At 73.6% G+C, this 57,671-nt stretch carries 41 protein-coding genes and 1 other RNA gene (1 of these 42 cut by a window edge); 11 read left to right on the forward strand and 31 right to left on the reverse strand.

The genetic code is table 11. From position 1 onward, the window contains the following. Window positions 1-146: 146 nt before the first annotated feature. From ACFYZY_RS07695 to ACFYZY_RS07740, 10 genes are all read right to left on the reverse strand, one after another. Complete coding sequence (locus ACFYZY_RS07695; protein WP_388690472.1) at window positions 147-2,465, reverse strand: xanthine dehydrogenase family protein molybdopterin-binding subunit; 2,319 nt, start codon at window positions 2,463-2,465, stop codon at window positions 147-149. Further along, complete coding sequence (locus ACFYZY_RS07700; protein WP_388690475.1) at window positions 2,462-4,225, reverse strand: 2Fe-2S iron-sulfur cluster-binding protein; 1,764 nt, start codon at window positions 4,223-4,225, stop codon at window positions 2,462-2,464. Before ACFYZY_RS07700 ends, ACFYZY_RS07695 begins: the two co-directional genes overlap by 4 nt. Continuing rightward, complete coding sequence (locus ACFYZY_RS07705; RefSeq protein WP_388690478.1) at window positions 4,222-5,097, reverse strand: FAD binding domain-containing protein; 876 nt, start codon at window positions 5,095-5,097, stop codon at window positions 4,222-4,224. The genes ACFYZY_RS07700 and ACFYZY_RS07705 overlap by 4 nt, the downstream gene beginning before the upstream one ends. A 292-nt stretch (window positions 5,098-5,389) precedes the next feature. After that, entirely contained in the window at window positions 5,390-7,033 is a 1,644-nt protein-coding gene (locus ACFYZY_RS07710; RefSeq protein ID WP_388690481.1) for a beta-N-acetylhexosaminidase, read from the reverse strand. A 4-nt stretch (window positions 7,034-7,037) separates the two neighbouring features. Beyond that, window positions 7,038-7,886 carry a carbohydrate ABC transporter permease gene (locus ACFYZY_RS07715; RefSeq protein ID WP_388690484.1) on the reverse strand — a complete coding sequence of 283 codons (849 nt, stop codon included), beginning with the start codon at window positions 7,884-7,886 and terminating at the stop codon, window positions 7,038-7,040. Beyond that, on the reverse strand, window positions 7,883-8,854 hold the full coding sequence (locus ACFYZY_RS07720; protein WP_388690487.1) for a carbohydrate ABC transporter permease: 972 nt from the start codon (window positions 8,852-8,854) through the stop codon (window positions 7,883-7,885). The genes ACFYZY_RS07715 and ACFYZY_RS07720 overlap by 4 nt, the downstream gene beginning before the upstream one ends. 5 nt (window positions 8,855-8,859) lie before the next feature. Next, entirely contained in the window at window positions 8,860-10,122 is a 1,263-nt protein-coding gene (locus ACFYZY_RS07725; RefSeq protein WP_388690639.1) for an extracellular solute-binding protein, read from the reverse strand. A 328-nt stretch (window positions 10,123-10,450) separates the two neighbouring features. Then, window positions 10,451-10,744: a DUF3039 domain-containing protein gene (locus ACFYZY_RS07730; RefSeq protein ID WP_388690490.1), complete on the reverse strand. Its 294-nt coding sequence runs from the start codon at window positions 10,742-10,744 to the stop codon at window positions 10,451-10,453. Window positions 10,745-10,797: 53 nt separating this feature from the next. Further along, window positions 10,798-11,985 (reverse strand): acyltransferase family protein, encoded by a 1,188-nt coding sequence (locus ACFYZY_RS07735; RefSeq protein WP_388690493.1) that lies wholly within the window; start codon window positions 11,983-11,985, stop codon window positions 10,798-10,800. Window positions 11,986-12,164: 179 nt separating this feature from the next. Next, a complete protein-coding gene (locus ACFYZY_RS07740; protein ID WP_388690496.1) occupies window positions 12,165-12,725 on the reverse strand; it encodes a YqgE/AlgH family protein in 561 nt (186 codons plus the stop codon). Between the two features lie 279 nt (window positions 12,726-13,004). Here ACFYZY_RS07740 and murA point away from each other — a divergent pair, with 279 nt between their 5' ends. Then, on the forward strand, window positions 13,005-14,351 hold the full coding sequence (murA, locus tag ACFYZY_RS07745) for a UDP-N-acetylglucosamine 1-carboxyvinyltransferase (RefSeq protein WP_388690499.1): 1,347 nt from the start codon (window positions 13,005-13,007) through the stop codon (window positions 14,349-14,351). A 302-nt stretch (window positions 14,352-14,653) separates the two neighbouring features. On the opposite strand, the gene ACFYZY_RS07750 is transcribed toward murA, so the two are convergent. From ACFYZY_RS07750 to ACFYZY_RS07770, 5 genes are all read right to left on the reverse strand, one after another. After that, entirely contained in the window at window positions 14,654-14,935 is a 282-nt protein-coding gene (locus ACFYZY_RS07750; RefSeq protein ID WP_015033921.1) for an HU family DNA-binding protein, read from the reverse strand. 313 nt (window positions 14,936-15,248) lie between these two features. Beyond that, window positions 15,249-16,679, reverse strand: coding sequence for an NAD-dependent malic enzyme (locus tag ACFYZY_RS07755; RefSeq protein WP_388690502.1), 1,431 nt, complete (start codon window positions 16,677-16,679; stop codon window positions 15,249-15,251). Window positions 16,680-17,138: 459 nt separating this feature from the next. Further along, window positions 17,139-19,487: a HelD family protein gene (locus ACFYZY_RS07760; protein WP_388690505.1), complete on the reverse strand. Its 2,349-nt coding sequence runs from the start codon at window positions 19,485-19,487 to the stop codon at window positions 17,139-17,141. A 62-nt stretch (window positions 19,488-19,549) separates the two neighbouring features. Continuing rightward, window positions 19,550-20,092 carry a GNAT family N-acetyltransferase gene (locus ACFYZY_RS07765; protein WP_388690508.1) on the reverse strand — a complete coding sequence of 181 codons (543 nt, stop codon included), beginning with the start codon at window positions 20,090-20,092 and terminating at the stop codon, window positions 19,550-19,552. A 71-nt stretch (window positions 20,093-20,163) separates the two neighbouring features. Further along, window positions 20,164-20,538 carry a hypothetical protein gene (locus tag ACFYZY_RS07770; protein WP_388690511.1) on the reverse strand — a complete coding sequence of 125 codons (375 nt, stop codon included), beginning with the start codon at window positions 20,536-20,538 and terminating at the stop codon, window positions 20,164-20,166. Window positions 20,539-20,727: 189 nt separating this feature from the next. Here ACFYZY_RS07770 and sigJ point away from each other — a divergent pair, with 189 nt between their 5' ends. Then, window positions 20,728-21,663, forward strand: coding sequence for an RNA polymerase sigma factor SigJ (sigJ, locus tag ACFYZY_RS07775; RefSeq protein WP_388690513.1), 936 nt, complete (start codon window positions 20,728-20,730; stop codon window positions 21,661-21,663). Window positions 21,664-21,791: 128 nt separating this feature from the next. Here sigJ and ACFYZY_RS07780 read toward each other — a convergent pair whose 3' ends face one another. The 3 genes from ACFYZY_RS07780 to ACFYZY_RS07790 all read right to left on the reverse strand — a co-directional run bounded on the left by ACFYZY_RS07780 (window position 21,792) and on the right by ACFYZY_RS07790 (window position 25,588). Then, complete coding sequence (locus ACFYZY_RS07780; protein ID WP_388690516.1) at window positions 21,792-22,940, reverse strand: uroporphyrinogen-III synthase; 1,149 nt, start codon at window positions 22,938-22,940, stop codon at window positions 21,792-21,794. Between the two features lie 129 nt (window positions 22,941-23,069). Further along, the gene (locus tag ACFYZY_RS07785; protein ID WP_388690642.1) at window positions 23,070-24,425 is read right to left on the reverse strand and encodes a nitrate/nitrite transporter; all 1,356 of its coding nucleotides are present in this window, start codon (window positions 24,423-24,425) and stop codon (window positions 23,070-23,072) included. 197 nt (window positions 24,426-24,622) lie between these two features. Next, entirely contained in the window at window positions 24,623-25,588 is a 966-nt protein-coding gene (locus ACFYZY_RS07790; RefSeq protein ID WP_388690519.1) for a LysR family transcriptional regulator, read from the reverse strand. Window positions 25,589-25,670: 82 nt separating this feature from the next. Between ACFYZY_RS07790 and ACFYZY_RS07795 the strand changes: the two genes are divergently transcribed. Continuing rightward, window positions 25,671-26,999 (forward strand): MFS transporter, encoded by a 1,329-nt coding sequence (locus ACFYZY_RS07795; RefSeq protein WP_388690522.1) that lies wholly within the window; start codon window positions 25,671-25,673, stop codon window positions 26,997-26,999. 84 nt (window positions 27,000-27,083) lie between these two features. On the opposite strand, the gene ssrA is transcribed toward ACFYZY_RS07795, so the two are convergent. From ssrA to ftsE, 5 genes are all read right to left on the reverse strand, one after another. Then, window positions 27,084-27,477: a transfer-messenger RNA gene (gene ssrA, locus ACFYZY_RS07800) on the reverse strand. Window positions 27,478-27,593: 116 nt separating this feature from the next. Then, window positions 27,594-28,133 carry an SsrA-binding protein SmpB gene (gene smpB / locus ACFYZY_RS07805; RefSeq protein ID WP_388690524.1) on the reverse strand — a complete coding sequence of 180 codons (540 nt, stop codon included), beginning with the start codon at window positions 28,131-28,133 and terminating at the stop codon, window positions 27,594-27,596. Between the two features lie 18 nt (window positions 28,134-28,151). Beyond that, a complete protein-coding gene (locus ACFYZY_RS07810) occupies window positions 28,152-29,339 on the reverse strand; it encodes a S41 family peptidase (RefSeq protein ID WP_388690527.1) in 1,188 nt (395 codons plus the stop codon). A gap of 78 nt (window positions 29,340-29,417) precedes the next feature. Next, the gene (gene ftsX / locus ACFYZY_RS07815; RefSeq protein WP_388690529.1) at window positions 29,418-30,335 is read right to left on the reverse strand and encodes a permease-like cell division protein FtsX; all 918 of its coding nucleotides are present in this window, start codon (window positions 30,333-30,335) and stop codon (window positions 29,418-29,420) included. Between the two features lie 32 nt (window positions 30,336-30,367). Beyond that, complete coding sequence (gene ftsE, locus ACFYZY_RS07820; protein ID WP_053648390.1) at window positions 30,368-31,057, reverse strand: cell division ATP-binding protein FtsE; 690 nt, start codon at window positions 31,055-31,057, stop codon at window positions 30,368-30,370. Between the two features lie 233 nt (window positions 31,058-31,290). Here ftsE and ACFYZY_RS07825 point away from each other — a divergent pair, with 233 nt between their 5' ends. Continuing rightward, window positions 31,291-31,473, forward strand: a complete 183-nt coding sequence (locus ACFYZY_RS07825; RefSeq protein WP_388690532.1) for a hypothetical protein — start codon at window positions 31,291-31,293, stop codon at window positions 31,471-31,473. An 87-nt stretch (window positions 31,474-31,560) separates the two neighbouring features. Here ACFYZY_RS07825 and ACFYZY_RS07830 read toward each other — a convergent pair whose 3' ends face one another. The 4 genes from ACFYZY_RS07830 to ACFYZY_RS07845 form a co-directional block, all read right to left on the reverse strand. Continuing rightward, window positions 31,561-32,313, reverse strand: coding sequence for an LPXTG cell wall anchor domain-containing protein (locus ACFYZY_RS07830; protein WP_388690535.1), 753 nt, complete (start codon window positions 32,311-32,313; stop codon window positions 31,561-31,563). A gap of 377 nt (window positions 32,314-32,690) precedes the next feature. Further along, window positions 32,691-33,794 carry a peptide chain release factor 2 gene (prfB, locus tag ACFYZY_RS07835; protein ID WP_388690537.1) on the reverse strand — a complete coding sequence of 368 codons (1,104 nt, stop codon included), beginning with the start codon at window positions 33,792-33,794 and terminating at the stop codon, window positions 32,691-32,693. Window positions 33,795-34,057: 263 nt separating this feature from the next. Continuing rightward, window positions 34,058-35,290 (reverse strand): serine/threonine-protein kinase, encoded by a 1,233-nt coding sequence (locus ACFYZY_RS07840; protein WP_388690540.1) that lies wholly within the window; start codon window positions 35,288-35,290, stop codon window positions 34,058-34,060. 107 nt (window positions 35,291-35,397) lie between these two features. Beyond that, window positions 35,398-37,167 (reverse strand): serine/threonine-protein kinase, encoded by a 1,770-nt coding sequence (locus ACFYZY_RS07845; RefSeq protein WP_388690543.1) that lies wholly within the window; start codon window positions 37,165-37,167, stop codon window positions 35,398-35,400. A gap of 613 nt (window positions 37,168-37,780) precedes the next feature. Between ACFYZY_RS07845 and ACFYZY_RS07850 the strand changes: the two genes are divergently transcribed. The 5 genes from ACFYZY_RS07850 to ACFYZY_RS07870 all read left to right on the forward strand — a co-directional run bounded on the left by ACFYZY_RS07850 (window position 37,781) and on the right by ACFYZY_RS07870 (window position 46,687). Beyond that, window positions 37,781-41,323 (forward strand): FHA domain-containing protein, encoded by a 3,543-nt coding sequence (locus tag ACFYZY_RS07850; protein ID WP_388690546.1) that lies wholly within the window; start codon window positions 37,781-37,783, stop codon window positions 41,321-41,323. 123 nt (window positions 41,324-41,446) lie between these two features. Then, window positions 41,447-42,802 carry an ABC transporter substrate-binding protein gene (locus ACFYZY_RS07855; protein WP_388690549.1) on the forward strand — a complete coding sequence of 452 codons (1,356 nt, stop codon included), beginning with the start codon at window positions 41,447-41,449 and terminating at the stop codon, window positions 42,800-42,802. 7 nt (window positions 42,803-42,809) lie between these two features. Continuing rightward, on the forward strand, window positions 42,810-44,144 hold the full coding sequence (locus ACFYZY_RS07860; protein ID WP_388690552.1) for a carbohydrate ABC transporter permease: 1,335 nt from the start codon (window positions 42,810-42,812) through the stop codon (window positions 44,142-44,144). Continuing rightward, the gene (locus ACFYZY_RS07865) at window positions 44,141-45,016 is read left to right on the forward strand and encodes a carbohydrate ABC transporter permease (protein ID WP_388690555.1); all 876 of its coding nucleotides are present in this window, start codon (window positions 44,141-44,143) and stop codon (window positions 45,014-45,016) included. The genes ACFYZY_RS07860 and ACFYZY_RS07865 overlap by 4 nt, the downstream gene beginning before the upstream one ends. Window positions 45,017-45,280: 264 nt before the next feature. Beyond that, complete coding sequence (locus tag ACFYZY_RS07870; RefSeq protein ID WP_388690558.1) at window positions 45,281-46,687, forward strand: glycosyltransferase 87 family protein; 1,407 nt, start codon at window positions 45,281-45,283, stop codon at window positions 46,685-46,687. A 78-nt stretch (window positions 46,688-46,765) separates the two neighbouring features. Here ACFYZY_RS07870 and ACFYZY_RS07875 read toward each other — a convergent pair whose 3' ends face one another. After that, on the reverse strand, window positions 46,766-51,727 hold the full coding sequence (locus ACFYZY_RS07875; protein ID WP_388690561.1) for an NAD-glutamate dehydrogenase: 4,962 nt from the start codon (window positions 51,725-51,727) through the stop codon (window positions 46,766-46,768). Between the two features lie 416 nt (window positions 51,728-52,143). Here ACFYZY_RS07875 and ACFYZY_RS07880 point away from each other — a divergent pair, with 416 nt between their 5' ends. After that, window positions 52,144-52,698, forward strand: coding sequence for a DJ-1/PfpI family protein (locus tag ACFYZY_RS07880; protein WP_388690564.1), 555 nt, complete (start codon window positions 52,144-52,146; stop codon window positions 52,696-52,698). Window positions 52,699-52,726: 28 nt separating this feature from the next. Here ACFYZY_RS07880 and ACFYZY_RS07885 read toward each other — a convergent pair whose 3' ends face one another. Both ACFYZY_RS07885 and ACFYZY_RS07890 read right to left on the reverse strand, forming a co-directional pair. Continuing rightward, entirely contained in the window at window positions 52,727-53,386 is a 660-nt protein-coding gene (locus ACFYZY_RS07885; RefSeq protein WP_388690566.1) for an HAD family hydrolase, read from the reverse strand. A gap of 57 nt (window positions 53,387-53,443) precedes the next feature. Continuing rightward, complete coding sequence (locus tag ACFYZY_RS07890) at window positions 53,444-53,950, reverse strand: DUF6912 family protein (RefSeq protein ID WP_388690569.1); 507 nt, start codon at window positions 53,948-53,950, stop codon at window positions 53,444-53,446. A 387-nt stretch (window positions 53,951-54,337) separates the two neighbouring features. Here ACFYZY_RS07890 and ACFYZY_RS07895 point away from each other — a divergent pair, with 387 nt between their 5' ends. After that, window positions 54,338-54,850: an Rv3235 family protein gene (locus tag ACFYZY_RS07895; RefSeq protein ID WP_388690643.1), complete on the forward strand. Its 513-nt coding sequence runs from the start codon at window positions 54,338-54,340 to the stop codon at window positions 54,848-54,850. A gap of 127 nt (window positions 54,851-54,977) precedes the next feature. Here the strand turns inward: ACFYZY_RS07895 and secA are convergent, their stop codons facing one another. Further along, on the reverse strand, window positions 54,978-57,671 hold the 3' portion of the coding sequence (gene secA / locus ACFYZY_RS07900; RefSeq protein ID WP_388690572.1) for a preprotein translocase subunit SecA. 117 nt of this gene lie beyond the right edge of the window; only the last 2,694 of its 2,811 coding nucleotides appear in the window; the start codon falls outside the window, past its right edge — the gene reads right to left on this strand; it ends in the stop codon at window positions 54,978-54,980.

Here is a 57,671-nt window from a genome sequence, read left to right on the forward strand (position 1 = left end):
GGCCCGTCCCCGGCGTGCTGGGGGGGCCTGGTGTATATGTGGCCCCGTTCACAATGTTGTTGGGGCGGGGCCCCCCCCCCCGCCCCCCCCCGCCCCCGCCCCCGCCCCGGCCCCCCCGGGGCGGGGCCCGTCGCCGTGTCCGGTCCCTACGGGGTGGCCGCCACCGCCGCCTGCGGGCGGATCGGGAGGCGGTTGACCGGGCGGCCGGTCGCCGCGCGGACCGCCGAGGCCACCGCAGCGGGCGAGGTGACGACAGGGACCGCGCTCGCGGCCTTGGCGCCGAAGGGGGCCACCACGTCCCGCTCCTCGACCAGCTTCACGATGCGGATGTCCGGGGCGTCCAGGGAGGTCGGGAGCGCGTAGCCGGTGAAGTCGGGGTGCCGGACCAGGCCGCGGGCGGTGCGCAGGTTCTCCGTGAGGGCCGCGCCGACGCCCTGGGTGACGCCCGCCTCGATCCGGGTGGCGAGCTGCGCCGGGTTGAGGACGCGGCCGACGTCCTGGGCGACGGCCATCTCCACGACCCGTACGGAGCCGAGCTCCACGTCCACGTCCACGACCGCCCGGATCGCGCAGAAGGCGAGGCCCACGAAGGCGTCGCCCTGGCCCTCGTCGTCCAGGGGCTCGGTGGGGTGGGGGCGGCACTGGGCGGTGGCCCACAGCTCCTTGCCGTCGAGCGCCTCGGTGACCGTCGTGGACAGCACGCCGTCGTACGAGGTGATCTTGCCGTCGGCGATCTGGAGCAGCTCCGTCGACATGCCGAACTTGTGGGCGAGGGGCTGGAGGAGCTGCGTGCGGACCATCTTCGCGGCCCGTTCGACGGCCCCGCCCGACACCCAGGTGTGCCGGCCGTGGGCGGCCGGTCCGGCGGGCGGCTGGTCGGTGTCGACGGGGGCGACGTGGACCTCCTCGACGCCCAGGGTGTCCTGCACGATCTGCCGGGCGAGCGTCGAGAAGCCCGAACCGGTGTCCACGGCCGAGCAGATGACCGTGGCCACGCCGTCCATGACCCGCACGGTCGCCGTGGAGACCTCGTCGGTGCCCTCCGCGCCGAGCATGTGGACCATGCCGAGCGCGTAGCCCACGCCCCGCCGCACCGCGCCGGGCTCGCCCGCGCCCTCGGGGCCGCCGGGCAGCAGCCACTCGCCCTCCGGGATGTCCTTGGGCAGCGGGGGGAGCGGGAAGTCCCGTACGGCGGTGAGCAGTTCGGCCACCGGGGCCGGGCAGGTCACCGTCTGGCCGGTGGGCAGGAGGTCACCGGTCGCCATGACGTTCCGCAGGCGCAGCTCGGCCGGGTCCACGCCCAGCTTGGCGGCCAGCTTGTCCATCTGCGCCTCGTACGCCGCGCACACCTGCAGGGCGCCCTCGCCCCGCACGTGGCCGGAGGGCGGGTTGTTCGTGCGGACCGCCCAGCCCTCCACGAAGGCGTGCGGGACGACGTACGGGCCGCAGGCGAAGGCGACGGCCGCCGCGAGCGACTCGGACGAGGAGTCGGCGTACGCGCCCGCGTCGAGCAGGATCTGCGCCTCCACCTTCACCAGGCGCCCCTCCGCGTCCGCGTGGTGCCGGTAGCGCAGCAGGGTGGGGTGGCGGTGGGCGTGGCCGAGGAACGACTCCTCGCGCGTGGCGGTGAGCTTGACGGGGCAGCCGGTGCGCAGCGCGAGCAGGCCCAGCGGGATCTGGAAGCCCGGGTCCTCGCGGTCGCCGGTGGCGCCCGGGACCCCGGTGACGACCAGCTTGACCTGCTCGGGCGTCAGGCCGAAGCAGGCGGCGGCCAGGTCGCGGTCGGTGTGCGGGTCGGTGGAGGCCGTGTACAGCTCCACGCCCCCGTCCGGGCGGGGCACGGCGAGGCCGGCCTCGGCGCCGATCGGCGCAGGGTCCTGCCGCCCGATCCGGTACAGGCCCTCGACGACGACCTCGCCGGTGGCCTCCGGGTCGCCGAAGCGGAGCGGGATGTGCCGGATCAGGTTCCCGTCGGGGTGCAGGGGTTCGGCCTCGAACGCCTTCTCCGGGTCGGTGACCGGTTCGAGGACCTCGTACTCGACGCCGATCGCGGCGGCGGCGAGCCGGGCCGTGTCGGGGTGGTCGGCGGCGACGGCCGCGACGGCCTCGCCGTGGTGCCGGACCAGGTCGGAGGCGAAGACGGGCCGGTCGGCGACCCGGCGCCCGTAGGTGGCCGCGCCGGGCACGTCGGCGGCCGTCACCACGGCCCGCACGCCCGGCATGGCGGTCGCGGCGGTGGTGTCGACCGAGACGATCCGGGCGTGCGGGTGCGGGGAGCGCAGGATCGCCGCCCAGAGCAGGCCCTCGGCCCACAGGTCGGCGGCGTACGGGAAGGTGCCCTCGGTCTTCGCCCGGGACTCGGCCTGCGGGAGCGAGGTGCCGAGGCCGTGGGCGGTCGGCTCCGGTCCGAGGGGTCCGGGTCCGTCCGGGACCGTGGGAGCGGCGGTGATCGCGTCGCTGCTCACGCCATGCCTCCGTCGTGCGGGTGGGGGATCTGGTGCGGGACACGGGCGCCGTCGGCGCCCTCGGATGCGTGGGCCGCGGCACTCGCCTCGCGCTCGGCGACGACGTCCCGGACGGCCTGGAGCACGCCCCGGTAGCCGGAACAGCGGCAGAGGTTGCCGGCGAGCGCCTGGCGGGTCTCCAGCTCGGTGGGGGCGTGGTTGCCCTCCAGGAGGTCGTGCACGGTCATGCACATGCCGGGGATGCAGAAGCCGCACTGGACGGTGCCGCACGTGGCCATGGCCCGCTGCACGTCGGAGGGCTCCCCGTCGACCGCGAGGCCCTCGACCGTCCGGACCTCGCTCCCGGCGGCGGTCGCGCCGGGCACCAGGCAGGAGGCGACGAGGCGGCCGTCGACCTGCACGTTGCACGCGCCGCACTCGCCCTGCGAGCAGCCGTCCTTGGCCCCGGCGAGCCCCAGCCGCTCGCGCAGGACGTAGAGCAGCGACTCCCCGATCCAGGAGCCGGTGACGGGCCGCTCCACCCCGTTGACCCGCAGGGAGTACGAGGTGTGGGGGTGTTCGTCGCCGTCGGTGGACGCCCCGGTCCCCGGTGCGGCGGGGAGCACGGCGGAGGCGGTCGCGCCGGGCACGTCCGCGTCCGGGACGTCCGTGTCGAGGACGGTCTCCGCGCGGGGTGCGGCGTCCGCGCCGGGGACGGTCTCCGTACGGGGTGCGGCGTCCGCGCCGGGAACGGCCCCCGCCGGGGGAACGCCGTCCGCGCCGGTCCCGGGAGCGGGCTCCGCGCCGGGGCCGGGGCCCTGGTCGGGGGCGGTCTCCGCGCGGAGACCGGCATCGGTTCCCGGGGCGTCCTCGCCGTGCTCCGGGTCCGGGCCGTACGCCTCCGCCGGGTCCGCCTCCCCGTCGGCGGCCTCCGGGCTCCCGTCCGCCTCCGTGTCCGTGTCCGTGTCCATGGACACAGGCACGGGCGCGGGGATGTCCGCGGGCACGGCCTCCGGGGCGCCGGGCACCGGCTCACCCGGGAGGGCCCAGGGCGCGGGCGCGCCGCCCGGCAGGGTCGCCGGGGCGCCGTCGTACGAAGGGGGCGCGGCGGGCGGCACCGGAGCGGCGAACCCGCCCCGCTCCTCCGCCTCCTCGACGGGGAACTCCCACTGTCCCGTGGCGCCCGGCCCCGGTGCGGGCTCCGTCGTTCCCGCCGTCCCCGCCTCCTCGGCGAAGCGCCACTCGGCCGTCGCGTGCGGGTCTCCGTCGCCGTACCCGGCCCGGTCGGGGCGCCCGCCCTGCTCGAAGTACTCGAAGCCCCCGCTCGGCCCGAAGTCCTGGCCCCGGTCCTGATCCTGGTCCCGGTCCTCGCTCCGGTCCTGTCCGAAGGACCGCGACGGCTCGAAGAAGTCCGGCTGCCCGAAGGGCCCCGGCGACTCGAAGGACCGGGGCTCCTCGAATCCCTGGAGTTCCCCGAACCCCCGGGGCTCCTGCTCCTGCCCGAAGTACCCGTCCCGCGACGGGTCCCGGTCCGCCTCCGCCGACGGGTGCGCCGTCCAGCCGCCCGTGGCCGCCGGATCGGTCGCCGGGGCGGGGGTGAGCGGCTGGAGGGGGGTGATCATCGGCGGCACGTAACCGTGACCGGGCGCCTCCAGGGGCACGCCGTCCAGCATGAAGTCGGGCGGCAGCTGCACGAAGGCGGTCGCGTCGCCGTCGTACCCCTCGCTCTGCGGGATCGGCTCCCAGCCGCCCTGGTTGCCGTGCTGTTCGTCGTTGCTCACGCGAGTGCCCTCCCCAGTGCCCGTCGGGCGAGTGCGGCGACGGTGCGCCGCAGGTGCAGTACGGCGGGGGGCAGTTGCCCGCCCCCCTGCGGGTCCGGGACGCAGGCGGCGGCGACGTACTCGCCGAACGCCGTCAGCGCCTCCGGCGCGAGCCCCCGGTCGTTGTCCCAGTCCACGAGGGAGGCGATCCAGCGCTCGGCCTCCAGCGGGCGCAGCGGCATCGGCGCGACGGCGCCGACGGCGCAGCGCACCCCGCGCCGGGCCGGGTCGAGGACGACCGCGACGGAGGCGGTGGCGCGGGCCGGGCCGGTGCGGCCGGTGGCCTTGAGGAAGACCTGGGGGGCGTGGAGCAGCGGCACCCGGACGAAGCCCACGAGTTCGCCGGGGGCGAGCAGGTCGCGCCCGGCGAGCAGGTGGGAGACGGGGATCTCGCGGCTGCCCTGCGGCCCGAGGACGACGAGGTCGGCCTCCAGGGCGGCGAGGACGGGCAGCGAGTCGCCGGTGGGCGCGGCGGTGACGACGTTGCCGCCGAGGGTGCCCGCGTTGCGGATCTGGGGCGGCCCGGCGGCGCGGGCGGCGGCGGCGAGGGCCGGGATGAGGGCGGCGAAGTCGGGACGGCCCATCCGGGCGTGGGTGAGGCCCGCGCCGAGGAGGGCGTGGCCGTCCTGGTACTGCCAGCCCCTGATCTCGTTGACGCGGCCCAGGCCGACGAGTCCCGCGGGCCGGAGACGGCCCTGGTTGACGGCGGCCATCAGGTCGGTGCCGCCCGCGACCGGAATGGCGTCCGGCCTGGCCGTGAGGGCCGCCACGGCCTCGTCGAGCGAGGCGGGCAGCGTCACGGACTGCGCCGTCTGTGGTGCGTGCGTGGTCAACCCGCTGCCCCTTCCCGGTGTCCCGGCGGACCCCGACTGTCGCCCGGCCGTCGCGCCTGCGTGTGGGCGTACCGTACGTGCTCACAGGCCGGACGTGGCAACTCTGGCACATCTTCGGAGCCGTCCGGCGCGAGGGTCCGCGAAGGACTGTTTCGTCCGGAACATCCCTTTGAGGGCGGTGACTTCCGTTTCGTCGCCCCCGGATGCCGGGGACCGTCCCGCCCCGGTGGCAGGGACGGCCCCTCCCCGGCGGCGGGAGCGCCGCTCCCGGGTGACGGGGCCGCCGGGACCCTCACACGTTCGGGGGCATCCCCTCCAGGGGCCGGCCGAGGACTCCGGGCCGGCGCTGCCGGGGCAGCGGCCCGGCGGGCGGCCGGTAGTCGACGCCGAGGGCGTCCAGGCGCCGGTAGTGGGTCTCCATGCGGCGTTCGAAACCGGTGTAGTCGCGGGCCTCCGGGGCGGGGAGCGCGGACCAGGCGACCTCGGCGAAGGCGGCGAGGCGGGGGAAGACCTGGTAGTCGACGCGGGAACGGTTCTCCATGACCTCGGTCCAGACGTTGGCCTGGGTTCCCAGGACGTGGGCGGCGGCCTCCTCGGAGAGCTCCGGCGGAACGGGCTCGAAGCGGTAGACGTCCTCCAGGGTGCGGACGTACCCGATGGGCACCGGCTCGTCCTCGCCGGGCGCCTGCCGGTGGTCCAGGTAGACGTGCTGCTCGGGGCACATGACGACGTCGTGGCCGGCCTCGGCGGCGGCGATCCCGCCCCCGTAGCCGCGCCAGGAGGAGACGGCCGCGCCCTCGGCGAGCCCGCCCTCCAGGATCTCGTCCCAGCCGATCAGGCGGCGTCCGCGGGCGGCGAGCCAGCGGTCGAAGTGGCGGATGAACCAGGACTGCAGCTCGTCCTCGTCGGCGAGGCCCAGCTCCTCGATGCGGGCCCGGGCGGCCGGGGACGCCTTCCACTGGTCCTTGGGGCACTCGTCGCCGCCGACGTGCACGAAGGGGGACGGGAAGAGCTCCAGGACCTCCTCGAAGACGCCCTCGTAGAAGCGGAGGACGGCTTCCGTGGGGGCGAGGACGTTCGGGTTGACGCCCCAGGTGTCCCAGACGGCGAGGGCGGCGGTGTCCACGACGTCGGTGTTGCCGAGTTCGGGGTAGGCGGCGAGGGCGGCCTGCGCGTGGCCGGGCAGGTCGATCTCGGGGACGACGGTGACGTGCCGCTCGGCGGCGTACGCGACGATCTCGCGGATGTCGTCCCGGGTGTAGAACCCGCCGTGCGGGGTGTCGTTCCACAGCGGCGAGGCCCGGTGGCCCCACTTGGTGCGGGCCCGCCAGGAGCCGACCTCCGTGAGCCTCGGGTGGCGCCGGATCTCGACGCGCCAGCCCTGGTCGTCGGTGAGGTGGAGGTGGAGGACGTTGAGCTTGTGGGCGGCGAGGAGGTCGATCAGGCGCAGCACGTCGTCCTTGGGCGCGAAGTGCCGGGCGACGTCGAGCATGAGGCCGCGCCAGCCGAACCGGGGCCGGTCCTCGACCGTGACGTGCGGAAGGTCCCAGGGCCCGCCGGACACGGGCGCCCGGCGGTACGCGTCGGGGCCGAGGAGCTGGCGGAGGGTCTGGGCGCCCCAGAACACCCCGGCGGGGCCGCCGCCCTCGACGAGGACGGCGGCGCCGGGGTCCCCGGTGGTCAGCCGGTAGCCCTCGGGGCCGTGCTCCCGCGCCACCTCCTCGCTGATCCGGAGGCGTACGGCGCGCTCGCCCGTCCCGTCGGGGAACGGCAGCCCGGTGGCGGCGCCCAGGGCGGCGCGGAGCCAGCGGGCGGTGCCCCCGGTGCCGGGTCCGGCGTCGAGCGCGGTCCGCCCGTCGAGCGTGACGCGCCCGGGGGCGCCGCCCCGGCGCCCGGCCGACAGGGGTGCGGGGATCAGGTCCGTGGAACCGGTCATCGCGTCAGTCCTTCACCGCCCCGCCGAGTCCCGAGACCAGGCGGCGCTGTACGAGTACGAAGAAGACGAGCACCGGGACGGTCATCACGGTCGAGCCGGCCATGACGCCTCCCCAGTCGTTCTCGTCGGGCTTGAAGAAGACGAGCAGGGCCATGGGCAGGGTCGACTGCGAGGTGTCGCTGATGAGGAACGACTTCGCGAAGAGGAAGTCGTTCCAGGTGGAGATGAACGAGAAGACGCTGGTGGCGACCAGGCCCGGGAAGACCAGCGGGAAGAGGATCCGCCACAGGAACCGGGTGCGGCTCGCGCCGTCGATCTGCGCCTGCTCCTCCAGGGCCTCCGGGACCGCCCTGACGAAGCCGCGCAGCATCCAGATCGCGAACGGCAGGGAGAACGCGATGTGCGGCAGGATCAGCGAGCCGAGGGTGTTGAGCTGCCCGAAGTCCCGCATGAGGAAGAACAGGGGGATGGTCAGCGCCTCGACCGGCACCATCTGCGCGACCAGGAACATGATCAGGAGCGTCGTCCGGAACCGGAAGCGGAACCGGGTGACGGCGGTCGCCGCGAGGAAGGCGATGACCGCGGAGGCGAGGACGACCGTGACGGCGACGAGCAGCGAGTTGAGGAAGTAGCGGCCGAAGTCCTGCTGTTCGAGGACGCGCCGGAAGGAGTCCAGGGACGGCGAGAGCGTCCACGGGCGCGGGTGCGCGGACTGGATCTCGCCGGCCGGCTTGAGGGCCGAGAGGACCATCCAGTACAGCGGGAAGGCGACGGCGGCGGCGACGAGGAGGGTGACGGCCTCGGCGGCGAGGCGTCCGGGGCGCCGGACGCGCGGTGTGCGGAGGGCGCTCACAGTTCTTCTCCCCGGCGTCGCAGCAGGCGCAGGTGGACGAGCGTCACGGCCAGCAGGATCAGCAGCATGACGACGCCGATCGCCGAGCCCAGGCTGTACTGGGACGAGGCGAACGCCTTCTGGTAGGCGTACACGTTGAGGACGAGGTTCTGGCCGGCGATGCCGCCGCCGTTCGTCATCACGTAGATCTGGGTGAAGAGCTTGAAGTCCCAGATGATCGACTGGATCGTGACGACGGCCAGGATGGGCCGGAGCATCGGCGCCGTGACCGCGCGCCAGATCCGCCACTGCGAGGCGCCGTCGAGGGCGGCGGCCTCCAGGACCTCGGTCGGGACGGCCCTGATGCCCGCGTAGACGGTGACCATCACGAACGGGAAGGAGCACCAGACGACTTCGAGGAGGACGAGGGCGAAGGCGCTGTACCGCCCGTACGTCCAGGAGAAGTCGCCGAGCCCGAGGAGCCGGTTGACGGGGCCGAAGTCGGGGTCGAAGAGGAAGACCCAGACGGTGGAGCCGGTGACGGCGGGGGTGGCCCAGGCGCCGAGCGCGGCCGTCATCAGGACGAACCGGGGCAGCGCGCGCACGCGCGTGAGGAGCACGGCCAGGGCGCAGCCGACGGCGAGCGTGGTGACGACGCAGACGGCGGCGAAGACGACGGTGGCGAGGAGGACCTGCCGGAACTGGGGATCGGAGAAGAGCGCCGCGTAGTTCCCGAACCCCTGGAACGAGGTGGGTTCGCCGCCGCTGACCTGGGCCTGGGTGTACTCCAGGAAGGAGATCAGGCCCAGCTGGTAGACGGGGTAGACGAGGAGCGCGCCGAGGACGACGAGGGCGGGCAGCAGGTACAGCCAGGGGGTCCAGGCGCCGGGGCGCCGGGGGCCCCGGACCGCGGGCGCGGGGCTCGCGGCCGGAGGGCCCGCGGCCGCTCCGGGCCGCTTCTCGACGGGCGGGACGAGCGGGGTCGTCATGCGGATCAGCCCGCCGACGCGAAGACCGCGTCCATCTTCTTCGCGGCGTCGTCCGCCGCCGCCTCGACGTCCTTACGGCCGCTGACGATCTCCTGGAACATCGTGGGCAGCACGAGGGAGGCGTCGATCTCGCCCCAGCCGGGGGACGCCGGGACGAACTTCGTGCCCGCGGCGAGGGTGTCGGTGAAGGGCTTCACGAAGGGCTGCCGCCGGGCGGCGTCGGCGCGCACGTCGGCGTACGTGGGCAGGAAGCCCATCGCGTCGAAGAGCCGGCCCTGGGCCTCCTTGCCGGCGAGGGACTTGAGGAGGTCGACGGCGAGGGTGCGGTGCGAGGTGCTCCTGAGGACGCCGATGTTGTTGCCGCCGGCGAAGGCGGGGGCGATCGAGCCGGGGGTGGTGCCGGGCAGCGGGACGACGGCGTACTTGCCCTTCACCGCGCCGGCCTCGACGGCCGCGTGGCTGAAGTCGCCGCCGATGGCCATGCCGGCCTTGCCGGAGGCGAAGGCGGTGACGGTGGCGTTGCCGCCCATCTGGGCGCACTTGGCGGCCGGACAGTTGTCGTCGCCGAAGAGCGAGGTGTACGTGGCGATGCCCTTGAGGGCGTCCGGGCTGTTGACGGCGGCCTTGTGGGAGCCGTCCCGCTCGGTGGCGAGTTCGCCGCCGGCGGCCCAGACGAAGGGCATGGCGCCGTAGGTGTAGGCGCCGCCGACGGCGATGCCGTACAGCTCGGGCCGGGCCTTGCGGATCTTCTTGGCCGTCTCGACGAGTTCGGCCTGGGTCTTGGGGGCCGTCAGGCCCAGGTCCCGGAAGACGTCGGTGCGGTAGTAGAGGGCGCGGACACCGACGAAGAACGGGGCGCCGTAGACCTTGCCGCCGACGGTGACGGACCGGCGGGCGGTGGGGTCGGTGTCCTTGGCCTCGTCCCAGGCGGCGAACTCGGCACTGATGTCGGCGAGGCCGCCGTCCTTGACGTATCCGGCGGTGTCGGTGTTGCCGTACTCGATGAGGTCGGGGGCCGACTTCGGGTCGTTGAAGGCGGCCTTGACGCGCTGGGCGCGGGTCTCGACGGGGATGTACTCGACCTCGGCCTTCGCGCCCGCGTTGCGCTGCTCGAAGGCGGCGACGGCCTGCCGGACGGCCTGCTCCTTGGGCTTGTTGCTCACCTCCTGGAAGAGCCAGACGCGCAGGGTGCCGCTCTTCTCGTCCGTCGTGGCCTTCCCGTCCGAGGTCTGGGGCGCGCAGGCGGTGGCGGTCAGCCCGGCCAGCAGGAGCGCGGTGACGGCGGCGGTGACGGGGGTGCCCCCTGCTCGGGCGAGGCCGAGAGCTCGGGGGAGGGCGGAAAGCTTCATGACGGGACCCCTCCAGGTACGTGCGTTGCAACATGCGCAATGGCCGTTTCGTGCTGCACAACACGCGTGAGGTTAGGCGCGCTCCGGGCGGGCCGACAAGAGGTCTCGACCACTCCGTGACCGGCGGAAGCACCCTGCGCAACGGGGAAGGGGAGGAACGCGACGAAAACGGAACGGCCCCCGCCGCACGCGCCGAAGCGCGCACGACGGGGGCCGTCACCGGGTCTTCCCGGCGCCAGGACCCGCCCTACTTGTCCTTGCCGCCCTTGCCGCCCTTGTCCTTGTCGCCGCCGGCGCCCATGGATTCGTAGATCTCCTTGCACATCGGACAGACCGGGTACTTCTTGGGGTCGCGCCCCGGCACCCAGACCTTTCCGCACAGCGCCACGACGGGCGTGCCGTCGAGCGCGCTCGCCATGATCTTGTCCTTCTGGACGTAATGGGCGTAGCGCTCGTGGTCGCCGTCACCGTGGGACACCTGCGGCGTCGGCTCGACGAGGGTTCCCGTACCTGCCCCGCGCTCGGGCTCGAGAGTGCTCATGGGACCCAAGGGTACCCACGCGGACACGGGAACCGGTGCCCCGAGGGCGGTGCTCAACGGGTGGCCGGGGTCGCGGGGGGCGCGGGCTTCCAGCGGGCGGGGATGCGCCGCACCAGCCAGCGGTTGGCGGGCTCCTCCACGAAGCGGTAGAGCACCCAGGACAGCGCCAGGACGACGAGGCCCATGCCGAGCATGGAGAAGAGCGCCGAGTCCTTGTCCGGGACCCGTCCCCACTCGTAGATGGAGAGGCGGATGACCGAGTGGTGCAGCAGGTAGAAGGCGTACGACCACACGCCGAGCAGGATGAGCGGCTTCTTGTTCAGGATGCCGCGGTGTCCGGCGGCCTCCCGCTGCACGAAGGCGACGATGATCAGTGCGGCGAGCAGGGCGACGGTGGGCCGCAGGGTGTAGTCGAGCTGCGCGTCGTAGGCGGCGGACAGGTGCGCGCGCAGCGTGAAGTAGCCGTAGACGTAGGCCGCCAGCAGCGCCAGCGGCACGATCGGGCGCAGCGGGACCCGGAAGCCCCGGCGGAGCAGCAGGGCGACCGTCATGCCGAGGAGGAACTGCGGCAGGTAGACGACGGGGTGGCGCATGACCCAGCGGGCCGTCGCGGGGGCCAGGCTGTCGAAGGCCCACCAGTTGACCGCCCACATGCCGACCAGGCCGGCGATCGTCAGCGCGACGAGGAGCGGGGTGCGCATCCGGACGATGAAGCGGGCGAGCAGCGGGAAGAGGGCGTAGAAGAGGATCTCGACGCTGAGGGTCCAGGTCACCGGGTTGCCGGGAAGCGTCGGGGTGGCCTCGGGAAGCCAGTTCTGCACGAGGAAGACCGAGGCGATGAACGACTTCCACTCCACGGCCTGGTCGGCCCGGAAGTAGAAGACGTAGTAGGCGAGCGCGGCGGCGACCAGGGTCGCCGGCCAGATGCGCGCCACCCGGCGTATGTAGAAGGCGATCGGGTGCTCGTGCGGCTTGTACACCCAGGTCATCAGGAAACCCGAGAGGACGAAGAAGAAGGTCACACCGTGACCGCCCATCTCCGAGTACGGGAAGATGGACGGAGCCGTGCCGTAACCCGTCTTGTTGCCCACTCCGGTGAAGTGGTGGGCGAACACGGCGAAGGCCGCGAAGAACCTCAGACTCGTCAGCGAGTCGAGGCGGGTGGGCAGCACGGCGCCGGCGTTTTCGGCGGGCACCCGCTTCGAGACCCGGCCGTTCCGGGCAGCGGTTATGACAGACACGTGGTCATCTCTGATCGTCTGGGCGCACCGACGCGCCTCGTGGGCTTCAGGAGGGTCGGATTATCGTACGCATCGCGCCCACCTTCGGACAGACGCCCACCCTTCCGAACTCCCGGAGCCCGCTCTTCCGCGGAGGAGGGGACGCCCCCTCCCCGCCCCGGCCGGACGGGTCCGTCGCCTCAGTTGAGTGACGGGTCGTCCGGATACGTCGCGACCATCGCGAGGTCGCCGCGCTGCCGCCGCAGCACCTGCCGCCAGAGCGTCCCGGGCTCCGGGGAGGAGACGTCACCGGGCTCCGACTCGACCACGTACCAGGCCCCTTCGCCCACCTCGGACTCCAGCTGGCCGGGGCCCCAGCCCGCGTACCCGGCGAAGATCCGCAGCGCGCCGAGCGCCGGTCCGAGCAGCTCGGGCGGGGTCTCCAGGTCGACGAGGCCGATCGCCCCGTGCACCCGCCGCCAGCCGAGCGGGCCCTCGTCGCCGGGGATCACGGCGATGCCGAGGGCCGCGTCGAGGGAGACGGGGCCGCCCTGGAAGACGACGCCCGGCTCGCCCGCGAGGTCCGCCCAGGGAGCGAGGACGTCGCCGACGGTCACCGGCGTCGGCCGGTTGAGGACCACGCCGAGCGAACCCTCGTCGTCGTGGTCGAGCAACAGGACCACCGCGCGGTCGAAGTTCGGGTCCGCGAGGGCGGGGGTGGCCACGAGCAGCCGTCCTGTGAGCGAGGACACCTCGGTCATGCGACCCATGATCCCGCATCTTCGGCGCGCGCGGGGCGCGTCGGACGCGGGAACGCGGGAAGACGGGAACCCGCCGCAGCTCAGAGGGGAGGGGAGCGGACGGGCGGACGGGCCGCCGGGAGAACCGGACGGTGACACTCCGCAAGATCGCGCCAACAGAGGGTGTTGTGCCGAATTCATTACGTCTGGCAGGCCCCCCGACCCACCCGAAAGGGGTCCCACGGCCCCTTACTCTTTTCACTGGCCACCCGTCGGACCCACTTTCGGAACGCGAGATTCATGACCGGCACAGACAGTCACGACGTACTGCTCGTCCACGGCGGCACCCCGCTGGAGGGCGAGATCCGCGTCCGCGGCGCGAAGAACCTCGTGCCCAAGGCGATGGTCGCCGCCCTGCTCGGCAGCGGCCCCAGCCGCCTGCGCAACGTGCCCGACATCCGTGACGTCCGGGTGGTCCGCGGCCTGCTCCAGCTGCACGGCGTGACGGTCCGCCCGGGCGAGGAGCCCGGCGAGCTCGTCCTCGACCCGACGCACGTCGAATCCGCGAACGTCGCCGACATCGACGCCCACGCCGGCTCGTCCCGCATCCCGATCCTCTTCTGCGGCCCGCTGCTGCACCGCCTCGGCCACGCCTTCATCCCGGGTCTGGGCGGCTGCGACATCGGCGGGCGGCCCATCGACTTCCACTTCGACGTGCTGCGGCAGTTCGGCGCCACCATCGAGAAGCGGGCGGACGGGCAGTACCTGGAGGCCCCGCAGCGCCTGCGCGGCTGCAAGATCCGCCTGCCGTACCCCTCGGTCGGCTCGACCGAGCAGGTGCTGCTCACGGCGGTGCTCGCGGAGGGCGTCACCGAGCTGTCGAACGCGGCGGTGGAGCCCGAGATCGAGGACCTGATCTGCGTCCTGCAGAAGATGGGCGCGATCATCTCCATGGACACCGACCGGACGATCCGGATCACCGGTGTCGACCGGCTCGACGGCTACACCCACCGGGCGCTCCCGGACCGCCTGGAGGCGGCCTCCTGGGCGTCGGCGGCGCTGGCCACCGGGGGCAACATCTACGTGCGCGGCGCCCAGCAGCGCTCGATGATGACCTTCCTCAACACGTACCGGAAGGTCGGCGGCGCCTTCGAGATCGACGACGACGGCATCCGCTTCTGGCACCCGGGCGGCTCGCTCAACGCGATCGCCCTGGAGACGGACGTGCACCCCGGCTTCCAGACCGACTGGCAGCAGCCGCTGGTCGTGGCCCTGACGCAGGCGTCCGGCCTCTCCATCGTGCACGAGACGGTGTACGAGTCGCGGCTGGGCTTCACCTCCGCGCTCAACCAGATGGGTGCGCACATCCAGCTGTACCGCGAGTGCCTGGGCGGCTCCGACTGCCGCTTCGGCCAGCGGAACTTCCTGCACTCGGCGGTCGTGTCGGGCCCGACCCGGCTCCAGGGCGCCGACCTGGTCATCCCCGACCTGCGCGGCGGCTTCTCGTACCTGATCGCGGCGCTCGCGGCCCAGGGCACCTCCCGGGTCCACGGCATCGAGCTGATCAACCGCGGCTACGAGAACTTCATGGAGAAGCTGATCGAGCTGGGCGCCAAGGTCGAGCTGCCGGGCAGCGCGCTGGTCTAGCGGCCCCGGCGGGCGGGCCCGGTCCCGTACGGCTCCACGCGGGTGGAGCCGTACGGGACCGGGCCCTTTCGCGCGTACGGGGCCGGATCGCGCGCACGGCGGGCCCTGCGGCCGGCGCGAAGCCGTACGCGCCCGTGTGGGGGCCGTGCGCGCCCGTGCGCCCGTACGGGGCCGTACGCGCCCGCGTGGGGCCGTGCGGGGGGTCCGGCGGCCCCCGGGGCCGGTAACGGACGCTCCGGGGGCGAACGAAAGGGCGGCCACCCCCGGAGGGGTGGCCGCCCTTTCAGCGCCTGCAGGCCGCCTTACTTGCCCTTGGCGGCTTCCTTGAGCTTCGAGCCCGCGGAGACCTTCACGCTGTAGCCGGCCGGGATGTCGATCGGGTCGCCGGTCTGCGGGTTACGAGCGGTGCGAGCGGCACGGTGGGTGCGCTCGAAGGTCAGGAAGCCGGGGATGGTGACCTTCTCGTCGCCCTTGGCGACGACCTCACCGACGGTCTCGGCGAGAGCGGCCAGCACGGCGTCGGCGTCCTTGCGGGTCACCTCGGCGCGGTCGGCCAGGGCGGCCACCAGCTCACTGCGGTTCATGTTGTTACTCCCGTGTTCTTCTTGCCTGTGAGGCGTGCCACGCGGCGGAAGCCGCGCGATTGGGTACAGCGAAGCCGATGCTGCCAGGGCTCTCGGACAGTCCCCGGACCCGGGTCACATGGACAGACCCTCGCGCCCAAACACGCATCCTGCCCCCACCAGCGGCGGGAACGCCAATCCGGCACCCCCTCGGATCACACGGAAAACACCGGGAACCCTTGGCGGTGACGTTCTGTCGACCCCGCGGAAACCGAGCGGAGCCGAAAAGCAACCCTAAAGGCGGGTTTACGCCACCGCGAATCGCGACGCGCCGTCAGCGCTCGGCCGGAACCGTGCCCGCCGCCGCCGTCTTCGCCGCGGCGCGGACCGCTCCCGCGACCGCGCCCGCGACCTTGTCGTTGAAGACCGACGGGATGATGTAGTTCGGGTTCAGCTCGTCCTCGGTGACCACGTCGGCGAGGGCCTCGGCCGCCGCCAGCATCATCTCCGTGTTGACCGTACGGGACTGGGCGTCGAGAAGGCCGCGGAAGACACCCGGGAAGACCAGGACGTTGTTGATCTGGTTGGGGAAGTCGGAGCGGCCGGTGGCGACCACGGCGGCGGTCTGCCGGGCGACGGCCGGGTCGACCTCCGGGTCCGGGTTCGCGAGCGCGAACACGATGGCGCCGTCCGCCATGGCGGCGACGTCCTCCGCGCCGAGCAGGTCCGGGGCCGAGACGCCGATGAAGACGTCCGCGCCGACGACGGCCTCCTTGAGGGTGCCGGTGACGCCCTCGGGGTTGGTGTTGTCGGCGATCCAGCGCAGCGGCGAGTCGGCCGGGGCCGCGACCAGGTCCTCACGGCCCGCGTGCACGACGCCGTGGATGTCGGCGACGACGGCGTGCTTGACGCCCGCCGCCAGGAGGAGCTTCAGGATGGCCGTGCCGGCCGCGCCGGCGCCGGACATGACGACCCGGACGTCACCGGCGCCCTTGCCCACCACGCGCAGGGCGTTGGTGAGGGCGGCGAGGACGACGATGGCGGTGCCGTGCTGGTCGTCGTGGAAGACGGGGATGTCCAGGGCCTCGCGCAGCCGGGCCTCGATCTCGAAGCAGCGCGGCGCGGAGATGTCCTCCAGGTTGATGCCCGCGAAGCCGGGGGCGATCGCCTTGACGATCGCGACGATCTCGTCCGTGTCCTGGGTGTCGAGGCAGATCGGCCAGGCGTCGATGCCGGCGAAGCGCTTGAAGAGGGCGGCCTTGCCCTCCATGACCGGCAGGGAGGCCATGGGGCCGATGTTGCCGAGGCCGAGGACGGCGGAGCCGTCGGTCACGACCGCGACGGAGTTGCGCTTGATGGTGAGGCGGCGGGCGTCCTCGGGGTTCTCGGCGATCGCCATGCACACCCGGGCCACGCCGGGGGTGTAGATCATGGAGAGGTCGTCACGGTTGCGGATGGGGTGCTTGGACGCCATCTCGATCTTGCCGCCGAGGTGCATCAGGAACGTGCGGTCGGAGACCTTGCCGAGGACGACGCCCTCGATGCCCCGCAGCTGCTCCACGATCAGGTCCGCGTGGGCCGTGGAGGTCGCGGCGATGGTGACGTCGATCCGGAGCTTCTCGTGGCCGGAGGCGGTCACGTCGAGGCCGGTGACGGAACCGCCGGACGACTCCACCGCCGTGGTGAGCTGGGAGACCGCGGTCCCGCTCGCGGGAACCTCCAGCCGGACCGTCATCGAGTACGAGACGCTGGGCGCCGTTGCCATGGCCGAGTTCCTCTGCTTTCCCTGAGCTTCATTGCTACGCCCGCCCCGGCTGGTTGCCCGGCGGCGCCCTCCGATGGTCGCACCTACCTGTCAGTAGCAGGTAATGCGGTCATTTTGTTTTCGGAAAGTAGTTTCCACCATACGAGAAGTAGCCGGGAAACAGAAGAGGCCCTCGCCACCGGGGTGACGAGGGCCTCGGCCTCGTGGACGCGTACGAAGCCATCACGCTTGAGGGTGACACCGGCCCGCCATGCTCGCCTCGCGGCAAGTGGTCCCTCTGAGGGACGAAGGTTGGGCCCGGGGGCTTGGATCGAGCCGGTGTCACCTCCAGGCTAACAAACCACTCGGGCAAGTGATCCCAGCGCCACAGGTTGACTCGAAATCGTCTGCGCGGCCCGCCGTGGGCACGGGGGCCGCGCCGCCCGACGGAGGCGCCACCGCCCCGCGGGGCGGACCGGATCAGTCCCTCAACAGGTCCGGCACCCCCGCCGCGTCCGGCAGGTCGCCGGCCGCCGCGACCACCGTGAGCTGCTGCGTCGCCCGGGTCAGCGCCACGTACAGCACCCGCAGGCCGGCCGGGGACTCGTCCGCGATCTCCGCCGGCGAGACGACGACCGTCGCGTCGTACTCCAGGCCCTTCGCCTCCAGGGAACCGAGCGCCACCACCCGGTCGCCCAGGTCCGCGAGCCAGCGGGCGGCCTCCTGGCGCCGCTTCATGGCCACGACGACGCCGACCGTTCCGTCCACCTGGTCGAGCAGTCGTCGCGCCTCGAAACGTACCGTTTCGGCCAGATCCGCCGTCCCGGCTTCCTCCGGGACCGCGACGAAGCGGGGTTCGACCCCCGTCGAGCGGACCGCGCGCGGCGACTCCTTGCCCGGCATGGCGAGGGCGAGGACCCGGGCGGCCAGCTCGGCGATCTCCGCCGGGTTGCGGTAGTTCACGGTCAGCTCGAAACGGCGGCGCGGCCGGGAGCCCAGCGCCTCGTCCCGGGCCGCGGCGGCCTCGTCCGGGTCCGACCAGGAGGACTGCGCCGGGTCCCCGACCACCGTCCAGGTGGCGTGCCGGCCGCGCCGCCCGACCATCCGCCACTGCATGGGCGTGAGGTCCTGCGCCTCGTCCACGATCACGTGGGCGTACTCGGTGCGCTCCGCCGCGAGCCGCTCGGCCCGCTCGCGCTGGGTCTCCTCCCGCACCGGCATCAGCTCCTCCAGGCCGGTGAGCTGGTCCAGCGGGTCGTACTCCCGCCGCCTGCGGGGCCGGGCCGGGGCGCCGAGCAGGGTGTTCAGCTCGTCCAGGAGGGCCACGTCGTGGACGGAGAGCTCCGGGCGGCGCAGGGAGCGGGCGAGCCGCCGCACCTCGCCCGGGTTGAGGACGCCGCGGGCCCAGCGGCCGAGCCGCCGCTCGTCGGCCATCGCGTCCAGGACCCGCCGGGGGGTGAGCTCGGGCCACCAGGCGGCGAGGAAGGAGAGGAAGGAGTCCTCGGTGGAGACGTCCTCGTCGAAGGAGGAACGCAGCTCGGCGGCGAGCTCGGGGTCGCTGTGCCGGCCGGCCGCGCCGGATTTGGCGTACAGCGCGTCGAGGAGCAGCCGGCGGGCGCGCGGGCGGAGCAGGTTGACCGGGGCGGTGCCGCCGAGGACGTTGTGGCGGATGCGCCGCAGCTCCTCGGCCTCCAGCTCCAGGCGGCGCCCGAAGGCGACCACCCGCAGGCGGGTCGGGGTGCCGGCGGGGGCCCGGCCGGCGTCCTCCCCCGGCTCGGGCCGGGCCTTGGGGGCGGGGGTCTCCAGGGCGCCCCTGGCGGCCTTGCGGAGCACCGCGAGCATGCGGGAGGAGCCCTTGATCCGGGCGACGGCCGGGTCGTCGTAGGCGGTGGCCCCGACGCCGGAGGCTTCGTCGGCGAGTGAGCCGACCGCGCGGATCGCGACCTGCCCCTCCTCGCCGAGGGACGGCAGGACGCCCTCGGTGTACGAGACGAGGAGCGGGGTCGGGGAGACGATCAGGATGCCGCCCGCGTACCGCCGCCGGTCCTGGTAGAGCAGGTACGCGGCCCGGTGCAGGGCCACGGCCGTCTTGCCGGTGCCGGGGCCGCCCTCCACGTACGTCACGGAGGCGGCGGGCGCCCGGATGACGAGGTCCTGCTCGGCCTGGATGGAGGCGACGATGTCCCGCATGGTGTGGCCGCGGGCCTGGCCGAGGGCGGCCATCAGGGCGCCGTCGCCGATCACCGGCAGCTCGTGCCCGTCGAGGGAGGCCCTCAGCTCGGGGCGCATGAGGTCGTCCTCGACGCCGAGGACCCGGCGGCCCTTGGAGCGGATGACCCGGCGGCGCACGACCCGGCCGGGGTCGACCGGCGTGGAGCGGTAGAAGGGCGCGGCGGCGGGGGCCCGCCAGTCGATGACGAGCGGCGCGTAGTCGGAGTCCAGGACCCCGATGCGGCCGATGTGGAGGGTCTCCCCGATGTCGGCGGTGCCATCCGGGCGCACCGCGTCGTCGGCGGGCTCGACGGAGGTGTAGGCCCCGTCGGGACCCTTCTTCCCGTCCTTCCCGTCCAGCAGGTCGATCCTGCCGAAGAGGAAGTCCTCGAACTCGTTGTTGAGCCGGTTGAGGTGGATGCCGGCCCGGAAGACCTGGGCGTCGCGTTCGGCGAGGGCGCCCGGCGTGCCGACCTGGCCGCGCTGGGCGGCGTCGTTCATCAGGAACTCCGCCTCGTGGATCTTCTCCTCCAGCCGTCGGTAGACCCGGTCAAGATGTTCCTGCTCGACACCGATCTCACGGTCCCTGACCGTGTCCACGGCTTCCTGCGCGGCCACCTAAGGCCCCCTTCTCACGTGCACTGGGCAGCCGTCGAGCGTACGCCACCGGAGACCCCGTGTCAGGCCGGATCTCCCGGAACGGGAACACCGGGCGGCGGGTCGTCGTGCAGCAGCCGCTGGAACAGGTGGTGGTCGCGCCACTCCCCGTCGATGTGGAGGTAGCGCGGCACGGTGCCGACGCGGGCGAAACCGCCCTTGGCGAGGACCCGTTGGGAGGCGTGGTTGCCGAGGAGGGTGCACGCCTCGACCCGGTGCAGCCCCAGCTCCTCGCGGGCGGCCCGGCACGCCTCCTCCAGGAGGGCGGTGGCGAGGCCCCGGCCGGCGTGGTCCGGATCGACCCAGTAGCCGAGGGAGGCGCTGCAAAGGGGGCCGAGGACGATCCCGGAGAGCGTGGCGACGCCCACGATCTCGTCGCCCTCGACGGCGAACCACCGCGCCCCGCCGTCCGCGATCCGCTCGGCCTGCCCCTCGGTCGTGTAGTACCGCTCGGGCCGGTACGGCTCCCAGGGCTTCATGTACGCCCGGTTCCGCGTCACCGCCCGGGCGAGGGCGGGGGCGTCGGCGGGGGTGGCGGGCCGGATGCGGGGTCCTTCGGTGGTCATCCGCGTACGGTAACGGGCCCCGCCGCCCCGGACGGACGCGGCGGGGCACGGCCCGGTGTCCCGGCCGGGCCTCAGCGGCGTGCCAGGGCCAGCACGCTCAGGCCGAACATCAGGACGCCCAGCGGGAGGTGGACCGACGGCACGTGCGCGATGCCGAGCACGACCTGGGCGGAGGCCAGGAGGAGGAAGCCGGACGCGTCCCGGACGGGCCGGAGGGAGCCGCCGCCCGGCTTCCACGCCAGTACCGCCGCGAGCAGGTACAGCATCGTCGCCCCGTACGTCACGCGGGCTCCCACGCTGTGCAGCGTCTCCCCGTAGGACGTGGTCAGGAGCAGCCCGGCGGAGACGGCCTGGACGAAGATGGTCAGGGTCTGCAGGGCGATCGAGCACCGCAGGAACGAGAAGCCGTGCCGTGCCGTCGCCGTCGCCGTCGTCTGGGTGGCCATGTGACGGTCCCTCCGTTCTGCCCGGGGGCAGTGGGTCGATAAGGTCTCGCGGGTCCGACGAGACGGGCCCGCGAAAGGTAAGGCGAGGGGGCGGACGGAAGCGTGGGGACGGACGGGAGCGGGGGGACGGCCGGGGGTGCCGTGCCGGCCGGGGGCACGGAAGAGACCGGGAGCGGGGAGACGGACGGCGTGGTGGCCGGTGAGCGGCGGCGGCTGCTCAACGTCGCCTACCGGCTCCTCGGTTCGCTGGCCGAGGCCGAGGACGCCGTGCAGGAGGCGTACGCGCGCTGGTACGCGCTGCCGCCGGCCCGGCGGGGGGAGGTCCTGTCCCCCGGCGCCTGGCTGACGACGGTGACCGGCCGCGTCTGTCTGGACGTGCTCGGCTCGGCGCGGGCCCGGCGCGAGCGCTACGTCGGCGCGTGGCTGCCCGAACCGCTGCCCGACCGCGCCGAGTGGGGCCGCGGCCGCGGGACCGTCCCCGTGGGCCCTCCCGATCCCGCCGACCAGATGGTCCTGGACGAGTCGGTGTCCATGGCCTTCCTCGTGGTCCTGGAGTCGATGACGCCCGCCGAGCGGGTGGCGTTCGTCCTGCACGACGTCTTCCGCTACCCCTTCGCCGAGATCGCCGGCGTCCTCGACCGCTCCCCGGCGGCCTGCAAGCAGCTGGCGTCCTCCGCCCGGCGGCGGGCGGGCGCGGCGCCCGCCCCCGCGGCGGCCGGGCGGACCGGCGCGGTACGGCGCGTGCGGGAGGCGTGGGAGAACAAGGACATCGCGGCCCTCGTCGCCCTCCTCGACCCGGCCGCCGTGATGACCGCCGACGGCGGCGGTCTGGCCGGCGCCGCCCTCCGCCCGGTCGAGGGCGGCGCGGACATCGCCCGGTACATGGTGGGCATCGCCGACCGGGCCCCGGGGCTCCGGCTCCTGGAACGGTCGGTCAACGGCGCGCCGGGGCTGGTGGCCGTGCGGGAGGGGTCCGTCGTGACCGTGGCCTCGTTCGACGTCGCCGACGGCCGCGTCTCCCGGATCTGGGTGGTCCGCAACCCGGAGAAGCTGCGGTCGTGGACGGAGGACGGCCGGGAGCCGTCGGGCGGTACGGGACCGGGGCCGGGCCCCCAGGGGCCGTAGGGGCCTGTACGACCCCTACAGGCCCCCACAGACCCGTAGTGGTCGCACGGGACCCGGGTGGGACCCGGCAGGGGTCGTACGGCCCCTACGGCCCGTACGGGTCCGCACCCGCCCCCGGAGTCCCGGCCCTACCCGTCGTACTTGTCCTCCGCCGCCGGGTCCAGGGCCAGCCGGTAGCCGCGCTTGACCACGGTCTGGATCAGCTTCGGGGCGCCGAGGGAGGTCCGGAGGCGGGCCATCGCCGTCTCCACCGCGTGTTCGTCGCGCCCGGCACCCGGCAGGGCGCGGAGGAGTTCGGCCCGGGGAACGACCCAGCCGGGGCGACGGGCGAGGAGCCCCAGGAGGGCCATCCCGGCGGGCGGGACGGGGTGCAGGACCCCGTCCACCAGGGCCGCGTGGCCCCGGATCTCCAGGCGGTGTCCGGCGACCGGGAGGACCCGGGCGCGGGCGGGCAGTTCGGTGCAGAGGACCTGGACGAGGGGGCCGAGCCGGAACCGTTCGGGCTGGTACGTGGCGATGTCCTCCGCCTGCAGCGGCAGCGAGGTCACCGGCCCCACGCACACCGCGAGCACGCCGTGCCGCAGCGCCGCGACGACCTCCTCCCGCGCCCCCCGCTCCCCCGCCCGGGCGAGCAGCGAGACGGCCGCCGGGGCGCTGGTGAAGGTCACCGCGTCCAGGCTCCCGGCGAGGACCGCGTCGAGCAGCCGGTCGAGGGGGACGGGGTCCTCCGGCGGCATCCAGCGGTACACGGGAACGCCGACGACCTCCGCCCCGCCCGCCGTCAGCGCCTCCACGAAGCCCGGCAGCGGCTCCCCGTGCAGCTGGAGCGCGATCCGGCGGCCGGCCACCCCCTCGGCGAGGAGCCGGTCCAGGACCTCGGCCATGGACTCCGAGGACGGCGACCAGGACTCGCTGAGCCCGGCGGCCCGTACGGCCCCCTTGACCTTCGGCCCCCGGGCGAGGAGTTCGACGCCCCGCAGGACGGCGAGCAGTTCCTCCCCGTGCCCCCAGCCCTCGGCGGCCTCGATCCACCCCCGGAAGCCGATCGCCGTGGTGGCGATCACGACGTCGGGGGCGCGGGCGACGAGCTCCCTGGTCGCGGCGAGGAGTTCGGCGTCGTCGGCGAGGGGCACGATCCGCAGGGCGGGGCCGTGGACGACGGTGGCACCGCGCCGGCGCAGCAGCGTGATGAGTTCGTCCGCGCGCCGTGCCGCGGTGACGCCGACGGTGAAGCCCGCGAGAGGCCCGGCGAGGGGGCCGTGTTCTTGCTCGTCCATGGGTCCTGAGCCTGACGGGAGCGCGTGACGGACGCGGTTCGTCCGTATTTCCTGGCCGTTACGGCCCCGGTTTCCCTGCCGTTACGACCCCGGTTTCCCGACCGTGGCGGTCCGGGCCGGGCACCGGGTTCACACCGTCGCGCGACCGGCCCGGGGAACCGGGTGCGCGGCGGCGGCGGTCTCCGGCACGGTGACCGCCGGGCGTCGAAGGTATACCGCCCGGGTGACGCCCATGCACACCGCGTAGAAGACGAGGAAGGCGGCGAACGCGGCGGTGCCGGTGCCGACGGTCGCGAAGGACTGGCGGAAGGCGAGGTTGATCCCGAGTCCGCCGAGCCCGCCGACCGCCCCGGTGATCCCCATGGCGGCGCCGGAGAGCCGCCGCCCGTACGCCTCGGCGTCCTCGCCCGTGAGTCCCCGGCGGCGCCCCTGGGACAGGAAGACCGCCGGGATCATCTTGTACGTGGAGCCGTTGCCGAGGCCGCTGAGGACGAAGAGGCAGGTGAAGCCGGTGAGGAAGACGGCGAGCGACCCGGTCGCGGAGGCGAGGACCACCACGGAGGTCGCGGCGGCCATCGCGGCGAAGGTCCACAGGGTGATGCGGGCGCCGCCGTACCGGTCGGCGAGGAAACCGCCGACGGGCCGCAGGAGCGAACCGAGCAGCGGGCCGAGGAAGGTGAGCGAGGCGGCCTGGAGCGGGGTGCGGCCGAACTGGGTCTGCAGCACGAGCCCGAAGGCGAAGCCGTAGCCGATGAAGGAGCCGAAGGTGCCGACGTAGAGGAGGGCCAGGATCCAGGTGTGCCGGTCCCGCACGGCCTCCCGCACGGCGCCGGTGTCGTTCCTGACGGGGGCGAGGTTGTCCATGAAGAGCGCGGCGCAGACGGCGGCGGCCACGGCCAGGGGCAGGTAGACGCCGAGGACGAGCCGGGGGTGCGCCGCTCCGGCGGTCCCGATGACGAGGAGGCCGACGAGCTGTACGACGGGGACGCCGAGGTTGCCGCCGCCCGCGTTGAGCCCGAGCGCCCAGCCCTTCTTCCGCAGCGGGAAGAAGGCGTTGATGTTGGCCATGGAGGAGGCGAAGTTGCCACCGCCGACACCGGTGAGCGCCGCCACCAGGAGGAAGGTGGCGTACGACGTGCCGGGTTCCGTCACGACGAGGGCGAGGCCGGTCGGCGGCAGGAGCAGCAGGGCGCCGGCGACGGTCCAGTTCCGGCCGCCGAACCGGGCGACGGCGAAGGCGTACGGGACCCGGATCAGCGCGCCGACCAGGGTGGCGGTCGCGATCAGGAAGAACTTGCCGGCGGGGTCGATCCCGTACTCCGGGCCCATGAACAGGACCATGACCGACCACAGGCTCCAGACCGAGAAGCCGATGTGCTCGGAGAACACGGAGAAGACCAGGTTCCGCCGCGCGATCCGCTCCCCCTCCTCGCGCCAGAAGGTCTCGTCCTCCGGTTCCCACCGTTCGATCCACCGGCCGCCCATGTCCCACCTCCGGGTGTCGGGACCCGGGGCGTCCACGGCCCCGGTCCTCCGGGCACCGACGCTAGGGAGGCCGCGTTTCGGTCCGGTGCCGCGGAGTGACGGCGGGGCAACCTTGCGCTCACCCGCCGGACGCGGCCCCTGAGAGGGACGGGCCGGCGTGCCCGCCGGTCCCGGGCCGGCGGGGCCGTCCGCGCCCCTCAGTCCCGGGGCAGGCCCGGTTCGTCCTCCGGCAGCCAGGCACCCGGCGGGCGGACCCGCCAGCCCTCCCGGGTGCCGATCTCGGCGGCGGCGGTCCGGAGGGCGTCCAGGCCGGGATGGCGGAGCCCCTTGCGCCACACCAGGCTCACGGGTGACAGCGGGACGGGGTCCACGAGGGGACGCAGGACGCAGCCGGGCATGGGCGGGAAGTCCACGACGGCGAGGACGGGGTTCCCGTACTTGGCCATGATCCGGCGGAACTCCTCCTTGCCGACGGCGAGCGGCGCGGGCGGGGCGATGCCGATGCCGCGCCCGGCGAAGAGCCGCGCGGCGAGGTCGGTCCACTCGGGGGTGCGCTCGTTCCCGGCGCCGGCGTAGATCCGCTCCCCGGCGAGCGCGGCGAGCGGGACCTCGGGGAGTCCGGCGAGCGGATGGTCCCCGGGCAGGACCACGGCCATCGGCTCGTACCGCACGAACTGCGCGTCGAGCCCCGCCCTGAGCCCGCCGTCGAGTCCTCCGTAGCGGCCGAAGGAGGCGTCGAGGCGGCCGGCGGCGACGGCCCGCGCGGCGCCGGTGAGCCCGCTCTCGTAGCGGGCCATCAGTTCGAGGTCGGGGGCGAGTTCGCGGGCCCGGCGCAGCACGCGCTCGTGGGCGAGGCCGGGGCTGTTGAGGTCGACCAGGAGGGGCCGGGACGCGGCCCGGAAGGCGTCCCTCAGCTCGTCGTGGGCGGCGAGGACCCGGCGCGCGTGCGGCAGGAGCCGTTCGCCGTCGGGGGTGAGGGCGACCTGCCGGGTGGTCCGTACGAAGAGTTCGGCGTCCAGCTCGCGCTCCAGGCGCCGCACGTCCCGGCTGAGGGCCTGCTGGGCGACGTAGAGCCGGGCGGCGGCGCGGGTGAAGTGCAGCTCCTCGGCGACGGCGGCGAAGGCGCGCAGGAGGCGGGGGTCGATGTCGTACGAGGAGGCCACGCCGCATTCAACAACACAGGTGCGTGAATGGCCATCGATCAGGTGTTGGACCGGCCGGGGCCGCGCACCCGAGCCTTGTCCCATGCCGCAACCGGACCTCATCCCCACCCCGGCGGGCCCGGCCTTCGCCCCCCGCTACCGCGACCACGACCACGACCATCCGTACGGACACGACCGCCCGTACGGGCCCCGCCGCGACCGCGGCCGCCCGGACGTCCTCCCCCGCAATCCCTACCTCCGCCTCTTCGCCCGTCCCGGCACCCGCGCCTTCACCGCCGGGGGCCTGATCGCCCGGCTGCCCGCGGGCATGTTCGGCGTCAGCGCCGTGATCATGATCGCGGCGGCGTACGGCTCCTACGCCCTGGCCGGCGCGGTCACCGCCACCGGCCTGGCCGTCGGCTCCGTGACCGCTCCCCTGATCGCCCGGCTGGTCGACCGGTACGGGCAGGCCCGGGTCGCGGTCCCGGCCGCCGCGTACGCGGCCCTGGGCCATCTGGTCCTGTCGCTGTGCGTCCACGAACGGGCCCCGCTCTGGGCGCTCTTCGTGACGACCGCCGTCACCGCGACCGCCCCGAACACGGGCGGGATGTCCCGGGCCCGCTGGGCCCACCTCCTGCGGGACGACCCGGACGCGCTGCACACCGCCAACGCCTTCGAGCAGGCCGCCGACGAACTCTGCTTCATGCTCGGCCCGGTGCTCGCCGCCGTCCTCTGCTCCGCGCTCTTCCCCGAGGCGGGGACGCTCACCGCCACCGCCCTCTTCCTCGGCGGGGTCCTCCTCTTCACGGCTCAGCGCTCCACCGAACCGCCGGTCGCCCCCCGCACCCCGGCGGGCTCCCCGCTGCGTGCCCCCGGCACGGCGCCGCTGCTCGCGGTCTTCCTCGCCACCGGAGCGGTCTTCGGCTCCATGGAGGTGGTGACCCTGGCGTACGTGGACGGGCCCGTCGCCGGTCCGGTCCTCGCCCTCCAGGCGGCGGGTTCCTGCGCCGCCGGCCTGCTCTACGGCCGCGCCCGCCGCACCGTACGGCTGCGCACCTGCCTGGCCGCGATGACGGCCCTGATGGCGCTGCCGCTGCTCGCCGCGTCCACCGGCTCGCTGCTCGCCCTGGCCGCCGGCCTGCTCGTGGCGGGCGTGGCCACGGCCCCGACGATGGTGACGGGCATGGGCCTGCTCCAGCGCCTCACGCCCGCGGCGCGGCTCAACGAGGGCATGACCCTGGCCGTGACCGCGCTCCTCGCGGGCATCGCGGCCGGCTCGGCGTCCGGCGGCTGGGCCGCCGACCACGCCCCGTTCCCGTCCTCCGGCTTCCTGGTCCCGCTCGCGGCGGCGGCCGCAGCACTGGCCCTGGCCTCGGCCTTCCGCGTCGGCGGCCGTCACCGGCAGGCCGGTACGACCGCCCGGTGCGCGTGACACGACGAAGGCCCGGCGGTCGTGACGACCGCCGGGCCTTCGCCCACATGGGATGAGGTGTCCGGGGACGGTGCCCCGGACGCTCGGTGGAGATGGCGGGAATCGAACCCGCGTCCAACGGTACGGAAACAGAGCTTCTCCGTGTGCAGTCCGCTACGCGTTTCTCGGCCCCGGAGATCACGCGGACAAGTCTCCGACGGGCTCAGTCACTGTTTGATTTCCCTCCGACCCCCGTGACCGGGGTGGGAGGTTTAGATCCCTTAATGACGCCAGGATCCGGGTCGGGACCATCCCCGGGCTGACGCTCCTCACAGAGGCTTCTGTTCGTTACCTAAAAATTAGGCAGCGAGGGCGAAGCGGGAGTTATCGCTCTTGGAGTTGGCGATTATTGGTTGCGACATATGGTTTACGAGATCATTGCCGCTTCCTCGACACGCTTCCTCTGCATCGGTATCCGCTGTCGAAACCGATCATCCCCATGTTGATTTTTCAAGGTGCGCACCCCTCGCGAGGTGTGCGGGCTCCATCGTACGTGACCAACGGCGGACGCCGCCAGCGTATTCCCGGGAGCCGGCCCGATCCGGAAGGGAGGGCCTAGCCGGACTGCGCCGCGCGCTGGCGCCGCTTGGCCGCCGCGATGGCGCGGTTCGTCTCGCGCGTGTCCTGCTTCTCGCGCAGGGTCTGGCGCTTGTCGTACTCCTTCTTGCCCTTGGCGAGGGCGATCTCGACCTTGACCCGGCCGTTCAGGAAGTACAGCGCGAGGGGCACGATCGTGTGACCCGTCTCCTGCGACTTCGCCTCCAGCTTGTCGATCTCCTCCCGGTGGAGGAGCAGCTTCCGCTTCCGCTTGGCGGAGTGGTTGGTCCAGCTGCCCTGCATGTACTCGGGGACGTGGATGTTGTACAGCCACGCCTCGTGGTTGTCGATCTGGACGAAGCCGTCGACCAGCGAGGCCCGCCCCATGCGCAGCGACTTCACCTCGGTGCCCATGAGCACCACACCGCACTCGTAGGTGTCGATGACGTGGTAGTCGTGCCGCGCCTTCTTGTTCTGCGCGATGAGCTTGCGCTCCGGCGCCTTGTCCTGGTTCTTCTTGGCAGGCTTGCCCTGCACGTTCACGAGTCCCTTGGCCATAGTGCGGCCATTTTCGCACTACGAGGCCCCTCCGAGGCCACTCAATACCGTTCTCGCCCGCTCCTCGGCCCGCTCCCCCGCCGCCAGGTCGGGCGTGATGCCGCGTCCGTCGACGGTGTGCCCGGCGGGGGTCCGGTAGTGGCCGACGGTCAGCTCGGCGACCGACCCGTCGGGCAGGGGGCTCGGCATCTGGACCGCGCCCTTGCCGAAGGTTCGGGAGCCGACCGTGACGGCCCGTCCCCGGTCCTTGAGGGCGCCGGTGAGCAGTTCGGCCGCGCTCATCGTGCCCCCGTCGACCAGCGCCACCAGGGGCCGGCCGGTGTCGCCGCCGCCCTCCGCGTACACCGCCCGCTCCTCGCCCGCCACGTCGTAGGTGGCGACGAGTCCGCCGTCCAGGAAGGCGGAGGCGGCGGTGGCGGCCTCCGTGACGAGGCCGCCGGAGTTGCCCCGCAGGTCCAGCAGGACCCCGGCGCCGGCCGGGGCCTTCCGCACCGCCTCCCGCACGCGCGTGCCGGCGCCCTTGGTGAACGCCTCGACCCGGATCAGCACCGCCCCGTCGTCGAGGCGGCGGACGGTCACCGGGTCCGTCGCGAGCCGGGCCCGGCGCAGGGTCGGCGTCCAGGCCGCGCGCCCGCGCTCGACCCCCAGGGCGACGGGCGAGCCGGGGACGCCGTCGCCGCGCAGCAGGGCGACGGTCTCGGAGACGGAGAGGCCGTCCACCGGGCGCCCGTCGACGGAGACCAGCCGGTCGCCGGCCCGCAGTCCGGCCCGGTCGGCGGGTCCGCCCGGCCGGACCCGGGTCACCCGGACGCGCCCCTCGCCGGCCCGGCCCGCGGAGAGCCCGACGCCCGTGTAGGCCCCGTCGAGGGCCTGCTCGAACTCCGCGTACTCCCGCCGGTCGTAGACCGCGCCCCAGCGGTCGCCGCTGCGGCTGACGAACTCCTCGGCGGCCTGCTTGCCCGACTTCCCGTCCGCCATGGCCGCGGCGGCGGCCCGGCCGAGCGCGGCGGCGTCGACGGGCGTGCGGCCCGGGGCCCGGGAGCCCGGACCGGGGAGCGCCTCGGCCCGCTTCCCCGCGGGCTCCTGCCGCGGCAGCGAGTCGGTGGCGGCGGCGGTGGCGAGGACGCCGGTGAAGACCAGCGTCAGAACGGCCCCGCGGAACGCTCCGCGGGGCCGGGGACGGAGAAGGTCGGTGCCGTCGGGCATGCCGCCCACTCTAGGACAGGGCGAAGGCGCCGCACGGGCCGTGGCCGTACGACGCCATCCGTCACGACGGGTGCTTTCTCACACCTTCAGGTACTTGCGCAGCGCGATGAAGGCCGCCACGGCCGGCATCAGGAGACCGATGGCGATCACCAGCGGCAGCTTGGCGAACACCGCGTCCCAGCCGATGAAGTTGACCAGCTGCATCTTCTCGGCCAGCGCGATGCCGTGGTCGATCAGGAAGTACCGGCCGACGAGCAGCAGCACGCAGGCGACGCCGCCGCCGAGGAGTCCGGCGAAGGCGGCCTCCATGATGAACGGCATCTGGATGTAGAAGCTGGACGCGCCCACGAGCCGCATGATCCCGGTCTCGCGGCGACGGCTGAAGGCCGAGACGCGGACGGTGTTGACGATCAGCATCAGCGCGATGACCAGCATCAGGCCCATGACGCCGAGGGCGGCGATGTTCATGCCGTTCATCAGGTCGAAGAGGTTCTGCAGGATGTTCCGCTGGTCCTGGACCGACTCGACGCCGTCCCGCCCGGCGAAGGCGGTGGCCACCACCTTGTACTTCTCCGGGTCCTTGAGCTTGACCCGGAACGACTCCTGCATCTGGTCCGGCGTCACCACGGAGGCGATGGCGGTGTCGCCGTACTGCTCCTTGTAGCGCTTGAACGCCTCGTCGGCCGTCTCCCGCTGGACGGACTCGACGATGTCCATCTTCTTCAGGTCGGCCTCGATCTGCTCCTTCTGCTGCGTGGTGACCGCGCCCTTGGGGCACTTGCCCGCGGTGGCCGCGTCGGCCTTGTTGCAGAGGAAGATGGAAACGTTGACCTTGTCGTACCAGTAGTCCTTCATCGTGCTGACCTGCTCACGCATGAGCAGCGCGCCGCCGAAGAGGGCGAGCGAGAGGGCCACGGAGACGATGACGGCGAAGGTCATCGTCAGGTTGCGCCGGAGACCGACGCCGATCTCGGAAAGCACGAACTGAGCGCGCATGGGTCTGCTTTCTCCTCCTGCTCGCTACGGGCTCAGTGCTGGTATCCGTAGACGCCGCGCGCCTGGTCGCGGACGAGGCGGCCCTTCTCGAGCTCGATGACGCGCTTGCGCATCTGGTCGACGATGTTCTGGTCGTGGGTCGCCATGACGACGGTGGTCCCTGTCCTGTTGATGCGGTCGAGCAGCTTCATGATGCCGACGGAGGTCTGCGGATCGAGGTTGCCGGTGGGCTCGTCGGCGATCAGCAGCATGGGCCGGTTGACGAAGGCCCGGGCGATGGCGACGCGCTGCTGCTCACCGCCGGAGAGCTCGCCCGGCATCCGGTCCTCCTTGCCGCCGAGCCCGACGAGGTCGAGCACCTGCGGGACGGCCTTGCGGATCTCGCCGCGCGGCTTGCCGATGACCTCCTGGGCGAAGGCCACGTTCTGGGCCACGGTCTTGTTGGGCAGCAGGCGGAAGTCCTGGAAGACGGTGCCGAGTTGGCGTCGCATGTGCGGCACCTTCCAGTTGGACAGCCGGGCCAGGTCCTTGCCGAGGACGTGCACCTGGCCTTGACTGGCGCGCTCCTCGCGGAGGAGCAGCCGCAGGAAAGTCGACTTTCCGGAGCCCGAGGAACCGACGAGGAAGACGAACTCCCCCTTCTCGATCTCCAGGGAGACGTCCCGGAGCGCGGGGCGGTTCTGCTTCGGATAGGACTTGGAGACGTTGTCGAATCGGATCACGGATGCACCACGGTCGGCCGGGAGTAGGTGTGCGTGACCTTACGCGACCGGGGACGGCCCTCGCAGTCGCGGTCCTGGCTTGCGCGGTATATCCTTTTCGCCCTTCCGGGTGGAGGGCGGCGGACCGGCGGGGCGCGCCGAAACGACGCGGAGCTGGCACAGTGGTAGGGGGAACGTCCGGAATCCCCCGCACGTTGTCCCGACGTGTTCCCGGTGCGGGAGGAGGAGAGCGTATGACCTACGACCGACTGGTGTGCGCCAACTGCGCGGCCCCGGTCGCCGAGGGCCGCTGCCCCGTCTGCCGCGCGAACCGGGAGCGCCTGACCCCCCGGGGGCCGTCCCCCGCGATGCTCCTGACACTGGCGATCGCCCTGCTGGCGGCGATCGCGCTGCTCACGGCGGTCCGCACGGTCTAGGAGCCGTCCGGCGGCCCCGTACGGGCCCGGAAACACGGCGGAGGGCCGGGGAGAGGTCTCCCCGGCCCTCCGTCGCGTACGGAACCGTCAGGCGGCGGTACGGCCGCCGGCGACGAGACGCGGCAGCATGCGGAAGCCGATGCCACCGGCGATCATGGTCGCGGCGCCGATGAGCAGGAACGAGGTCTCGGCCGCGCCGGTCTCGGCGAGCTCCTCCTTCGCCTGGCCCTGCTGCACGGGCTGCGAACCGGCGTTGTTGGTGTCGGGGTTGTTGTTGCCCGGGGTGCCGTTGCCGGCACCCGCGCACTCGACCCCGTCGAGGTCGACGGTGCAGTTGTCGGGCGCGCCGGTACCGGGAGCGCTCGTGCCGCCCGGACCCGGGACAGCGGTCGTCGGAGTGGTGCCCGGCGGGTTCGTGGCCGGCGGGTTCGTACCCGGCTGCCCCGTGGTCGGCGGCGCCGTGGTGGGCGGAGTGGTGACCGGCGGCTCCGTGGTGGGCGGAGTGGTCACCGGCGGCTCGGTGGTCGGCGGAGTGGTGACCGGCGGCTCGGTGGTGGGCGGAGTGGTCACCGGCGGCTCGGTGGTCGGCGGCGTGGTGACCGGCGGCTCCGTGGTGGGCGGAGTGGTCACCGGCGGCTCGGTGGTCGGCGGCGTGGTGACCGGCGGCTCGGTCTCCTCGCAACCGACGGTGCCGGGAATGCAGGTGGGCGTCGGGTCCGGCTCGCCGTCCCCGAAGGCCCCCACGGCCTGCGCGGCCCCCGCCGCGGTGAGCGACGCACCGCCGGCGATCACCGCGGCGGCGGCGACGCGCGCGATACGGATTCGCATCTGCTTGGTCATCTGGTTGCTACCCCCAGTAGCTCAACTCGTCATGGGGCAGCGCTCGGGGTCCGCGCGGCAGGGGCGACGTCACGACTGGACCGGCCCCCGTTCACACGCGCCCCAGCAACGCGCATGCCAGTACGACACCCTTCCGAGTTTCCGATGAGGCGTCAAGGTCGTTGCGCGTGCGATGCCCGAAAGATCACCACTCGCCCGACATGCGATGATGCAACTGTGACGTAAACGCCGAACACCGGCTTCCGGAAAGGCGGTTGTCTTGTCGACATAGTGCCTCGGTGGTCCGTCTTCCGCTTGCGTCAGCGAACGCGCGCGGTGAGGAACGACGCCGGGCCCCGCACCGTGTCGGTGCGGGGCCCGGCGGGCGGAACCGTGGACTACTTGTCCTGCTGCTTGCGCCAGCGGATGCCGGCCTCCAGGAAGCCGTCGATCTCGCCGTCCAGGACGGCCTGCGGGTTGCCGACCTCGAACTCCGTGCGGAGGTCCTTGACCATCTGGTACGGGTGGAGGACGTACGAACGCATCTGGTTGCCCCAGGAGCTGCCGCTGTCCTTCAGGGCGTCCATCCTGGCCCGCTCCTCCTGGCGCTGGCGCTCCAGGAGCTTGGCCTGCAGGACGTTCATGGCGCTCGCCTTGTTCTGGATCTGGGAGCGCTCGTTCTGGCAGGAGACCACGATGCCGGTCGGGAGGTGCGTGATGCGCACGGCCGAGTCGGTCGTGTTGACGCCCTGTCCGCCCGGTCCCGAGGCGCGGTAGACGTCGACGCGCAGGTCGGACTCGTCGATCTCGACGTGGTCGGACGACTCGACGACGGGCAGGATCTCGACGCCGGCGAAGGAGGTCTGGCGGCGCCCCTGGTTGTCGAAGGGCGAGATGCGGACGAGCCGGTGGGTGCCCTGCTCGACGGAGAGCGTGCCGTAGGCGTACGGGGCCTTCACCACGAAGGTGGTCGACTTGATGCCGGCCTCCTCCGCGTACGAGGTCTCGTAGACCTCGGTCGAGTAGCCGTGGCGCTCCGCCCAGCGCAGGTACATGCGCTGGAGCCGCTCGGCGAAGTCGGAGGCGTCGACGCCGCCGGCCTCGGCCCGGATGTTGACCAGGGCCTCGCGCTCGTCGTACTCGCCGGAGAGGAGGGTGCGGACCTCCATCTCGTCGAGGGCCTTGCGGACGGAGACCAGCTCCGCCTCCGCCTCGGCGAGGGTGTCCGGGTCGTCCATCTCCTCGGCGAGCTCGAAGAGCACCGCGAGGTCGTCGATCCGCCCGCGCAGGGTCTCGGTCTTGCGGACCTCGGCCTGGAGGTGCGAAAGCTTGCTCGTGATCTTCTGCGCCGCCTCCGGGTCGTCCCACAGGGACGGGGCCGCGGCCTGCTCTTCGAGCACGGCGATGTCGGCCCTCAGCTTCTCGAGGTCCAGGACGGCCTCGATCGACCCCATGGTCGAGGAGAGGGACTTCAGCTCTTCGGATACATCGACGACTGCCACGCGTCCAGCGTAACGGCTCCGGGCGGGGAGCCGAACCCGTGACGGCCGGGGGGTGTCCCGGCGGCCGGTCCCGCCCCGGCCCGTCCCCTGGGTCGTGTCCGGAAAGTAGCGCCGTCTGCCCGGAGGGCAGGGGTCGCGGCGTCCGGTGCGTGCGATCGCAAGGCGCCGGGATGCCCTCGTAGCGGAGCTACTGGGGCATTTCGGCAACGCGGTGAGCGTGCGTGCCGGGCGCCGCGACCCAGGCGGGACTTTCCGGACACGGCCTACGGCGTCGAGGACTGCTTCGAGTCCCGCGGCGGGGTCTCCGCGTCCCCGGAGGTCGCGAGGTAGCCGCCGGCCCCGAGCGCGCCCGCCAGCACGACCGCCGCGACGGCGAGGGTGATCCGGCGCTTGCGGACCGCGCCCGCCTTGTGGCGGGCCGAGCCGGGGCGGCGGGCGCCCGCCGGGCGGGGGGCGCGGGCCGTGCCGAGCGGACCGCCGGAGAGTTCGTCGGGGGCCGGGACCCGCATGGAGGTGTGGGTGTCGCGGTGGGAGTCGGCGGAGGCCCCCGGGACGAGCGGGACGGCGGCCCGGCGCGGGCCGGGCGCGACGGCGCCCGCGACGGTGGCGTACCCGTCCTCCTCGTACGGCTCCGGCTCCGCGTCGGGCTCGTCCACGTCCAGCGGCGGGATGCCCTTGAGCAGCGGCAGCACGTCCCGGAGGCGGGCGGCCAGCTCGGAGGCGCGCAGCCGGGAGGCCGGGGCCTTGGCGAGGCACTGCACGAGCAGCTGCCACAGCTCCTCGGGGATGCCGGGCAGCGGGACGACGGTCTCGGTGACGTGGCGGCGCAGGACCGCGCCCGGGTGGCCGCCGCCGAACGGGGTGAAGCCGGCGAGCAGCTCGTACAGGACGGTCGCGAGGGCGTAGATGTCGACGGCGGCGCGCGGCGGCAGGCCCTCGACGATCTCGGGGGCGAGGTAGTCGGGGGTGCCGATGATCCGGGTGGCCCTGGTGCGGCCGGGGGTGTCGATCAGCTTGGCGACGCCGAAGTCGGTGAGGAGGGCGGGGTGGGAACCGCCGGGCCCGAGCGGGCCCTCCATGTCGAGGAGGATGTTCTCGGGCTTGACGTCGCGGTGGACGACCCCGGCGGCGTGCGCGGCGGCCAGGGCGTCGGCCACGTCGGCGACGATCGCGGCGGCGGCCTCGGGGGCGAGGCGGCGCTCGCGGTCGAGGCGGGTGCGCAGGTCGGTGCCGCGCACCAGGTCCATGACGAGGGCGAGGTCGTTGCCGTCCACCACCAGGTCGCGCACCTTCACCACCCGCGGGTGGTCGAGGCCGAGCAGGGCGGTCCGCTCCTGGACGAAGCGGCCGACCAGCTCCTGGTCGGAGGCCAGGTCCTCACGCAGCAGTTTGACGGCGACGGGCCCCTCGGGGCCCTCGCCGAGCCACACCGTTCCGGCGCTGCCCCGGCCGAGGATCTGGTGGGCGGTGTAGCGGCTGCCGATGTTCCGTGCCAAGACTGCTCCCTCAGCGGCTGCGGTTCACGCCCAAGCTACGCGTCCACGGCCGCCGGTCGTCACTTCCGAGGGGAAAACTCCCCTCGGAAGTCGATAAATCGGCAATATTACTGCCCTTTACCGCCGGTAGCACCCGAGGTGCCGGTGCCCGTGCCCGCGCTGTCGAACAGCTTGGAGACCCAGTCGCTGAACGACGAGACGCCGTCGCCGATCGCCTCCCAGTAGCCCTTGCCCTGGGCCACCCAGTCCTGGAGCGGGGTCAGCTCCCAGACGAGCCAGCCGGCGACCACGAACAGGACGATCGTGAACAGGCAGCCCTTGAGGCAGCCGAGGCCCGGGATCCGCATCGGGTTGGCGCCGCGCTGCCGCGGCGGTCGCGGCGGCCGCGGCTCGCGCGGCGCGGGCGCCTGGGGAGGCGGCTGCGGGGGCGCGTACTGCTGCTGGGGCGGGGCGTACCGCTGCTGCGGGGCGGGCTGCGGCGGGGGCGCGTACTGCTGCGGCTGGTGCTGCTGCTGCGCGTACGGCTGGGGGGCGGGCCGCTGCGGCTGGTACGGCGGGGGCTGCTGCCCGTGCTGCTGCCCGTACGCGCCGGGCTGCGGCTGGTTCTGCGGGGGCTGCGGCTGCCGCTGCGGGCGCCGGCGCAGGGGGTCCTGGCCCGGGTCCAGGTAGTGCATCTGCGTCTGCTCGTTGCGGTCGCGGGCGGCGCGCAGCTGGCTCTGCCAGGGATGCGGCTCCTCGCCCTGCCCGGCCTGCGGCGGGCCCGGCGGGACGGGGGGCATGACGGCCGTCGGGTCGGCGGCGCCGCCCGGCCCCCCGACCGGCATGACGCCGGTCGGGGCGGCGGGGTCGTACCGCGGGGGCGCCCCGGCGGGCAGCACCTGGGTGGGGTCGGCGGCCCCGGGAGCGCCGTGGGACAGCACCTGGGTCGGGTCGGCGGCCCCGGGGGTCTCCGGGACCGGCGCGGGTGCCGGGTCGGGGGCGAGGAGCGCCCCGACGCCGTCCGCCGCCTCGATCTGGGCGGGCGTGGCGTGCACGCCGGTGCCGGCGGCGACCGCGCGCAGGCCGCGGGCGAGGTTCACGGCGCTCGGGCGCCGGTCCGGGTCCTTGTCGAGGCAGCGCTCGATGACCGTCCACAGGGGTCCGGGCACGGTCGAGGGGCGGCGCGGCTCCTCGCTGAGGTGGCGGTGCAGGACCTCAAGGGCGGTGCCGCCCGCGAACGGGGGACGGCCGGTGACCAGCTCGTACAGGAGGATGCCCGCGCCGTAGATGTCCACGGCGGAGGTCTGCGGGCGGCCCTCGGCGGACTCGGGCGCCACGTACGCGGGCGTGCCGACGAACTCGTGGGTGCGGGTCAGGCCCGGGGAGTCCGCGAGGCGCGCGATGCCGAAGTCGGTGAGCATCGGGTGCATCTCGCCGTTCCGCTCGGCGAGCAGGACGTTGGCCGGCTTCAGGTCGCGGTGGACGACGCCGTCGGCGTGGCTGGCGGCGAGCGCGTCGGCGATCTGGGCGGTGAGGAGCGCGGCGGCGACCGGGGTGAGCGGGCCGTTCTCCCGGATGTACCGGTGCAGGTCGGGGCCCTCGACCAAGTCCATGACGAGGGCGAGGACGTCGCCCTCCACGACCAGGTCGCGGGTGCGCACGACGTTCGGGTGGGTGAGCCGCAGCAGCACGGACCGCTCGCGCAGGAAGCGCATCACGATGTCCGCGTCGTTGGCCAGCTCCTCCTTGAGGACCTTGATCGCGACGGTCTCGCCCGGCTGGCCGGGCACGGCCGCCTCGGCGCCCGCCGTCTCCCTCTGGCGGGCTCGCCAGACGGTGCCCGTGGCGCCGCGGCCGAGCGGCTCCTCGAGCAGGTACTTGCTGCCGATAGGCCGCACGTCACGCGCTCCCTGCTGGTCGTGGTCCTCGGGGGGTCCCCGCGGTGTCCCGGGGGGCCCTGTCCTCGTGGTCCTCGTGGTCCTCTTGGTCCTCGTGGTCCTCTTGTTGTGACCCGTCCGGATGTCCGACCCACTTTAGTGCCGCCGAACGGGTGCCGGACCGGTCGTCCACGGGGCGGTTCCGGGCCGGCGCGCCGGCCCGGCGGGCTCCCGGCGGACGGGGGCCGGTCCGGTGCCGCGCCCGCTCCCGGTGCCGCGCCGGCCCGGTCCCGCGCACGGTCGCGGCCCGGCTCCGACCGAAGGTGCCCGGAACGGGGCCCGGTCCTGTCCGGAAGAAGACGCTTCTTCGAGCGGGACGGTTGCCGTACATGTTCCGAAGGCATGTCCAACCAGGCATTTTTACGTCCACAGCCGACCATTCAAGATCACTTACGGCCGACCGGCGGGCGCGTTGTCAGTGGCAGGTGCGAGGATGCCCTCAGCACGCCGCGTCAGGGGTCGGGAGCCCCGCGCCGTGCCGACCTGTACCGGACGACGCGTCCGTGCCGGGTGGGGGGAGACACAGGGCGGTCCCCCTGCCGGGCACGTCGCGCAGAAGGGACCGCTGACGGCGATGCAGATCCGGCTGACCGTCCTCGCGCCACACGCCGGCCCCGGCGCCGGGCGCGCCTGCGACGTGCTCGTCACCGCCCCCGCCGGGACGGCGCTCTCCGCCGTGGCCTCGCACCTGGCCTCCGCCGTCACCGGCCCCGAGTCCTCCACGTCGGGCACGACCGTGCTCTACGCGGGCGCGGAGCGGCTGGACGGACGGCGCTGCGTGCTCGGCGAACCCCCGCTGGTCGACGGCGCGGTCCTCTCGCTCCAGGTCCCCGGCCCGGACGACCGGGCGGGGGAGCCCGCCGCCGCCCGGCTGCACGTGGTGGCGGGCCCGGACGCGGGCGGGGTGCACCTGCTGCACGGGGGAACGGTCAGGATCGGCCGTTCCGCCGACGCCGACGTGCCGCTGGACGACCCGGACGTCTCCCGCGCGCACTGCACGGTGACCGTCGGCGGGGACGGCCGGATCACGGTCGTCGACCGGGGCTCCACCAACGGCACGGTCCTCGACGGCGTCCCCGTGGGCGACCGGCCGGTCCGGCTCCGTCCGGGCGCGCTGCTGCGCCTCGGCGAGTCCGCCCTGCGCCTGACCGGGCCGGGCGACGGCCCCGGCACGGACCCGGTGGCGACGGCCCCGGACGGCGAGGGCCACCTGCGGCTCACGCGCGGGGCCGACGGGTGGGCGGGCCCCGGCAGGCCGGTCCCGGCGGGAAGCGTCACGGTCCCGGCAGGACCGGCGGACGACACGACCCACGGCGGGCACGGACTCGCGTGGCACGGCGGACCCGACGGCCCGTACGGCGGCGGGGGCGGCTCGTACGACGGCGCCCCGGGCGGTTTCCACGGCGACGGCCCCCACGGCGACGGGCACGACCACGTCCGGGGTCCCGCGCGCGAGGAGCACGGACACCGCGGCACGCACGAGGACGGTCACGGGAACGGCGCCGACGGCGCCGACGGCGGCGAGGCGTACGGCGGGCCCCCGGAGGCCGACCGGTCCCGGGGCCGGGACCGCGACCACGACCACGTATCGACGTCCCCGCCCCCGGCCGCGTCCGTCCGGACGGGCGGCAGGCGCGGGCTCGGCGCGTGGGCCCGGCGCCTCGCCGGCGGCCGCGAGGAGCTTCCGGCCCCCGCCGGGGCCCCGCGGCCGCCCGGGGCGCACACCGGTGTCCTGCGGGACGCCGGCGCCCACGGCCCCGTGCCGGGCGCCGACACCTGGCCCGACCCGGCCACCGTCCTGCTCAACGCCCTCGGCCCCGGTCCCCGGCTCTGGGAGCGCGCCCCGGACCACCCGGAGTTCCTGGCGGTCCGGCTCGGCACCACGGACCGCGCCGAACTCTCCGGCGTACCGGTCACCGCCGGACTGCGCGAGACCGGTTCGCTCGGCCTGGCCGGCCCCGGCGACCGGCTCGCCGGTCTGGCCCGTTCGGTGGTGGCCCAGCTCGCCGCCCTGCACTCCCCCTCCGACCTGGAGATCGTGCTCCTCAGCGCCGACCGGAACCGGTCCCTGGAGGAGCGGCGCCGCGCCTGGGGCTGGCTGGGCTGGCTCCCGCACGTCCGGCCCGCCCACGGCCAGGACTGCCGGCTCCTCCTGGCGTACGACCGCGAGCAGGCCCACGCGCGGACCTCCGAACTGACCCGGCGGCTCGACGACGGTCCGCTCGGCCCCGGCTGGCCCAGCGCGGACCGCGCGGCCGTCGCCGACGCCGCCGCCCGCCACGAGGGTCCCCGGACGGTCGTCGTCGTGGACGGCGACCCCGGCACGGCGGCGCTGCGCGAGACGGTGGCGCGGCTCGCCGGGGCCGGGGCGGCGGCCGGCATCCACCTCCTCTGCCTCGCCGAGGCGCCCCCGGCCTCCCCGGTGTCGCCGGTGGCCGCGACGTACGAGGCCGCGTGCGCCGCGTCCCTCGCGTTCCGCGAGTGCGGGGCCGCCGCGCTCCTGAGCGGTGACGTGGCGACGGCGCTGCGGCTGTTGCGGACCACCGGCGGACACGTGGCGGGCCACGGCACCGTCGGCGTGGTCGACGCGGTCTCCGTCGCCTGGGCCGAGCGGTTCGCGCGGGCGCTGGCCCCGCTGCGGCCGGAGACCCCGGCGGCCCCGCACGGCCGGGCCGCCGCGCTGCCCCCGTCCTCCCGGCTCCTCGACGAACTGGGGCTCGCGCGGGCCACGCCCGCCTCCCTGATGGCCCGCTGGGCCTCCGCCGGGGAGGGGACGGTCGTCCTGGGCGCGGGTCCGCGCGGGCCGCTGTCCGTGGACCTCACCCGGGAGGGGCCGCACCTGCTGATCGAGGGCCCGGCGGGCAGCGGCCGTACGGAACTGCTCCGCTCGATCGCCGCCTCGCTCGCGGCGGGCGGCCGCCCCGACCGGCTCGGCCTGGTCCTCGTGGACGGGGCCGGCGGCGAGCGCGGCGAGGGCCTCGCGGCCTGTACGGAGCTGCCGCACGTCACCGGGCACCTGGTCGCCTCGGACCCGGTCCGGATGCGGGAGTTCGCCCAGGCGCTGGGCGCCGAACTGAAGCGGCGGGCGGAGCTCCTGGGCGACGTCCCCTTCGCCGACCGGCGGGGTGCCCGCGCCCCGCAGATCACGGACCGGCTGTTCGGCCAGCGCGCCCCGAGCGCGGCGGAGTCCCTTCCCCGGAGCGCCCGCGCGGCCGTCCGCCTCCCGGACGCCGACCGTCCGAGCGGCCGCACCCTCCGGACGGGCGACGGGCCGGTCGGTGCCCTCCCGAGCGGCCGGAGCGCGTATCCGGGCGCGGACGCCGCGACCGGACCGGCCGACGGGCGCGTGCCCCGGCCCGGGAACGGTTTCGCGCACGGCGGGGACCCGTTCACGGCCGACACGCCCAGCGGGCGGCTGCCCCGGCGGGGTGGTCCGGGCGGCGGTCCGGACGACCGCCCCGGCGGCCGTACCCTCCGCGCCGGGGACGGCGGTCCGGGCGACGACCGGGCCGAGGAGGCGGGGGCGCCCCGCGTCCCCCGGCCCGCCACGGGCGAGCAGGCGGCGGCCGGGGCGCTGCCCCGGCTCGTCGTCCTGGTCGACGACTTCGACGCCCTGGTCGCCCCCGCGCTCGGCGCCCCCGGCCGGCCGGCCGCCGGGTCCGTCGTACGGGCCCTGGAGGCCGTCGCCCGGAACGGCGAGCGGCTCGGCGTGCACCTCGTCGTGGCCTCGGCCCGCCCGGACCGGACCGCCGACACGGAGCCGGTCCTCGGCGCCCGGCTGCGGATCGTGCTCGACGCGCCCCCGGCGACGGCGGGACCGGACGTCCCGGTGGCCGGGCGGGGCCGGCTCGGGCATCCGGACGGGCGGGTGACGCCCTTCCAGGCGGGCCGTGTCACCGGGCGGATCCCCCGGACGGCGACGCTGCGCCCGACGGTCGTCCCGCTGGAGTGGGAGCGCATGGGCGACCCGCCCACCCGCCGCCCGGTCCGGGAGCTGGGCAACGGGCCGACGGACCTGGCCCTCCTCGCGAGCGCGCTCGACCGGGCGGCCCGCTCGGTCGAGGCCACGCCCGTGGCGCCGCTCTCCCCCGCCGTCCCGGCGCGACAGGGCTCCTGACGGCACGTCACAGGCGAATCACGATCCTCCACTTGACACGGAAGGCGGTATTGCGGCCCCGCGGCACCCGGCGTAGACCTGTCGGCACGGGACAGCTAGGCGCACGAAAGAGACGGGGCAGCAATGCGTACAACTCTTCGTCCACGCAAGGCCGCGGTGACCTTCACGGCACTCGCGACGCTCGCCGCGCTCGCCCTCGCGGGCTGTGGCGAGGGCGGCGCGAAGGACCCGGGGGCGAAACCCACCGGCGACCTCCCCCTGAAGGGCGAGAAGATCGAGGTCGCCGCCGTCTGGACGGGTCCGGAGCAGGCGAACTTCACCAAGGTGCTGCGGGAGTTCGAGAAGCGGACCGGCGCGACGGTCACGTTCGTGCCCGCGCAGGACCCGATCGTGAACTTCCTCGGCACGAAGATCGCCGGCGGCTCCCCGCCGGACGTGGCGATGCTCCCGCAGGTGGGCGCGATCCAGCAGGCGGCCGCCCAGAAGTGGCTCAAACCGGTCGGCCCCGACGTGAAGGCCCAGCTCGCCGCGCACTACTCGCGCGGCTGGCAGGAGCTGGGCGCGGTGAACGGCACCCAGTACGGCGTCTACTTCAAGGCCGCCAACAAGTCCCTGGTCTGGTACAACAACGCCGTCTTCGAGAACGCGGGCGCCGCCGAGCCTAAGACCTGGAAGGACTTCCTGGCCACCGCCGAGACCATATCCGCCTCCGGCGTCACCCCGGTCTCGGTCGGCGGCGCGGACGGCTGGACGCTCACCGACTGGTTCGAGAACGTCTACCTCTCCCAGGCGGGGCCGGAGAAGTACGACCAGCTGGCGAAGCACACGATCAAGTGGACGGACCCGTCCGTCACCGCCGCCCTGACCACCCTGGGCGAACTCTTCGGCAAGCCGTCGCTGATCGCGGGCGGGGCGAGCGGCGCGCTCCAGACCGAGTACCCGGCCTCGGTCGCGCAGACCTTCACGGGCGGCGCCGAACCGAAGGCCGCGATGGTCTTCGAGGGCGACTTCGCGGCCGTCAACATCGCGGAGACCAAGGCGGAGATCGGCACGGACGCGAAGGTCTTCCCCTTCCCGAAGGTGGGGGACGCGGGCACCGTGCCCGTGGTGACGGGCGGCGACGCGGCCGTCGCGCTCAAGGACACCAAGGGCGCGCAGGCGCTGCTCGCCTTCCTCGCCTCCCCGGACGCGGCGAAGATCTGGGCGGCCGAGGGCGGTTTCCTCTCGCCCAACAAGAGCCTGGACCCGGCGGCGTACCCGAACGACGTCCAGCGCGAGATCGCCAAGGCCCTGATCGGGGCGGGCGACGCCTTCCGCTTCGACATGTCGGACCAGATGCCGCAGTCCTTCGGCGGGACGCCGGGCAAGGGCGAGTGGAAGGCGCTCCAGGACTTCCTGAAGAACCCGAAGGACGTCGCCGGGACCCAGGCTCGCCTGGAGGCGGACGCGGCGAAGGCGTACCGGACCGCGAAGGGCTGAGGCCGGCATGTCCTCCACCACCGCCACGCGCGGGAAGGGCGGGGTCGCCGGGGAGAGGCGCAGGAGCCGGGTCGTGGCGGCGGGGTTCCTGCTGCCCGCCCTGCTCCTGCTCGGCGCGCTCGTCGTCTATCCGATCGGGTACTCCGTCCAGCGCTCGCTCTTCGACCGTTCCGGCTCCTCCTTCGCCGGCCTCGACAACTACGTGGCCCTGTTCACCGACGACTCCCTGCGCACCGCCGTCGGGAACAACCTGGTCTGGCTGGTGCTGGCCCCGGCGGTCGCCACCGCCCTCGGCCTGGTCTTCGCGGTCCTCACCGAACGCGTCCGCTGGGGGACGGCGTTCAAGCTGCTCGTCTTCATGCCGATGGCGATCTCCATGCTGGCCGCCGGCATCATCTTCCGGCTGGTGTACGAGCAGAACCCGGACCGGGGGGTCGCGAACGCCGTCTGGGTCGGCGTCCACGACACCTTCGCCGGGTCCTCGGTCTTCCCGAAGGCCCGGCCGCTGCCCGCGCACCCGCTGAAGGCGGCCGGGGGCGGGGCGTACGTGACGAAGGAACCCGTGCGGGCCGGACGGCCGGTACGGCTTCCGCTGGTCGGGGTGGCGCCGGCGCGGATGCCGGAGGGGGCCCGCCCGGCCGCGGAGCCCGCCGGCACGGACCCGGGCGCGATCACCGGCACGGCCTGGCTGGACTTCACCCGGGGCGGCGGCGGGCGGCCGAACGAGGTCGACCCGGACGAGCGGGGCCTCGCGGGGCTGCGGATCGAGGCCGTACGGGACGGGAAGGTGGTCGCCACGGCGACGGCGGCGGCCGACGGCACGTTCGCGCTGCCCGCCGACCGCGCGGACGGGGCCGTGCTCCGGCTGCCCGCGAGCAACTTCCGGGAGCAGTACGACGGCGTCGAGTGGCTGGGACCCTCGCTCGTCACGCCCGCGATCATCGGGGCGTACGTGTGGATGTGGGCCGGGTTCGCGATGGTGCTGATCGGGGCCGGGCTCGCGGCCGTGCCGCGCGAGCTGCTGGAGGCGGCGCGGGTGGACGGGGCGAACGAGTGGCAGGTGTTCCGGCGGATCACGGTGCCGCTCCTGGCGCCCGTCCTCGCGGTCGTCCTCGTCACCCTGATGATCAACGTGCTGAAGATCTTCGACCTGGTCTTCGTCATCGCGCCGGGCTCCGCGCAGGACGACGCGAACGTGCTCGCGCTCCAGCTGTACCGCTCGTCCTTCGGCACGGACGCGGACCTCGGGGTCGGTTCGGCCATCGCCGTCCTGCTGCTCCTGCTCGTGGTGCCGGTGATGGTGCTCAACATCCGCCGCATGCGCAGGGAGGCCCGCCGATGAGGACGACCGACGCCAGGCCCTCCCGCTCCCCGGCGGCGCGGATCGCGTCCGCGGCCGCGTCCGGCGCGGTCCGGGTCTTCCTCGTCCTGACGGGCCTGTTCTGGCTGCTGCCGACGGTCGGTCTGCTGCTCTCCTCGCTCCGTTCGCCGTCCGACATCGCGGCGAGCGGCTGGTGGGAGGTGTTCACGGCCCCGGCGCAGCTGACCACGGAGAACTACGCCCGCCTGCTGGCGAACGACACGATCACGGGCTCCCTGCTCAACACCGTCCTGATCACCGTCCCGGCGACCCTCCTCGTCCTGGTGATCGGATCGTTCGCCGGGTACGCGTTCGCGTGGCTGGACTTCCCGGGCCGGGACTGGTGGTTCCTGGGCGTGGTCGCCCTGCTCGTGGTGCCGGTGCAGGTCGCCCTGGTCCCGGTGTCGAAGCTCTTCGGGACGGTCGGGCTCTTCGAGACGACCGCCGGGGTGGTCCTCTTCCACACGGCCTTCGGCCTGCCGTTCGCGATCTTCCTCCTGCGGAACTTCTTCGCGGAGATCCCGCGCGAGCTCCTGGAGGCGGCGCGGCTCGACGGCGCGGGCGAGATCCGGCTGTTCACCCGGGTGGTGCTGCCGCTCGGCGGTCCGGCGATCGCCTCGCTCGGCATCTTCCAGTTCCTGTGGGTCTGGAACGACATGCTGATCGCGCTGATCTTCGCGGACTCGCAGTCGCCGCCGATCACGGTGGCGCTCCAGCAGCAGGTGCGGCAGTTCGGCAACAACGTGGACGTGCTCGCGCCGGGCGCGTTCCTGTCGATGGTGGTGCCGCTGGTGGTGTTCTTCGCCTTCCAGCGCCAGTTCACGTCGGGGGTGATGGCGGGCGCGGTGAAGTGACCCGGCGGGTCACGCCCCCGGTGCGGTGCCGGGGTCCGGGACGCCGAGCGGCCTCCGCGCGCGGGCCGGGGGGCACTCGGGACGGGATCCGCCGCCCGTGCCGGTCACGGGCGCGGGCCCCGACGGCCTCCGTCCGCGGCTGGAGGCGGGAAGGCTCCGGAGGGACGGTCCGGCGCGGGAGGTGGTGGCGGAGTACGAGGAGTTCGTCGCGTCAGGGGCGAAGACCACCGGCAAACAAGACATTACGGTCTAAAGTGCGGTGGGGTGACGAACGATCAGCCGCAGACCCCCCACCCGGCCGGCACCGAACCCCCCGGCACCGCACCCCTCCGCTCCCCCGGCGACGAGCCCCCTCGCGCCTCCGGCGACGCGTCCCCCCGCTCCCCCGGCGGCGCCTCCCGTCCCACCGGCGCCGAGCCCCCCGCCCTCACCCGCTCCCCCTTCGACTCGGACACCTTCACCCTCGCCACCTTCGTCACGGTCGGTCGCGGCCCCCACCTCGCGCTCGCCGCCGTCTGGCTCCTCACCCGGGCCGGCATGCTCCTGCTGCTGCTCCGCGACGACCTCGGCATCGGCGGGGTGGGCCGCGAGGTGGCGCTCTACCAGCAGTGGTACGCGAGGTTCGCCGAGGGCACCTTCCCGCCCGGCGACGCCACCTGGCAGTACCCGCCCGGCGCCGGGCTGGTGATCATGTCCCCGGGCGCCCTCCCCTGGCTCACGTACTTCCAGGCGTTCGTCACCCTCACCCTCCTCGCCGACGCGGTCGTCACCCTCGCCCTCGCCCGCGCCGACGGCGCGCGCCTCACCCACGGCGCCTGGATCTGGGTCTGCGGCCTGCCGCTCCTCCTCCACATCCCCCTCGCCCGGTACGACGTCCAGACCACCGCCCTCGCCGTCCTCGCCCTGCTCGCCCTGGGCGCCCGCCCGGCCGCGGCCCACCGGCTCGGCGGAGCGCTCGCCGGGATCGGCGCGACGGTCAAGGTCTGGCCGGCGCTCGCCCTCCTCGGCACGCCCCGGGGCCGTACCACCCGCGAGGCGTGGACCGCCGCCGCCGTCACCGCCCTCGTGCTCCTCGCCGCCCTCGCGCTGTTCTTCTCCGAGTCGCTGGGCTTCCTGCGCCAGCAGGGCGGCCGGGGCATCCAGATCGAGTCCCTGGGCGGCACGCTCCTCGGCCTCGCCCGGTCCGCCGGCGTCTGGCCGGGCCGGGTCGAGTTCCGTTACGGGGCCCTGGAGTACGCCGGCCCGTACGTCTCCAGCCTCGGTCACCTCTCCCTGCTGCTCACCGCGCTCGCCCTCGGCTGGCTGGTCGTGTGGCGCCTGCGGGCCCGCACGTGGACCGCCGCCACCCCGTTCGACACGGCCCTCGCCGCCGTCCTGCTGTTCACCGTCACCAGCCGGGTGATCAGCCCCCAGTACATGGTCTGGCTGCTCGGCCTCGCCGCCGTCTGCCTGACCTCCCGCGACACCGTGATGCGCCCGGTGGTCCTGCTGCTGCTCCCGGCGGCGGCGCTGAGCGCGCTCGCGTACCCCGTCCTCTACTACGACGTCATCGACGGCACCCCCACCGGTCTCGCCGTGATGGTGCTCCGCAACGGCCTGCTGCTCGCCGCGGCCCTGCTCGCCGCCCGCCGCCTGTGGACCTCGACGGCCGCCGCCGAACCGGCCGAGTGAAAGGCCCGGAGGGACAGCCGAAGGAAAAACGGGGGAGGGCCCCGCCGGAGTCTCCGGCGGGGCCCTCCCCCTTCACGGTCAGCCGTGCGAACGGAGCAGCGTGCGCATCGTCCGCATCGCCACCGACAGGTTCGCCAGGTCGAAGGTGTCCGAGCCCTGGATCTCCTCCAGGGTCGTCCGCGCGCGGCCCAGGATCGCCGCGTTCCGCTCCTCCCACGCCGTGAACCGCTCCTCCGGGCTGGCGTTGTCGCCGCCCGCCGTCAGGACGTCCTGCGTGAGCGCCGCGTGCGCCGCGAACAGGTCCTCGCGGATCGAGGCGCGGGCCATCGACTGCCAGCGGTCGCTGCGCGGCAGCTCGACGATCCGGTCCATCAGGTCGGTGATCCGCAGCCGGTCGGCCAGGTCGTAGTAGACCTCGGCCACCTCCAGCGGCTCCGTGCCCGTCCGGTCCGCGATCGCCACGACGTCGAGGATCGGGAAGGCGGAGGAGAAGCCGGCGACCCGCAGGGCCAGCTCCTTCGGCACGCCGAACCCGGTCAGCTCGTCCAGGATCGACTGGTACCACTCCCGGTCGGCGCCGTGCAGCAGCTGCGGCAGCCGCGACCAGACCTCCTCGACGCGCTCGGCGAAGAACTCGATGGTCTCGGTGAGGCGGAGCGGCTGCGGCCGGTTGTTGAGCAGCCAGCGCGTGCCGCGCTCGACGAGCCGGCGGGAGTGCAGCCGCATCCGGGTCTGGATCTCGGCGGGCACCTGGTTGTCGAGGTCCTCGACGGCGTCCCAGACCTGGCTGAGGCGGAAGACGACACGGGCGGCGGTCTGCGCCCGGACGATCTCCTCGATCGACGCGCCGGTCTCCTCGCGGAGGCGGTGCAGGAAGGTCGAACCGCCGGTGTTGACGGTGTCGTTGACCAGGACGGTGGTGACGATCTCGCGCCGCAGCGGGTGGCCGTCGACGGCGTCGGCGAACCGCTCGCGCAGCAGCGTCGGGAAGTACGCGTGGAGCAGCCCGCGCAGGTACGGGTCGTCCGGCAGGTCCGTGCCGATCAGCTCGTCGGCCACCGTGATCTTGGTGTACGCGAGGAGGACGGCCAGCTCCGGCTGGCTCAGGCCCCGCCCGTTGGTGAGCAGCTCGCGGATCTGCCGGTCGTTGGGCAGGAACTCCAGGGAGCGGTCGAGGGCCCCGTCGCGGCCCAGGCGGCGCATGAAGCGCTGGTGGGCGTGGAGCAGGGACGGCGACTGGGCGACGGCGTTGGCCAGGGCCGTGTTCTGCGCGTAGTTGTTGCGCAGCACCAGCGTGCCGACCTCGTCGGTCATCTCCGCGAGGATCTTGTTGCGCTGCTTGACGGTCATGTCGCCCTCGGCGACGAGCCCGTTGAGCAGGATCTTGATGTTGACCTCGTGGTCGGAGGTGTCGACGCCGGCGCTGTTGTCGATGGCGTCGGTGTTGATCCTGCCGCCCCGGCCCTCGGGACCGCCGGACCGGGCGAACTCGATGCGGCCGAGCTGGGTGGCGCCCAGGTTGCCGCCCTCGCCGACGACCTTGGCGCGCACGTCCTGGCCGTCGACGCGGATGGCGTCGTTGGCCTTGTCGCCGACGTCGGCGTTCGACTCGGCCGACGACTTGACGTACGTGCCGATGCCGCCGTTCCACAGCAGGTCCACGGGGGCGTGCAGGACGGCCTTCATCAGCTCGGCCGGGGTCATCTTGGTGATCCCGGCCTCGATGCCGAGGGCGGCCCGGACCTGCGCGTTGATCGGGATCGACTTGGCGGTGCGGGGGTGGACGCCACCGCCGGGGGAGAGCAGCGAGGTGTCGTAGTCGGCCCAGGACGAGCGGGGCAGCTCGAAGAGGCGGCGGCGCTCGGCGTACGAGACGGCCGCGTCCGGGTTCGGGTCGAGGAAGATGTGCCGGTGGTCGAAGGCGGCGACCAGGCGGATGTGCTCGGAGAGCAGCATGCCGTTGCCGAAGACGTCGCCGGACATGTCACCGACGCCGACGACCGTGAAGTCCTCGGACTGGGTGTCGTGGCCCAGCTCGCGGAAGTGGCGCTTGACGGACTCCCAGGCGCCGCGGGCGGTGATGCCCATGCCCTTGTGGTCGTAGCCGGCCGAGCCGCCGGAGGCGAACGCGTCGCCGAGCCAGAAGCCGTACGACTCCGCGACCCCGTTGGCGATGTCGGAGAAGGTCGCGGTGCCCTTGTCGGCGGCGACGACCAGGTAGGTGTCGTCCTCGTCGTGGCGGACCACGTCGACCGGCGGCACGACCTCGCCCGCCACCAGGTTGTCGGTGATGTCGAGCAGGGCCGAGATGAACGTCTTGTACGAGGCGATGCCCTCGGCCATCCAGGCGTCCCGGTCCACGGTGGGGTCCGGGAGCTGCTTGGCGACGAACCCGCCCTTGGCGCCGACGGGCACGATGACGGTGTTCTTCACCATCTGCGCCTTGACCAGGCCGAGGATCTCCGTGCGGAAGTCCTCGCGCCGGTCGGACCAGCGCAGACCGCCTCGCGCGACCTTGCCGAAGCGCAGGTGGACGCCCTCGACGCGGGGCGAGTACACCCAGATCTCGAAGGCGGGGCGCGGGGCCGGCAGGTCGGGGATGGCCTGCGGGTCGAACTTCATCGACACGTAGGAGTGCGGCCGGCCCTCGCCGTTCCGCTGGAAGAAGTTGGTGCGCAGGGTGGCCTTGATGACGGTGAGGAAGGAGCGCAGGATGCGGTCCTCGTCCAGGCTCGCGACCTGGTCGAGGGCGGCGTCCAGCTCTTCGAGGAGGGCGTCGGTCAGCTCGGTGCCGGCGCGCTGGCGCTCCGGCGCCATCCGGGCCTCGAAGAGGTTGACGAGCAGCCGGGTGGTGTGGACGTTGTTGCGGAGGGTGTCCTCCATGTAGTCCTGGCTGAAGGTCGCCCCGGCCTGGCGCAGGTACTTGGCGTAGGCGCGCAGCACCATCGCCTCGCGCCAGGTGAGCCCGGCGGAGAGGACGAGCGAGTTGAAGCCGTCGTTCTCGGCCTCGCCGGTCCAGGTGGCGGCGAACGCCTCCTGGAACCGCTCGCGGGCGTCGTCCCCGAGGGAGGTGCCGTTGCCGGTCTCGGCGGGCATCCGCAGGCCGAAGTCGTAGATCCAGGCGTGGGTGCGGTCGGCGCAGCGCAGCTCGTACGGACGCTCGTCGGTGACCTCGACGCCGAGCCGGTTGAGGACCGGCAGGACGGCGGAGAGGGAGATCTGGTCCCCCGTCTTGTAGATCTTGAAGCGGCGCTCGCCGGGGCCCGCGAGGACCGGCTCGTAGAGGGAGAGCGCGAAGTCCCGGCCGTCGGACAGGGCCTCCAGGTGGACCAGGTCGGCGACGGCGGCGCGCGGTGAGTGGTCGGCCTTGTAGCCCTCGGGGAAGGCGTTGCCGTAGTGGCGGAGCAGTTCGGCGGCGCGCTCCTCGCCCAGTTCGGCGTTGAGCGCCTCGCCGAAGCCGTCGGCCCAGGAGCGGGCGGCCTCCACGAGCCGGGCCTCGATGCGGTCCACGTCGGAGTCGGTGAGCGCGGCCAGTTCGGTGCCGGGCTCGACGCGGACGACGAAGTGCAGCCGGGAGAGGATCGATTCCGTGTTCCAGGCGGTGAAGTCGACGCTGGTGCCGCCGAGCTCCTCCTTCAGGATGTCGATGATCCGCAGCCGGACGCGGGTGGTGTAGCGGTCGCGCGGCAGGTAGACGAGGGCCGAGTAGTAGCGGCCGTACTCGTCCTGGCGCAGGTAGAGCCGCAGCCGGCGCCGCTCCTGGAGGTACAGGACGCTGGTGACGACGGACCGGAGCTGGTCGACCGGGGTCTGGAACAGCTCGTCGCGCGGGTAGGTCTCCAGGATCTGGAGCAGGTCGCGGCCGTCGTGGCTGTTCGGGGAGAAGCCGGCGCCCGCCAGGACCTCCTGGACCTTGCGCTTGACGACGGGGACGCGGCGGACGGACTCGGTGTAGGCGGCCGAGGAGAAGAGGCCGAGGAAGCGGCGCTCGCCGACGACGTTCCCGTCGGCGTCGAACTTCTTCACGCCGACGTAGTCGAGGTACGAGGGGCGGTGCACGGTCGCCCGGCTGTTGGCCTTCGTCAGGATGAGCAGCTTGTGCTCGCGGGCCTTGGCGCGGGCGTCGGCGGGGAGCCGGCTGAAGGAGGGCGAGACGGGGTGGGCGTGGTGGCCCTCGTCGTCGCCGGAGTGGCGGGGGTCGGAGCGCAGGATGCCGAGGCCGGTGCCGGGCACGGCGGTCAGGGCGTCGCCGTCCACGAGTTCGTACTCGCGGTAGCCGAGGAAGGTGAAGTGGTCGTCGGCGAGCCAGCGCAGCAGCTCGCGGGCCTCCTCCACCTCGGTGGGCCGCAGGTCGGGGGCGGTGGGCTCGCCGGGGAGGCCGTCCGCGATGCGCAGGGCGGCGTCGCGCATCTTCTCCCAGTCCTCGACCGTCTCGCGGACGTCGGACAGGACGCGCAGCAGGTCGGCGGTGATCTGCTTGAGGTCGGCGCGGTCGGTCTCGCGGTCGATCTCGACGTGGATCCAGGACTCGGTGAGCGCGTCGTGCGGCAGCTCGCCGTGGATCTGGGCCGACAGGACCTCGATGAGCCGGCCGGCGACGTCACGGCGGACGAGGACCTGCGGGTGGATCACGACGTGGATGCCGCGGCCCTGGCGGGACAGCTCGTTGGTGACCGAGTCGACCAGGAAGGGCATGTCGTCGGTGACGACCTCCACGACGGAGTGGCTGCTCGTCCAGCCGTTCTCCTCCACCGTCGGGGTGTGGACGCGCACGTTCGCGGTGCCCTGCGGACGGTTCTCCGCGAGCCGGTAGTGGGAGAGGGCGGCGCCGAACACGTCGACCGGGTCCCGGTCGGCCAGGTCCTCGGGTGCGGTGTGCAGGTAGTAGCGCTGGAGGTACTCGAGCACGGTGTCCCCGTCCGGGCGTTCGCCCGAACCCTCCGGCCCCGTCGGAAGTCGCCCCCCGACCGGGCTGTGCTCAGCTACCCGGGCGGCCCTCTCGAGCAGCTCGGCCTTGGCTTCGTCCAGCTTGGTCTGCATGTCCTCTGACTCCTGGTCGCGCGCCGTTGCGTGACGTCGGTGGAAGGAAGGGCACAACGCCTCGACGCGGTGAATCCGGTCGGAACGACGTTATGCCCGGATGAGAGATGCCCGGGTCGTTATCGGCCACTGTGCGCGGCACGCCCGGGCGGAGGAGATCGGCGAACGCACGGACGGCCCGGCCGCTGTCGCGGACCGGGCGGCAGCCGGGGGCTTCACTGCCCCCTCGGCGTATCGCGCTGATCACGTGGGAAGCCTATCGCTCCCGACCCCCGAACCGTCATGAGCCGTATGTGTACAAAAGAGGGGGCGGAAGTTTGACGTTATGGACAGCGACACATGTCCTCTTGGCGCGTTGCTCCAGGGGGAGCGGTGTGCGCGGGACGGCAGTCCGACCCCTGTGATCCGGGAGAGCCATGGTGAAGATCCTGATCGTGACCGGCGACGCGGCGGAGTCCCTGGAGGTGATGTACCCCTACCAGCGCCTGCTCGAAGAGGGCTACGAGGTCGACATCGCGGCCCCGGCCCGCAAGACCCTGAGGTTCGTGGTCCACGACTTCGAACCCGGTTTCGACACGTACACCGAGAAGCCCGGCTACACCTGGCCCGCCGACCTCGCCTTCTCCGAGGTCGACCCGGGCGCGTACGCGGCGGTGGTGGTGCCGGGCGGCCGGGCACCGGAGTACCTGCGCAACGACCCGGAACTCCGCAAGATCGTCAAGGCGTTCTTCGACGCGGACAAGCCGGTGGCGCAGATCTGCCACGGTCCGCTCCTGACGGCGGCGGCCGGCGGCCTGGAGGGGCGCCGGGTCACGGCCTACCCGGCCCTCGAACCCGACATGCAGGCGGCCGGGGCGTCCTTCCGGGACACGGCGGTCGTGGTCGACGGCCTCCTCGTCTCCTCCCGGGCGTGGCCGGACCACCCGGTCTGGATGCGCGAGTTCCTGAAGGTCCTCCGGGCCGGGGACTGAGCCGCCCGGCCGGTGTCCGGCGGAGGAACTACACCAGCTCCTCCGCCACGGCCACCGCCTCCGCGAGGGAGTCCACCACCGGCACCCCCACCCGTTCCAGCGAGGCGCGGCTGTGCGAGCCCCCGGTGTAGAGGACCGCCCGCGCCCCCACGTGCGCCGCCGCCAGCGCGTCGTCCGCCGCGTCGCCGATGACGACCACCCGGTCCGGCCGCACCCCTCCGAGGGCGGCCAGGTGCCGCACCATGTGCCCGGACTTCCCGTCCGTGGAGGCGTCGGTCCGCCCGTCCACGCGCGTGAACCGCTCCGCGATGCCGTGCCGGCGCACGAGCGGGACGAGGTCGGCGTGCGGCGCGAGGGAGAGCAGCGACTGCGTCGATCCGGACGCCTGCCGCGCCGCGAGGAGTTCGGCCGCCCCGGCGGTCAGCCCGCAGCCCTCGGCCCGCTCCCGGTAGTGGCGGTGGAAGGCGCCGTCCATGAGCGCCCACTCGGCGTCGGTGGGCAGCCGTCCCATGAACCGCTCGTAGAACCTCGGCACCGGCACCATGTACAGCTCGCGGTACCGCTCCGGCGTGATCGGCCCGAGTCCGAGTTCGGCGAAGGCGGCGTTCGTCGCCCCGATGACCGCCTCGGTGTCGTCGAGCAGCGTGCCGTTCCAGTCCCAGACCAGGTGCTTTCCGTGCTTCCCCATGGAAGGACGGTACCCGCCGCGCCCGGCGGCGGGGAGCACGGAGGTCTCCCCGCGTCCTCAGGCCAGCAGCGCCGGGATCTCCTGCACCCCGAACCACAGCAGCTCGTGGTCCTCGGCACCGTCCACGACGAACCGCGCGTCGTCGTCCCCCTGGTCGGCCGCCCCCAGCGCGTCCGCCGCCGCCGTGACGTCCGCCTCGGCGTCGTCCGCGTCGGCGTGCACCGCCGCCGCCCTGCTCAGCGGTACGGGCCCGGCGATCCGGACCTCGCCGACGGAACCGGCGTCGAGCCCCCGGTCGGGGTCCACGGCCGCGTCCTTGTCGGTCACGTCCACGGCGACGACGACCCGGCGCCGGGGCGTCCCGGGGTCGTTGGCGAGCAGCCGCAGGGAGGCGGAGGCGGCGCGGTTGAGCGCCGCGTACTCCAGCTCCTCGATGTCGTCGGAGACGTACCACTCGCGCAGGGCGGGGGTGACGGCGTAGGCGGTCAGCGGGCCCGGGCCCAGCTCGCCCGCCTTGTGCGCCTGTGCGAGACCGGGGAGGGTCAGGGGGACGTAGACGCGCATGGCTGGCCGCTTTCGTAGACGGAGATGCCCTCAGGATACGTGCGGAGTCCCCCTTCGGGTTCCCGGCCGGCCCCGCCCCGCCCGCCGCCGGGACCCCTCGCCGGACCGCCGGGGACCGGCTTTCCGGCCGCGTCACCCGGATAGGTGATCCCGCTCCGGAACCGCTCCCCGGGGCCGGCTCCTTGCGAGGCCCCGGAGTCCCGCCGTAGAAGGTCCCCAACGGAAGTTACCGACTGGTACCAACTGGTTACACAGAGACAGGAGACCGTCATGACCAGCACACTCGTCACCGCCGACGTCACCGCGACCACCGATGCGACCGCCGACGTCACCGCGATCACCGACGACGTCACCACCAGCGCCGTTCGCGCCGATGCCGCCGCTGACGTGCGTACCGCCGCCGTCCGCACGGCCGCCACCGCCGCCGCGGGCTCCCCCGCCGCCACCGCCCGCCCCCGTCCCCCGCGGCCCCGTACGTCCCCCGGCGGCCCCGCCGGCACCCGCCCGCGCGGCTCCGCCGGCGCCCGTCCCCGCACGTCCCGGGGCGGCACGCCCCGCGCGCTCCCCCCGCACACCGTCTTCGCCGAGCGCCTGCTCGCCGTGCTGAGCGGGGAACGGCCGGTGCACTGGATGCTCGGCCACACCCTCGGCGACGCGTACGAGCAGCTGGTCCGGCTCGCCCCCGGAACGCCGCTGCGCTCCCTCGGCCCCCGGCCGGTGCTGCGCCGCTGCTCGGTCCAGCCGCACCCCTCCCAGGGAGCCGTCGAGGCGTTCGCGACCATCGCCACCGGGACCCGCGTACGGGCGATGGCGTTCCGGCTGGAGCGCGGCGACGACCAGCGCTGGCGCTGCGCCGCCGTGGAACTCGACGGGCTGGAGGCGACCGCCCGGCACGCGTGACGGCGGAGCGCACGACACGGGCCGTACATCGCGGGGGCGTACGGCCGCACGAAGGGCGAGGGGGCCGTCCACCCCGGCGGGTGGACGGCCCCCTCGAACGCTCAGGGCCCGAGGACCCGGCGGGACGTCACTTCTTGCGACGCCGCCCGCCGCCCGCGTTCTTCTGCGCCTTGCGGCGCTCCGCGCGGGTCATCCCGTCGCCGGAGCCCGTGTCGTCGGAGGCGAAGTCGCCCTCGACCACACCGCCGTCGCCGTCCACGGTCGGCGCCGAGAAGTGCAGCCGGTCCGGCCGCTGCGGGGCGTCGAGCCCCTTGGCGCGGATCTCCGGACGCCCGGCGGCGGCCGGCACCGCGTCGCCCTTGTCGAGCGAGGGGGCGCCCGCCTGCACCGGGACCTCCTCGACCTGCTGCTCGACCTGGACCTCCAGGTTGAACAGGTAGCCGACGGACTCCTCCTTGATGCCCTCCATCATGGCGGTGAACATGTCGAAGCCCTCGCGCTGGTACTCGACCAGCGGGTCCTTCTGCGCCATGGCGCGCAGGCCGATGCCCTCCTGGAGGTAGTCCATCTCGTAGAGGTGCTCGCGCCACTTGCGGTCCAGGACCGAGAGGACGACGCGCCGCTCCAGCTCGCGCATGATCTCCGAGCCGAGCTGCTTCTCGCGCGCCTCGTACTGCTCGTGGATGTCGTCCTTGATGGACTCGGCGATGAACTCGGCGGTGATGCCCGCGCGGTCCCCGGCCGCGTCCTCCAGGTCCTCCACGGTGACCTTCACCGGATAGAGCTGCTTGAAGGCGTTCCACAGACGGTCGAGGTCCCACTCCTCCGCGAAGCCCTCGGCGGTCTCCTGGCGGATGTAGTCGTCGATCGTGTCGTCCATGAAGTGGCGGATCTGCTCGTGCAGGTCCTCGCCCTCCAGGACGCGGCGGCGCTCGCCGTAGATGACCTCGCGCTGCCGGTTGAGGACCTCGTCGTACTTCAGGACGTTCTTGCGGGTCTCGAAGTTCTGGGTCTCGACCTGGGACTGCGCGGAGGCGATGGCGCGGGTGACCATCTTGTTCTCGATCGGCACGTCGTCCGGCACGTTGGCCATGGCCATCACGCGCTCGACCATCTGCGCCTTGAACAGGCGCATCAGGTCGTCGCCGAGGGAGAGGTAGAAGCGGGACTCGCCGGGGTCGCCCTGGCGGCCGGCGCGGCCGCGGAGCTGGTTGTCGATGCGGCGGGACTCGTGGCGCTCGGTGCCGAGGACGTACAGCCCGCCCAGCTCCTTGACCTCCTCGAACTCCGCCTTCACGGCCTTCTCGGCGCGCTCCAGGGCGGCGGGGAGGGCCGCGGCCCACTCCTCGACGTGCTCGACCGGGTCGAGGCCCGCCTGGCGCAGCTCGGCCTCGGCGAGGTCGTCCGGGTTGCCGCCGAGCTTGATGTCCGTACCGCGGCCGGCCATGTTCGTGGCGACGGTGACGGCGCCGCGACGGCCGGCCTGGGCGACGATGCTGGCCTCGCGCTCGTGGTGCTTGGCGTTGAGGACCTCGTGCGGGATGCCGCGCTTGGAGAGCTGCTGCGAGAGGTACTCGGACTTCTCGACGGAGGTCGTGCCGACCAGGATCGGCTGGCCCTTCTCGTGCTTCTCCGCGATGTCGTCCACCACGGCGGCGAACTTGGCGACCTCCGTGCGGTAGATCAGGTCCGACTGGTCCTTGCGGATCATCGGCCTGTTCGTGGGGATCGGGACGACGCCGAGCTTGTAGATCTGGTGGAACTCGGCGGCCTCGGTCATGGCCGTACCGGTCATGCCGGAGAGCTTGTCGTACAGGCGGAAGAAGTTCTGCAGGGTGATCGTGGCGAGGGTCTGGTTCTCGTCCTTGATCGGCACCCCCTCCTTCGCCTCGATCGCCTGGTGCATGCCCTCGTTGTAGCGGCGGCCGGCGAGGATGCGGCCGGTGTGCTCGTCGACGATCATGACCTCGCCGTCGATGACGACGTAGTCCTTGTCCTTCTTGAACAGTTCCTTCGCCTTGATGGCGTTGTTCAGGTAACCGACGAGCGGGGTGTTCACCGACTCGTAGAGGTTGTCGATGCCCAGCCAGTCCTCGACCTTGGCGACGCCCGCCTCGTGGATGGCGACGGTGCGCTTCTTCTCGTCGACCTCGTAGTCGCCGGTCTCCTCGATGCCCTTGAGCGGGACGCCGGGCTCGCCCCGGGTGAGGCGGGTGACCAGCTTGGCGAAGTCGCCGTACCACTTGGTGGCCTGGTCGGCGGGGCCGGAGATGATCAGCGGCGTACGGGCCTCGTCCACGAGGATGGAGTCGACCTCGTCGACACAGGCGAAGTTGTGGCCGCGCTGGACGAGCTCGTCCTTGGACCACGCCATGTTGTCGCGGAGGTAGTCGAAGCCGAACTCGTTGTTCGTGCCGTAGGTGATGTCGCAGTTGTACTGCTCGCGGCGCTGGGCCGGCGTCATGTTGGCGAGGATGCAGCCGACGGTCAGGCCGAGGAACTTGTGCACCCGGCCCATCAGCTCGGAGTCGCGCTCGGCCAGGTAGTCGTTGACCGTGATCAGGTGCACGCCCTTGCCGGAGAGCGCGTTGAGGTACGCCGGGAGGGTGCCGACGAGGGTCTTGCCCTCACCGGTCTTCATCTCCGCGACGTAGCCGAGGTGGAGCGCGGCGCCGCCCATCAGCTGGACGTCGTAGTGGCGCTGGCCGAGCACGCGCTTGGCGGCCTCGCGCACCGTCGCGAACGCTTCGGGCATCAGGTCGTCGAGGCTCTCACCGTCGGCGTACCGCTGCTTGTACTCATCGGTGAGCGCCCTCAACTC

The organism is Streptomyces sp. NPDC001744 (genome assembly GCF_042892575.1).
GTDB lineage: Bacteria > Actinomycetota > Actinomycetes > Streptomycetales > Streptomycetaceae > Streptomyces.

Coding starts and splice junctions, on each gene's coding strand:
- ACFYZY_RS07710 (WP_388690481.1), bottom strand. CDS start 7,033: ATGACCGGTTCCACGGACCTGATCCCCGCACCCCTGTCGGCCGGGCGC.
- ACFYZY_RS07720 (WP_388690487.1), bottom strand. CDS start 8,854: ATGACGACCCCGCTCGTCCCGCCCGTCGAGAAGCGGCCCGGAGCGGCC.
- ACFYZY_RS07730 (WP_388690490.1), bottom strand. CDS start 10,744: ATGAGCACTCTCGAGCCCGAGCGCGGGGCAGGTACGGGAACCCTCGTC.
- ACFYZY_RS07740 (WP_388690496.1), bottom strand. CDS start 12,725: ATGACCGAGGTGTCCTCGCTCACAGGACGGCTGCTCGTGGCCACCCCC.
- murA (WP_388690499.1), top strand. CDS start 13,005: ATGACCGGCACAGACAGTCACGACGTACTGCTCGTCCACGGCGGCACC.
- ACFYZY_RS07750 (WP_015033921.1), bottom strand. CDS start 14,935: ATGAACCGCAGTGAGCTGGTGGCCGCCCTGGCCGACCGCGCCGAGGTG.
- ACFYZY_RS07755 (WP_388690502.1), bottom strand. CDS start 16,679: ATGGCAACGGCGCCCAGCGTCTCGTACTCGATGACGGTCCGGCTGGAG.
- ACFYZY_RS07765 (WP_388690508.1), bottom strand. CDS start 20,092: ATGACCACCGAAGGACCCCGCATCCGGCCCGCCACCCCCGCCGACGCC.
- ACFYZY_RS07770 (WP_388690511.1), bottom strand. CDS start 20,538: ATGGCCACCCAGACGACGGCGACGGCGACGGCACGGCACGGCTTCTCG.
- ACFYZY_RS07780 (WP_388690516.1), bottom strand. CDS start 22,940: ATGGACGAGCAAGAACACGGCCCCCTCGCCGGGCCTCTCGCGGGCTTC.
- ACFYZY_RS07785 (WP_388690642.1), bottom strand. CDS start 24,425: ATGGGCGGCCGGTGGATCGAACGGTGGGAACCGGAGGACGAGACCTTC.
- ACFYZY_RS07795 (WP_388690522.1), top strand. CDS start 25,671: ATGCCGCAACCGGACCTCATCCCCACCCCGGCGGGCCCGGCCTTCGCC.
- smpB (WP_388690524.1), bottom strand. CDS start 28,133: ATGGCCAAGGGACTCGTGAACGTGCAGGGCAAGCCTGCCAAGAAGAAC.
- ACFYZY_RS07810 (WP_388690527.1), bottom strand. CDS start 29,339: ATGCCCGACGGCACCGACCTTCTCCGTCCCCGGCCCCGCGGAGCGTTC.
- ftsX (WP_388690529.1), bottom strand. CDS start 30,335: ATGCGCGCTCAGTTCGTGCTTTCCGAGATCGGCGTCGGTCTCCGGCGC.
- ACFYZY_RS07825 (WP_388690532.1), top strand. CDS start 31,291: ATGACCTACGACCGACTGGTGTGCGCCAACTGCGCGGCCCCGGTCGCC.
- ACFYZY_RS07830 (WP_388690535.1), bottom strand. CDS start 32,313: ATGACCAAGCAGATGCGAATCCGTATCGCGCGCGTCGCCGCCGCCGCG.
- ACFYZY_RS07850 (WP_388690546.1), top strand. CDS start 37,781: ATGCAGATCCGGCTGACCGTCCTCGCGCCACACGCCGGCCCCGGCGCC.
- ACFYZY_RS07855 (WP_388690549.1), top strand. CDS start 41,447: ATGCGTACAACTCTTCGTCCACGCAAGGCCGCGGTGACCTTCACGGCA.
- ACFYZY_RS07860 (WP_388690552.1), top strand. CDS start 42,810: ATGTCCTCCACCACCGCCACGCGCGGGAAGGGCGGGGTCGCCGGGGAG.
- ACFYZY_RS07865 (WP_388690555.1), top strand. CDS start 44,141: ATGAGGACGACCGACGCCAGGCCCTCCCGCTCCCCGGCGGCGCGGATC.
- ACFYZY_RS07875 (WP_388690561.1), bottom strand. CDS start 51,727: ATGCAGACCAAGCTGGACGAAGCCAAGGCCGAGCTGCTCGAGAGGGCC.
- ACFYZY_RS07880 (WP_388690564.1), top strand. CDS start 52,144: ATGGTGAAGATCCTGATCGTGACCGGCGACGCGGCGGAGTCCCTGGAG.
- ACFYZY_RS07885 (WP_388690566.1), bottom strand. CDS start 53,386: ATGGGGAAGCACGGAAAGCACCTGGTCTGGGACTGGAACGGCACGCTG.
- ACFYZY_RS07890 (WP_388690569.1), bottom strand. CDS start 53,950: ATGCGCGTCTACGTCCCCCTGACCCTCCCCGGTCTCGCACAGGCGCAC.